Annotated in this window: 56 protein-coding genes (1 of these 56 cut by a window edge); 27 read left to right on the top strand and 29 right to left on the bottom strand. The window is 75.0% G+C overall.

Annotated features, from left to right (window positions below; genetic code table 11):
* The 4 genes from HA073_RS27385 to HA073_RS27400 form a co-directional block, all read right to left on the bottom strand.
* Positions 1-408, bottom strand: a 408-nt coding sequence (locus HA073_RS27385) for an ATP-binding cassette domain-containing protein (protein WP_166457613.1), incomplete at its 3' end; no start/stop codon positions are given.
* Positions 409-424: 16 nt separating this feature from the next.
* Entirely contained in the window at positions 425-1,414 is a 990-nt protein-coding gene (locus HA073_RS27390) for an ABC transporter permease (RefSeq protein WP_043330115.1), read from the bottom strand.
* A 64-nt stretch (positions 1,415-1,478) separates the two neighbouring features.
* Entirely contained in the window at positions 1,479-3,224 is a 1,746-nt protein-coding gene (locus HA073_RS27395) for an ABC transporter substrate-binding protein (RefSeq protein WP_166457614.1), read from the bottom strand.
* Positions 3,225-3,283: 59 nt separating this feature from the next.
* The gene (locus HA073_RS27400; RefSeq protein ID WP_166457615.1) at positions 3,284-4,315 is read right to left on the bottom strand and encodes an ABC transporter permease; all 1,032 of its coding nucleotides are present in this window, start codon (positions 4,313-4,315) and stop codon (positions 3,284-3,286) included.
* A gap of 411 nt (positions 4,316-4,726) precedes the next feature.
* Between HA073_RS27400 and HA073_RS27405 the strand changes: the two genes are divergently transcribed.
* The 4 genes from HA073_RS27405 to HA073_RS27420 all read left to right on the top strand — a co-directional run bounded on the left by HA073_RS27405 (position 4,727) and on the right by HA073_RS27420 (position 6,919).
* Positions 4,727-5,128, top strand: coding sequence for an SSI family serine proteinase inhibitor (locus tag HA073_RS27405; RefSeq protein WP_166457616.1), 402 nt, complete (start codon positions 4,727-4,729; stop codon positions 5,126-5,128).
* A gap of 124 nt (positions 5,129-5,252) precedes the next feature.
* Positions 5,253-6,140: a pentapeptide repeat-containing protein gene (locus HA073_RS27410; protein WP_166457649.1), complete on the top strand. Its 888-nt coding sequence runs from the start codon at positions 5,253-5,255 to the stop codon at positions 6,138-6,140.
* A 190-nt stretch (positions 6,141-6,330) separates the two neighbouring features.
* Entirely contained in the window at positions 6,331-6,585 is a 255-nt protein-coding gene (locus HA073_RS27415) for a preprotein translocase YidC (RefSeq protein ID WP_104115932.1), read from the top strand.
* Between the two features lie 73 nt (positions 6,586-6,658).
* Positions 6,659-6,919 carry a hypothetical protein gene (locus HA073_RS27420; protein WP_043323893.1) on the top strand — a complete coding sequence of 87 codons (261 nt, stop codon included), beginning with the start codon at positions 6,659-6,661 and terminating at the stop codon, positions 6,917-6,919.
* Here HA073_RS27420 and rnhA read toward each other — a convergent pair.
* Positions 6,838-7,401, bottom strand: coding sequence for a ribonuclease HI (gene rnhA / locus HA073_RS27425; RefSeq protein WP_166457617.1), 564 nt, complete (start codon positions 7,399-7,401; stop codon positions 6,838-6,840). The genes HA073_RS27420 and rnhA overlap by 82 nt on opposite strands.
* Before the next feature lie 70 nt (positions 7,402-7,471).
* Between rnhA and HA073_RS27430 the strand changes: the two genes are divergently transcribed.
* Together HA073_RS27430 and HA073_RS27435 are read left to right on the top strand one after the other, a co-directional pair.
* Positions 7,472-8,260 (top strand): tyrosine-protein phosphatase, encoded by a 789-nt coding sequence (locus HA073_RS27430; RefSeq protein ID WP_166457618.1) that lies wholly within the window; start codon positions 7,472-7,474, stop codon positions 8,258-8,260.
* A 91-nt stretch (positions 8,261-8,351) separates the two neighbouring features.
* Complete coding sequence (locus tag HA073_RS27435) at positions 8,352-9,458, top strand: serine hydrolase (RefSeq protein ID WP_281606071.1); 1,107 nt, start codon at positions 8,352-8,354, stop codon at positions 9,456-9,458.
* Here the strand turns inward: HA073_RS27435 and HA073_RS27440 are convergent.
* The 5 genes from HA073_RS27440 to HA073_RS27460 all read right to left on the bottom strand — a co-directional run bounded on the left by HA073_RS27440 (position 9,455) and on the right by HA073_RS27460 (position 14,134).
* Positions 9,455-10,639: a lycopene cyclase family protein gene (locus HA073_RS27440; protein WP_166457619.1), complete on the bottom strand. Its 1,185-nt coding sequence runs from the start codon at positions 10,637-10,639 to the stop codon at positions 9,455-9,457. The two genes, HA073_RS27435 and HA073_RS27440, sit on opposite strands and share 4 nt — an antisense overlap.
* Positions 10,640-10,687: 48 nt before the next feature.
* On the bottom strand, positions 10,688-11,935 hold the full coding sequence (locus tag HA073_RS27445; protein WP_043323888.1) for an MFS transporter: 1,248 nt from the start codon (positions 11,933-11,935) through the stop codon (positions 10,688-10,690).
* Positions 11,936-11,977: 42 nt separating this feature from the next.
* Positions 11,978-13,123 (bottom strand): RNA polymerase sigma factor, encoded by a 1,146-nt coding sequence (locus tag HA073_RS27450; RefSeq protein ID WP_166457651.1) that lies wholly within the window; start codon positions 13,121-13,123, stop codon positions 11,978-11,980.
* A gap of 8 nt (positions 13,124-13,131) precedes the next feature.
* Positions 13,132-13,539, bottom strand: coding sequence for a YciI family protein (locus HA073_RS27455; RefSeq protein WP_043323886.1), 408 nt, complete (start codon positions 13,537-13,539; stop codon positions 13,132-13,134).
* Between the two features lie 178 nt (positions 13,540-13,717).
* On the bottom strand, positions 13,718-14,134 hold the full coding sequence (locus HA073_RS27460) for a DUF6069 family protein (RefSeq protein WP_166457620.1): 417 nt from the start codon (positions 14,132-14,134) through the stop codon (positions 13,718-13,720).
* A gap of 169 nt (positions 14,135-14,303) precedes the next feature.
* Here HA073_RS27460 and HA073_RS27465 point away from each other — a divergent pair, with 169 nt between their 5' ends.
* From HA073_RS27465 to HA073_RS27480, 4 genes are all read left to right on the top strand, one after another.
* Complete coding sequence (locus tag HA073_RS27465) at positions 14,304-15,407, top strand: sensor histidine kinase (RefSeq protein ID WP_166457621.1); 1,104 nt, start codon at positions 14,304-14,306, stop codon at positions 15,405-15,407.
* Positions 15,404-16,072 carry a response regulator transcription factor gene (locus HA073_RS27470; protein ID WP_069088645.1) on the top strand — a complete coding sequence of 223 codons (669 nt, stop codon included), beginning with the start codon at positions 15,404-15,406 and terminating at the stop codon, positions 16,070-16,072. The genes HA073_RS27465 and HA073_RS27470 overlap by 4 nt, the downstream gene beginning before the upstream one ends.
* Positions 16,073-16,313: 241 nt before the next feature.
* Complete coding sequence (locus HA073_RS27475) at positions 16,314-16,796, top strand: hypothetical protein (protein WP_043323881.1); 483 nt, start codon at positions 16,314-16,316, stop codon at positions 16,794-16,796.
* Positions 16,797-16,869: 73 nt separating this feature from the next.
* Positions 16,870-17,511, top strand: coding sequence for a class F sortase (locus HA073_RS27480; RefSeq protein WP_043330111.1), 642 nt, complete (start codon positions 16,870-16,872; stop codon positions 17,509-17,511).
* 3 nt (positions 17,512-17,514) lie between these two features.
* Here HA073_RS27480 and HA073_RS27485 read toward each other — a convergent pair whose 3' ends face one another.
* Positions 17,515-18,516 (bottom strand): phosphotransferase family protein, encoded by a 1,002-nt coding sequence (locus HA073_RS27485; RefSeq protein WP_166457622.1) that lies wholly within the window; start codon positions 18,514-18,516, stop codon positions 17,515-17,517.
* A 110-nt stretch (positions 18,517-18,626) separates the two neighbouring features.
* Here HA073_RS27485 and HA073_RS27490 point away from each other — a divergent pair, with 110 nt between their 5' ends.
* The gene (locus HA073_RS27490; RefSeq protein WP_043323878.1) at positions 18,627-19,025 is read left to right on the top strand and encodes a YchJ family protein; all 399 of its coding nucleotides are present in this window, start codon (positions 18,627-18,629) and stop codon (positions 19,023-19,025) included.
* Positions 19,026-19,122: 97 nt separating this feature from the next.
* Here the strand turns inward: HA073_RS27490 and HA073_RS27495 are convergent, their stop codons facing one another.
* The 9 genes from HA073_RS27495 to HA073_RS27535 form a co-directional block, all read right to left on the bottom strand.
* Positions 19,123-19,512, bottom strand: coding sequence for a DUF2267 domain-containing protein (locus HA073_RS27495; RefSeq protein WP_043323876.1), 390 nt, complete (start codon positions 19,510-19,512; stop codon positions 19,123-19,125).
* Between the two features lie 89 nt (positions 19,513-19,601).
* Positions 19,602-21,464 (bottom strand): transketolase, encoded by a 1,863-nt coding sequence (locus HA073_RS27500; protein ID WP_064445888.1) that lies wholly within the window; start codon positions 21,462-21,464, stop codon positions 19,602-19,604.
* Between the two features lie 81 nt (positions 21,465-21,545).
* On the bottom strand, positions 21,546-22,775 hold the full coding sequence (locus tag HA073_RS27505) for an MFS transporter (protein ID WP_166457623.1): 1,230 nt from the start codon (positions 22,773-22,775) through the stop codon (positions 21,546-21,548).
* A 203-nt stretch (positions 22,776-22,978) separates the two neighbouring features.
* Complete coding sequence (locus HA073_RS27510; protein ID WP_043323872.1) at positions 22,979-23,983, bottom strand: hypothetical protein; 1,005 nt, start codon at positions 23,981-23,983, stop codon at positions 22,979-22,981.
* A gap of 73 nt (positions 23,984-24,056) precedes the next feature.
* Positions 24,057-25,064 (bottom strand): hypothetical protein, encoded by a 1,008-nt coding sequence (locus tag HA073_RS27515; RefSeq protein WP_166457624.1) that lies wholly within the window; start codon positions 25,062-25,064, stop codon positions 24,057-24,059.
* Between the two features lie 54 nt (positions 25,065-25,118).
* Positions 25,119-26,756, bottom strand: a complete 1,638-nt coding sequence (locus tag HA073_RS27520) for a serine/threonine-protein kinase (protein WP_166457625.1) — start codon at positions 26,754-26,756, stop codon at positions 25,119-25,121.
* A 292-nt stretch (positions 26,757-27,048) separates the two neighbouring features.
* Positions 27,049-28,839 (bottom strand): hypothetical protein, encoded by a 1,791-nt coding sequence (locus HA073_RS27525; RefSeq protein ID WP_166457626.1) that lies wholly within the window; start codon positions 28,837-28,839, stop codon positions 27,049-27,051.
* A 41-nt stretch (positions 28,840-28,880) separates the two neighbouring features.
* Positions 28,881-29,321 carry a DUF4395 domain-containing protein gene (locus HA073_RS27530; protein ID WP_166457627.1) on the bottom strand — a complete coding sequence of 147 codons (441 nt, stop codon included), beginning with the start codon at positions 29,319-29,321 and terminating at the stop codon, positions 28,881-28,883.
* Positions 29,322-29,435: 114 nt separating this feature from the next.
* Positions 29,436-29,882, bottom strand: coding sequence for a thioredoxin family protein (locus HA073_RS27535; RefSeq protein ID WP_231915435.1), 447 nt, complete (start codon positions 29,880-29,882; stop codon positions 29,436-29,438).
* Positions 29,883-30,094: 212 nt separating this feature from the next.
* On the opposite strand from HA073_RS27535, the gene HA073_RS27540 reads away from it, so the two are divergent.
* The 7 genes from HA073_RS27540 to HA073_RS27570 all read left to right on the top strand — a co-directional run bounded on the left by HA073_RS27540 (position 30,095) and on the right by HA073_RS27570 (position 39,297).
* A complete protein-coding gene (locus HA073_RS27540) occupies positions 30,095-31,228 on the top strand; it encodes an N-acetylmuramoyl-L-alanine amidase (RefSeq protein WP_140946560.1) in 1,134 nt (377 codons plus the stop codon).
* Positions 31,229-31,487: 259 nt separating this feature from the next.
* Positions 31,488-34,673 (top strand): penicillin acylase family protein, encoded by a 3,186-nt coding sequence (locus HA073_RS27545; protein ID WP_104114170.1) that lies wholly within the window; start codon positions 31,488-31,490, stop codon positions 34,671-34,673.
* Between the two features lie 99 nt (positions 34,674-34,772).
* Positions 34,773-35,960 carry a DNA polymerase IV gene (gene dinB, locus HA073_RS27550; RefSeq protein WP_166457628.1) on the top strand — a complete coding sequence of 396 codons (1,188 nt, stop codon included), beginning with the start codon at positions 34,773-34,775 and terminating at the stop codon, positions 35,958-35,960.
* 105 nt (positions 35,961-36,065) lie between these two features.
* Positions 36,066-36,998 (top strand): hypothetical protein, encoded by a 933-nt coding sequence (locus tag HA073_RS27555; protein ID WP_064445878.1) that lies wholly within the window; start codon positions 36,066-36,068, stop codon positions 36,996-36,998.
* Positions 36,995-37,447: an ABA4-like family protein gene (locus HA073_RS27560; protein ID WP_064445877.1), complete on the top strand. Its 453-nt coding sequence runs from the start codon at positions 36,995-36,997 to the stop codon at positions 37,445-37,447. The genes HA073_RS27555 and HA073_RS27560 overlap by 4 nt, the downstream gene beginning before the upstream one ends.
* A 9-nt stretch (positions 37,448-37,456) precedes the next feature.
* Entirely contained in the window at positions 37,457-38,674 is a 1,218-nt protein-coding gene (locus tag HA073_RS27565) for a sensor histidine kinase (RefSeq protein WP_064445876.1), read from the top strand.
* Entirely contained in the window at positions 38,671-39,297 is a 627-nt protein-coding gene (locus HA073_RS27570) for a response regulator transcription factor (protein WP_043323860.1), read from the top strand. The genes HA073_RS27565 and HA073_RS27570 overlap by 4 nt, the downstream gene beginning before the upstream one ends.
* A 5-nt stretch (positions 39,298-39,302) precedes the next feature.
* On the opposite strand, the gene HA073_RS27575 is transcribed toward HA073_RS27570, so the two are convergent.
* The 3 genes from HA073_RS27575 to HA073_RS27585 all read right to left on the bottom strand — a co-directional run bounded on the left by HA073_RS27575 (position 39,303) and on the right by HA073_RS27585 (position 42,197).
* Positions 39,303-40,016 (bottom strand): RraA family protein, encoded by a 714-nt coding sequence (locus tag HA073_RS27575; protein WP_069088635.1) that lies wholly within the window; start codon positions 40,014-40,016, stop codon positions 39,303-39,305.
* A gap of 69 nt (positions 40,017-40,085) precedes the next feature.
* Positions 40,086-41,384 carry an aromatic acid exporter family protein gene (locus HA073_RS27580; protein ID WP_166457629.1) on the bottom strand — a complete coding sequence of 433 codons (1,299 nt, stop codon included), beginning with the start codon at positions 41,382-41,384 and terminating at the stop codon, positions 40,086-40,088.
* Positions 41,385-41,444: 60 nt separating this feature from the next.
* The gene (locus HA073_RS27585) at positions 41,445-42,197 is read right to left on the bottom strand and encodes a dienelactone hydrolase family protein (RefSeq protein WP_166457630.1); all 753 of its coding nucleotides are present in this window, start codon (positions 42,195-42,197) and stop codon (positions 41,445-41,447) included.
* A gap of 135 nt (positions 42,198-42,332) precedes the next feature.
* On the opposite strand from HA073_RS27585, the gene HA073_RS27590 reads away from it, so the two are divergent.
* Both HA073_RS27590 and HA073_RS27595 read left to right on the top strand, forming a co-directional pair.
* On the top strand, positions 42,333-42,731 hold the full coding sequence (locus tag HA073_RS27590; RefSeq protein ID WP_104114165.1) for a DUF2267 domain-containing protein: 399 nt from the start codon (positions 42,333-42,335) through the stop codon (positions 42,729-42,731).
* Entirely contained in the window at positions 42,728-42,988 is a 261-nt protein-coding gene (locus HA073_RS27595) for a hypothetical protein (RefSeq protein WP_064445871.1), read from the top strand. The genes HA073_RS27590 and HA073_RS27595 overlap by 4 nt, the downstream gene beginning before the upstream one ends.
* Before the next feature lie 5 nt (positions 42,989-42,993).
* Here the strand turns inward: HA073_RS27595 and HA073_RS27600 are convergent, their stop codons facing one another.
* The gene (locus tag HA073_RS27600) at positions 42,994-43,923 is read right to left on the bottom strand and encodes a diacylglycerol kinase family protein (protein WP_166457631.1); all 930 of its coding nucleotides are present in this window, start codon (positions 43,921-43,923) and stop codon (positions 42,994-42,996) included.
* A gap of 114 nt (positions 43,924-44,037) precedes the next feature.
* Here HA073_RS27600 and HA073_RS27605 point away from each other — a divergent pair, with 114 nt between their 5' ends.
* The 5 genes from HA073_RS27605 to HA073_RS27625 are packed head-to-tail and all read left to right on the top strand — an operon-like array spanning position 44,038 to position 51,109.
* Entirely contained in the window at positions 44,038-45,738 is a 1,701-nt protein-coding gene (locus HA073_RS27605; RefSeq protein WP_240925992.1) for a sugar ABC transporter permease, read from the top strand.
* Between the two features lie 47 nt (positions 45,739-45,785).
* Positions 45,786-46,337 carry a hypothetical protein gene (locus HA073_RS27610; protein ID WP_104114162.1) on the top strand — a complete coding sequence of 184 codons (552 nt, stop codon included), beginning with the start codon at positions 45,786-45,788 and terminating at the stop codon, positions 46,335-46,337.
* Between the two features lie 12 nt (positions 46,338-46,349).
* Positions 46,350-46,895 carry a hypothetical protein gene (locus HA073_RS27615; RefSeq protein ID WP_166457632.1) on the top strand — a complete coding sequence of 182 codons (546 nt, stop codon included), beginning with the start codon at positions 46,350-46,352 and terminating at the stop codon, positions 46,893-46,895.
* 8 nt (positions 46,896-46,903) lie between these two features.
* Complete coding sequence (locus tag HA073_RS27620; protein ID WP_166457633.1) at positions 46,904-48,316, top strand: hypothetical protein; 1,413 nt, start codon at positions 46,904-46,906, stop codon at positions 48,314-48,316.
* Positions 48,317-48,364: 48 nt separating this feature from the next.
* Complete coding sequence (locus tag HA073_RS27625) at positions 48,365-51,109, top strand: AAA family ATPase (RefSeq protein ID WP_166457634.1); 2,745 nt, start codon at positions 48,365-48,367, stop codon at positions 51,107-51,109.
* A 25-nt stretch (positions 51,110-51,134) separates the two neighbouring features.
* Here HA073_RS27625 and HA073_RS27630 read toward each other — a convergent pair whose 3' ends face one another.
* Positions 51,135-51,713, bottom strand: a complete 579-nt coding sequence (locus HA073_RS27630; protein WP_064445865.1) for a TetR/AcrR family transcriptional regulator — start codon at positions 51,711-51,713, stop codon at positions 51,135-51,137.
* Positions 51,714-51,782: 69 nt separating this feature from the next.
* On the opposite strand from HA073_RS27630, the gene HA073_RS27635 reads away from it, so the two are divergent.
* Positions 51,783-52,328: a hypothetical protein gene (locus HA073_RS27635; RefSeq protein ID WP_064445864.1), complete on the top strand. Its 546-nt coding sequence runs from the start codon at positions 51,783-51,785 to the stop codon at positions 52,326-52,328.
* Between the two features lie 3 nt (positions 52,329-52,331).
* Here the strand turns inward: HA073_RS27635 and HA073_RS27640 are convergent, their stop codons facing one another.
* The 4 genes from HA073_RS27640 to HA073_RS27655 form a co-directional block, all read right to left on the bottom strand.
* Positions 52,332-53,570, bottom strand: coding sequence for a low temperature requirement protein A (locus tag HA073_RS27640; RefSeq protein WP_166457635.1), 1,239 nt, complete (start codon positions 53,568-53,570; stop codon positions 52,332-52,334).
* A 104-nt stretch (positions 53,571-53,674) separates the two neighbouring features.
* Positions 53,675-54,535, bottom strand: a complete 861-nt coding sequence (locus HA073_RS27645; protein WP_166457636.1) for a Sir2 family NAD-dependent protein deacetylase — start codon at positions 54,533-54,535, stop codon at positions 53,675-53,677.
* The gene (locus HA073_RS27650) at positions 54,532-54,819 is read right to left on the bottom strand and encodes a DUF1905 domain-containing protein (protein WP_069088624.1); all 288 of its coding nucleotides are present in this window, start codon (positions 54,817-54,819) and stop codon (positions 54,532-54,534) included. The genes HA073_RS27645 and HA073_RS27650 overlap by 4 nt, the downstream gene beginning before the upstream one ends.
* A gap of 4 nt (positions 54,820-54,823) precedes the next feature.
* Complete coding sequence (locus HA073_RS27655) at positions 54,824-55,465, bottom strand: DUF998 domain-containing protein (RefSeq protein WP_166457637.1); 642 nt, start codon at positions 55,463-55,465, stop codon at positions 54,824-54,826.
* A gap of 132 nt (positions 55,466-55,597) precedes the next feature.
* Between HA073_RS27655 and HA073_RS27660 the strand changes: the two genes are divergently transcribed.
* On the top strand, positions 55,598-56,017 hold the start of the coding sequence (locus HA073_RS27660) for a histidine kinase (protein WP_166457638.1). It continues 864 nt past the right edge of the window; the window shows 420 of its 1,284 coding nt (coding positions 1-420); its start codon is at positions 55,598-55,600; the stop codon falls past the right edge of the window.

Genomic DNA, 56,017 nt, shown 5'->3' on the forward strand with positions numbered 1-56,017 from the left:
CCGCCCGGCCCTCGGATGATGCACCCGGTACGCCTCCGCGATCTGCCGCCCCACCGAGTAGTACGGATGCAACGCCGACAACGGATCCTGAAAGATCATCGCCATGTCCCGGCCCCGCAACCGACGAATCTCCTCCTCACGCAGCCCGACCAACTGACGCCCACCGACGGAGATCTCCCCGGAAATGGTCGTCCGCTTCGCGTTGTGCAGACCCAGGATCGCCAGCGACGTCACGCTCTTACCGGAACCGGACTCCCCCACGATCCCCAGCGTGCGGCCCCGCTCGACGGCGAACGACACCCCGTCCACGGCCTTGACGACACCGTCCTCGGTGTCGAACCGCACCCGCAGATCCGTGACCCGCAGGTACGGGTCCTCGCCGCTTCGCGGCGTCGGAAGCTCCACCATGTCCGTCTCCTCCTCCTCAGCCCAGCCGGACCCGTGGGTCGATCACCGCGTACAGCACGTCGACGACGATGTTGGCGACCACGATGAACACGGCCGCCAGCAGCACCGTCGCCATCACCACCGGCAGGTTGAGGAACTGCACCGCCTCCACTGTCGCCTTGCCGAGGCCCTGGAGGCCGAAGATGGTCTCGGTGATGAACGTGCCGCCGAGGCTGGTGCCGATGTCCAGCCCGGCGATAGTGACGATCGGCGTGATCGCCGCGCGCAGCGCGTGCCGGGTGTGCACCTGCCGCGCGGGCAGCCCTTTCGCCCGGGCGGTACGGATGAAGTCCTCCGACAGGGTCTCCAGCATCTGCGCCCGGGACAGCCGGGCGTACAGCGCCGAGTTGAGGAAACCCAGCGTCATCCAGGGCAGCAGCAGCCCGGCCGCCCACCGGGCCGGGCTCTCGGTCAGCGGCGTGTAGCTGGGGAACGGCAGCAGCCCGGTGGAGTAGACCAGCAGGTAGAGCAGGATCAGACCGAAGAAGTAGACCTGCATGGACGCGCCGGCCAGGGTGACGCCGATGGCGGCGCGGTCGAACGCCGTACCCCGGCGCAGCGCCGACACCATGCCCAGCGAGATGCCGAGGCCGAGCCAGAGCACGGCGCCGCCGAGGACGATGCTGAACGTCACCGGGGCGCGCTGCGCGACGATCTCGGTGACCGGCTGGTTGTTGCGGAACGAGTAACCCAGGCAGGGCGCCGGGCAATCCTGCCGGAAGTCCCCCTCGCCGTAGGTACGGCCGGCGAAGACGCCGCCGACGAAGTCCGCGTACTGCCGGGGCAGCGGCTGGTCGATGCCGAGGCGGCGCTCGACCTGGGCGATGTCCTCGGCCGTGCAGTTCTTGCCGCACATCACCTTCGCCGGGCTGCTCGGCACCGCGAAGAAGAGACCGAATGTGACGAGGCTGATGACGACCAGGGTCAGGGCGGCGACGAGCAACCGCCGGACGACGAAACGGAGCAACGGGAGCACCTCCCCCGGGGTGGGCGCGGGGACGGCCGCCGTGGCAGCCGTCCCCGCGCGGCTGTCACTTCTTCACGTAGATGCCGTTGAGCGAGATGATCCCGAACGCGTCGCTGAGGAAGGCGTTGCCGACCTTCGAGCCGTGCAGCTCGTAGGTGGCGTCGTAGTAGCAGGGCACCACCGGCGCGTACTTCTCCATGATCATGCGGTCGAGCGCCATCCAGCCGGCGTCCTGCTCCGCGGCGGGCAGGGCGCGGACCCGGTCGATCTCCGCGCCGACCGACGCCTCGTCGAGGTACGACAGGTTCTGGTTGCCCTCGGCCACGATCTCCCGTCCGTCGTAGACCGGCGGGATGACTGTGGAGCCGGTGGGCCAGTCCGAGCCCCAGCCGGTGAGGTAGAGGTCGTAGGGGTTGTCCTTGCGGCCGACCTCGTCGTAGTAGCTGCTGTTGTCGATCGGCTTCATCACGATGTCGAAGCCCATGTCGGTGAGGTTCTTGCGCAGCGCCTCGGCCTGCTGGGTACGCAGTTCCAGGCTGGAGTGGGCGAGCACCAGCTTCGGCCGCTTTCCGGCGAGCAGCTCGGCGGTCTTCGCCTTGTCGCCGGTGACCGGGGCGTTGAACACGTCGTACGGCACGAACCCGGCGGTGGTGGGTGACATCAGCGTGGTCGCGGGTGTCCCGGCGGCCTGGCCGCCGAGCACCTTGAGCAGGGCGTCCTTGTCGACCGCGTAGTTCAGCGCGCGCCGTACGCTCAGGTCGGTGACCCGCTGGGTGTTGATGCTCAGCACCCAGTTGTACTGCGTCGGGCCGCGGACGACCCGGTCGGCGACGCCGGCGCCGGTGGTGCGGGGCAGCACCGACGGCGGCACGTCCGACCAGCTCAGCGCCGCCTGGTCGGCCGGTCCGTCGGCGACCAGCCGCTCGGCGATCTGGGCCTGCTCCAGGCCGAACGTCATCCGGACCGTGTCCGGGTACGCGTTGCGGATCGGGTCGGTCGCCGGATCCCAGTTCGGGTTGCGTTCCAGCTCCAGCGACACGTCGCGCTGGTAGGACTTCACCCGGTACGGGCCGGACGAGAACGGCCGCAGATCGTAGTTGGCGCGGGTGTCCTTGGCGGCGGGCACCGGCGCGCTGGTGGGCAGCGCCGCCGCGTACGGCATGTCGCAGTGCGGCTGCGGGAACGTGAACCGGATGGTCCGGTCGTCGGGGGTGGTGACGCCGTCGGGCACCGGCTTGCCGCCGTCGTACGGTCCCTTGTAGGTGGCGTTGTACGCCCCGCCCGGGTAGAGCCACTGCTGGATGTAGTGCGGGCCCTCGTTGAGGTTCGCCGCGAACGAGCGGGCGATGCCGTGGGCGACGTCCTTGCTGCTCACCGGCGTGCCGTCCTCGTAGCGCACGCCGTCGCGCAGCGTGAACTCCCAGACCTTGCAGTCGCCGTCGACGTCCTTGCCGGGGTTGGTGGCCAGGTCGCCGACGAGCAGCAGCTTGCCGGTGCCGTCCTCCTTGTAGCCGTTGAGCGGGCGGTAGAGCATCCCGCCGGCGACCTGCTGCACGTTGACGTAGTTGCGGGCCGGGTCGAGGTGTTCGAAGTCGGCCGGCTGCATGACGGTGAGGGTGCCGCCCCGGGACGCGCCGTCGACGGGCTTCGCCGGGCCCTGGTTGTCGGCGGCCTCGTACGAGATCGAGCCGCTCTGGGTCTTGGTCTTCTGGTCGTCGCCGCCGCTGTCGTCGGGCGTGGGGTTGCAGCCGGCGGCGGCCAGCGCCGCCGCGGCGAGGACACCTGTCAGTGTCCGGGTTCGTGCGCGCACGGTGTGCTCCCTTCGTGCCCGGCGGCCCCCGCCGGCCGGGCGTGTGATGGCCGTGGGGACTACCGGGTGGAGCGGGGATCCAGCGAGTCGCGCAGCGCGTCGCCGAGCAGGTTGAACGCCAGGACCAGCAGGAAGATCGTCAACCCGGGGAACAGGGTGTACCAGGGGTCGCTCGCGACGTAGCCGATGCTGTTGAAGATCATGCGGCCCAGGTCGGGCGTGGGTTCGGTGACGCCGATGTTGACGAACGCCAGCGCCGCCTCGATGGCGATGAACTGGGGCACCATCAGCGAGACGGTGACCAGGATCGGCGCCCAGATGTTCGGCAGCAGCTGCCGCAGCAGGATGTGCGCGGTGCCGGCACCGGCGGCCCGGGCCGCGTCGACGAACTCCCGCTCCCGCAGCGAGATCACCTGCCCGCGGACCAGCCGCGCGGTGTACGTCCAGCTGAACAGGCCGAAGGTGGCGACGATCAGCGCCACCCGGAAGGCCGGCGACGGCGCCTCCCGGTCGGAGTAGAAGCGGTCCTGCAGGATCGGGATGACCGCGAGGGCGAAGATGAGGAACGGGAACGCCAGCGTGAGGTCGATCAGCCAGTTGACGAGACTGTCCAGCCAGCCTCTGGCCCATCCGGCCAGCACACCGACCGCGACGCCGATGCACGAGGCCAGCAGCGCCGAGGTGAACGCGATGAACAGCGACGTTCGAAGACCGTAGACCAGTTGCATCAGGATGTCCCGGCCGCTGCCCGGCTCAAGGCCCAGCCAATGATCTGAACTGATCCCGCCGGCATACCCGATCGGCATTCCGAAATCGTTCAACCGGTCGACGAACTTGTCGGTCGGGTCGATTCCGGTGAGCCGCCCCAGCAGCGGCGCGCCGAGCGCCGCCACCGCGGCCACGAGGAGCGTCAGGGCGCTGACCCGGGCCGTACGGTCCCGCTTGAGCCGCAGCCAGGCGAGCTGGTTCGGTGACCGGCCGACGAACTCGGCGGTCCGGCCGGCGGGCTCCGGGCCGGCCTGGATCTCCGGGACGGAAATGGTCGCGTCGGCGGCCGTGGTCCGGGGCGGCGGGTGTGAGAGATCGCTCATGAACAGTCCCTCCGACGGGGGCGAAAACGCCCTGCCACCCGACGGTAAAGGGATACGGAGCACCGGAAAGAATCGTTACGGTAACGGCCGTTCCGGTTGTCATCCATTGACAACGATCCGGCGTACGGAATGCATCAGCGCAATAACGGGCCGATTTGGTTGTCAGCCTTTCAGGCAGGCGTCACGCTTATTCGGAATGCGTTTACGCGAGGCGCGGAAGCGGTTGTCAGCCGTTCGGGCATTCCCGTACGCCGATGTCACACCGAACGTGCGACGCGGTCGGCTGGTGTAACACTTCGTGACTCTTCGCGTTCACACCGTCCACCTAGGGTTCTCGGCGGCCCGGTTACGCACGACGGACCGGGCCACCCATCGGCCCCGCACCCCGGGGCCCCGACGGAAGGACCACCCATGCCCTTCGCCCGACGTACCGCCGCACTGGCCCTGGTCGCCGCGCTCGGCGCCCTCGCCGCGCCGGCCTCCCCCGCGCAGGCCGCGCCGCGCCCCGGCCCGCAGACCCCCTCGGTGCTGCTGCTCACCGTCGACGACGGCGCCGGCGTACGCGCCACGGTGCTGACCTGCGGGCCGACCGGCGGTCTGCACCCCGACCCGATCACCGCCTGCCGGCTCGTCGCCCGCGTCGACGGCGACCTGGACGCGCTCGACGTGGACGGCACGCCGTGCACCTCCCAGTACGCCCCGGTCGTCGCCCGCGCCGCAGGCTTCTGGCAGAACCGCCCGGTCTCCTACACGCGCACGTTCGCCAACCCCTGCCTGATGCAGCGCACCACCGCCTCCCTCTTCACCTTCTGACCCTCCCCTCTCGTTCTGGTTGATCATGAGGTTGGCGGCGGTTGCCGTCCGTTTTGTCGCCGTCAACCTCATGATCGACGGGGTGGGTGGGGTGGGTGGGGTGGGGGTGGGGTGGGTGCGGAGAATGGTGCGGGTGGACGGGGGTGCTGTGGAGGCGCGCACGGTCGGTGGCGGGCGGGAGCTGCGGGCGGACTGTTCGCGCTGCGCCGGGGTCTGCTGCGTCGCGCCGGCGTTCACCGCGTCCGCCGACTTCGCCATCGACAAGCCCGCCGGACGGCCCTGCCCGAACCTGGGCGCCGACTTCCGCTGCGGCATCCACACCGAGCTGCGGCAACGCGGCTTCCCCGGATGCACCGTGTTCGACTGCTTCGGCGCCGGCCAGCACCTCACCCGGCACACGTTCGCCGGCCGCGACTGGCGCGCCGACCCGGCCACCGCAGCGCGGATGTTCGACACCTTCGCGGTGTTGCGGCCCCTGCACGAGTTGCTCTGGTATCTGACCGAGGCGGTACGCCTGACCCCGCCCGGCCCGCTGCGCGACGAGCTGACCGCAGTGCTGGACGAGACCGGCCGGCTCGCCGACGGCACCCCTGACGAGCTGCTCGCGCTCGACGTCGACGCGCACCGGGACCGGGCCAACCGGCTCCTGTCCCGCGCCGCCGAACAGGCCCGCGCCGGGAAGGCCGGCCCGGACCGCCGGGGCGCGACGCTGATCGCTGTGGACCTGCGCCGTACGCCGCTGGCCGGGGCGAACCTACGCGGCGCCTGCCTGATCGGCGCGGACCTGCGGGGCGTACGGCTCGGCGCGGCCGACCTGACCGGCGCGGACCTGCGCGGGGCCGACCTGCGCGGCGCCGACCTGAGCGAGTGCCTGTTCACGCACCAGTCGCAGCTCGACGCCGCGCGCGGCGACCACCGCACGGTCCTGCCGCCGGGGCTGCGCCGCCCGGCCCACTGGTCCCTGACGCTGACCCCGGCCCGCCCCCGGCCACGCCCCAGCCGCCGCCGCTGACCCGCCCGGCCCACCGGTCCGGACACTGGGCGACGATCAAGGAGTTTGTGGCTGGTTCGGGGCCGGATCGGGACACAAACTCCTTGATCAACGGGGAGAAGGGGGGCCGGAGGGCGGAGGGGGCGGGGTTTGGTGGGGATGGGGTGGGGTAGGCGGCGCGGACGACTGTTGGTCGACGGGAGGGGCACCGGTGGGATATCGGGCACGCGACGGTGAGGAGCCGGTCGATCCGGCGCACGCCGAGGACGAGGCCGGGCAGGTTCCGCTGGTGCAGACGGCCGCGGACACCGACGTGCCGGCGCCCGCACCCGGCGCGCCGAAACCGGACGAGGTGACCGAGGACGACGGCTCCGGCATGGCGGGCGGCGCCTCCGGCAGCAGCTCGGGCGGCTCCTCGATGCCGACCCACCCGGACGCGGCCCGCGGACGGGACGCCGCCGGCTGAGCAGGCGCGAGCACCGGCCGGACACCAGGCCACCCGAACGTTTGCCGTCACCCGCTGCGGGCAGGAGTGCGACATGACCAGTGAAGAGTCCTTCGGCCGCGCGGCCGGCGACGAACCCGACGGCGTGACCGCGTACGAGGCGTCCCTGCGCCCGCCGGGCGAGTCCCTGCACACCACCGACGACACCGGTGACGACTTCGCCGACCTGCCCGCCGAGGACCGCCGGTCCGCGCGGGAGGTCAGCCGCGCCGGCTACGACGTCGACGCGGTCTCCGGGACCGGCGACCCGTCCGAGGAGCCGGAGGAGATCGAGGAGGGCCGGCCGCTGCGCTGACGCGTGCGCGGGGCGGCGGCCGTGCCGCTCCGCGCCTCGGTCATGCCCCGGTTCGCCAGCGCGTCGGCGCGTTCGTTCTCCGGGTGCCCGTTGTGGCCCTTCACCCACAGCCACGTCACGTCGTGCCGGGCACAGGCCGCCTCCAGCGCCTGCCACAGGTCGGCGTTCTTCACCGGCTGCTTCGCGGCAGTCAGCCAGCCGTTGCGCTTCCACGAGTTCAGCCAGCCGGTGATGCCGTTGCGCACATAGGTGCTGTCGGTGTGCAGCCGTACCGTGACCGGGCGGGTCAGGCTCTCCAGCGCCCGGATCGCGGCGGTCAGCTCCATCCGGTTGTTGGTGGTCGGGGTGGCCTCGCCGCCGCACAGCTCCCGCTCGTGCCCGCCCCAGCGCAGCACCGCGCCCCACCCGCCGGGCCCGGGATTGCCGCTGCACGCGCCGTCGGTCCAGATCTCCACGACCCGGCCGGTCTCCGCCTCCGCCATGCCCGGCAACCTACCGGGTACGCGAGCACGCGGGACCACCCGACCCGCCGCGCGCGGCTACCGTGCCGGCATGACCACTCCCCCGGACTTCGCCACCCTCTGCAACTTCCGTGACCTCGGCGGCTGGCGGACCGGCGACGGCCGCACCGTCGCCCGGGGCCGCCTCTACCGCTCCGACTCGCTGGCCAAGCTCGCCGGTGACGACCTGCAGCAGTTCGCCGCGCTCGGCGTCCGCACCGTGATCGACCTGCGCTACCCGTGGGAGATCGCCGACCGCGGCCGGGCCCCGGAGAGCCTCGGCGTCACCTGGCACAACCTGAGCATCGAGCACCGGCCGTACGTGCAGGCCGACATCGATCCCGACGTGGACCCGTGGCGCTACCTGGCCGACCGGTACGCCGAGGTGGCCGAGGACGGCGTGGCCGAGCTGCGCCGGGCGATCGAGGTGATCGCGGACGGCGAGCATCCGCTGGTGTTCCACTGCGCGTCCGGCAAGGACCGTACCGGCCTGCTCGCCGCACTGGTGCTGTCCCTGCTGGGGGTGGACGACGACCAGATCGCCGCGGACTTCGCGCTCACCGAGCACGCCACCGACCGGCTGGTCGCCGAGTGGCGGGACCGCAACGGCGGCGCGACGCCGGGCTGGCCCGCGTACGGGCGGGCGCCGGCCGAGGTCATCCGGCTGGTGCTGGCCGACCTGAGGGCCGCACACGGTTCCGTGCACGGGTACGTGACCGGCCGGCTCGGTGTCGACGCGCAGACGATCGACGCGCTGCGCGCCCGGCTGCTCACCGGCGACACGGACCCGCTGCCGACCCAGGGCACCACCGGCGCCACGCCGACGACACTCGCCCGCTGAGCGCCGCCGCCCGGCCGAGCACGCAGCGACGGAGAACCGGCGGCCGAAAAGCGAGCGACGGCGGCGCGGCGGTCTGGCACGCTGCGAAATCGTGGACACGCGGTGGGACGGCCTGCGGGCCGAGGTACGGGACACGATCGACGAGCTGGTCTCCTCCGGCCGGGAGGCCGGTGTGCAGGTCGCCGCGTACCTGGACGGGGTCGCGATCGTCTCCGAACACGCGGGGCTCGCCGACACCACCACCGGACGGCCGATGACCGCCGACACGCCCGTGCACGCGGTCTCCACCGGCAAGGGACTCACCGCCACCGTCGTGCACGTGCTCGCCGAGCGGGGACGGCTCGACTACGACCTGCCGCTCGCCGCGGTGTGGCCGGAGTTCGCCCGGCACGGCAAGGACGCCATCACGCTGCGGCACGTGCTCACCCACACCGCCGGCCTGCCCGCGCTGCCCGCCGACGTCACGCCGGAGGACTTCACCGACTGGACGCGCATGTGCGAGCTGCTGGCAGACGCGCGGCCGCTGTGGGCGCCCGGCGAGCGGCTGGCGTACCACGCCTGGACGTGGGGGTGGCTGCTCGGCGAAGTGGTCCGGCGGGTCGCCGGCGCGCCGGTGTCGCGGGTGCTCGCCGACGAGGTGGCCGGGCCGCTCGGCGTGGACCGGGAACTGTTCCTCGCCGTACCGGAGGCGGACCTGGCCCGGCTGGCCCGGCTGGAGGACGCCGGCCTGTCCGCGCTGATGACCTGGGCCGGGGCGAACCTGCCGCACTTCGACGCGGTCGCCCCGCCAGCGGTACGCCCCGACACCGTCATCGGTTCCCGCCCCGACGTGCTGCGCGCCGACGTGCCGTCGGTCGGCACGATGAGCGCCCGCGCGGTGGCCCGGATGTACGCGGCGCTGCTCGGCCCGGTCGACGGGGTACGGCTGATCTCCGCCGCGCGGATGCGGGAGGTGTCCGCCCCTGCGGTACGCGCCCAGGAGTGGGTGTTCGGCCAGGAGAGCACGTTCGGGCTCGGGTACGCGGTCGAGGACGACGGATCGTTCGGCACCGCCGGTAGCGGTGGCAGCCTCGCGTTCGCGTACCCGGATCTGGGGTTGACGGTGGCGGCGGTGCGCAACCGGCTCGGCGCGGGCGACGGCGACCCGATGGAGCAGCTGCGGGTGCTGGTGCGCGACCGCGTCACCGAACGACGCTAGCGGCGCAGGCGGGCCCGCAGCCGGCCGGCCGCGTCGCCGAGCACCGCGCCGGTCATCGGCAGCAGCGGGCTGGACCGCATCACCGCCAGGTCCTCGGCCGGGCTGGTCACGCCGTCGAGGAACCGCAGCACCCGCTCCGCCGGGTTGCGGTCGAACAGCCGCTCGAAGAACTCCACCCCGCCGACGTGCCCCCGGTCCAGCGCGCGCAGCGCCACCGCGTCCATCCACAGGTGCCGCCCCGGGTACGCGGGCGCGGGCACCGGCGGGCGGCCGGCGGCGAGCGCCCGGGCCACCTGGTCGGCCTGGCGCAGCATCGCGGAGAACGTGAACCCGGTGGACGGGCGGGTCGCCCCACCGGCGGTGCCCAGCCGCACCACCCGCGGGCTGGGACGGGGTTCGAACGGGCCGTCGGTCATCGGGATCACGCCGTCCTCGACCTCCCGCACCCGCAGCGCGGTCAGGTCCAGCCCGAGCAGGTCGGCGTAGCCGCGCAGCGCCGTGTCGTAGCCCGCGTCGTCGAGCAGGGCCGGGCCGAACTCGGTGTACTCGACCAGCGCGAACCGGTCGTCGACAGGCAGCACGTACCCGAAGGAGACGCCGCGCTGCGGCTGTGGGGTGCGGAAGTCCATCAGAACGGCCCGCTGCGGATCGAACGTCGGCCGGTCGGCGGCCAGCCACCAGCCCCGGAAGTGCTGCAACCAACTGGTCCGCCCCGGTCGTTTCGGCCGCCGGGGCCGCGAGTCGAGCACCCACCCGGCGCGCACCAGCTCACGCCCCTCGGGGTCGCAGACAGTGACCCGCTCGCCGTCGTCGTGCAGCTCCCCCGCCGGAGCGCTGATCCGGACCGCGTCCAGCCGCCGCTCGGCCGCGGCAGCCCGGTCGTAGACCGGGGCGGAGCGCAGCATGGCGTACCGCAGCGGGTCGAGCGTGAGGACGCGGCGGCCGGCGCGCGTGACCACGTCGACCTGCGACCAGCTCGCGCTCAGCAGCGGATCGAGGTCGTCACCGGGCAGGCCCCAGAACGCCCACGTGCGGTCCTGGCCGCGTTTGTGCACCGGGTCGACCACCGCGACCCGCAGCCCGGTCACGTCGTAGCGGTCCAGCGCGGCCAGGACCAGGGACGCGGCGCCGCCGCCGCCGACCAGCGCGAGGTCGACGTCGACCGCTGAGGATGCCTGCACCCGACCACGCTGTCACATCGGCGGGCGCGGCCCTCGGCCGACCCGCGCTCAGGCCACCGGGGCGGGCTCCTGCGGGGCCGGCTGGGCGTAGGCGGCGGCCACCGTCGCCCGGTCGAAGACCCGCCACGTCGCGGCGATCACCGCGACCGCCACCACGAAACCCACCCAGTACGGCGCGGTGATGCCGAACCGGGCCGCCACCACACCGCCCAGCAGCGCGCCGACGCAGTTTCCGCCCGCCGCGACGAACAACGTGGTGCTGCCGACCCGGCCCATCAACGCGGGCGGGGTGAGCCGCTGCCGCAGCGAGTTCGCCACGATGTTCCACAGCGCGCTGTGCGCCCCGAACGCGAACAGCGCGAACCCGACCACGGCGGCGCTGCGGGACGCGGCCAGCGCCAGGTGCAGTCCCGCCTCGACCAGCAGCCCGGTCCGCACCGTCCAGGTGGGCGTGATCGCGGCGATCAGCCGGTCCCCCACCACCGAGCCGAGCACGCCGCCCACTGCCATGCAGGTGAACAACGCGCCGTAGCCGACCGAGCCGAGACCCAGCCGTTCGGTGGCGAGCAGCACCAGCACCGCCACGGCGGCGGTGAGCGTGACGTTGAGCAGGCCGATCAGCACGGTCATGGTGCGCAGCAGCCGCTGCCCCCACAGCCAGCGGAACCCCTCCGCGACCTCCGCCCGCGCCGAACGCCGCCCGTCCGGCGCCGGCCCGGCACGGTACGTCCCGGCGAGCAGCCCGACCAGCACGGCGCTGAGCGCGTACGTGCCGGCGTTCAGGGCGAACGGCAGCGACGCCGCCAGCACGAACAGGAACCCGCCGAGCGGGCCGGCGATCATGTTCTGCATCACCTGGGTGCCGCCGCCCAGCCACCCGTTGGCGCGTTCCAGCAGCGAGCGCGGCACCACCGCCGGCAGCACCGCCTGCGCGGCGGTCCGGAACACCACCTCGCCGGTGTTCACCACGAACAGCACCGCGTACAGCAGCGCGATCCCGGCCCGGTCGGCCAGCATCGCCGCCGCGAGCACGGCGAGCGCGCCGACGCGTACCCAGTCGATGAGCACCATCAGCCGCCGCCGGTCCACCCGGTCGGCCAGCACGCCGCCGGGCAGCGCGAACAGCAGCCACGGCAGCCACGACACCGCCGCCCCGGCCGACACCACCAGCGGATCGTCGGTGAGCGACGCCACGTACAGCGGCGCGGCCACAGTCGCCGTCCCGCTGCCCAGCGCGGACAGCGTGCTCGCCGTCCACAGTCGGGCGAAGCGCCCGCCGAGCCGTTCCCCCGTCACGGCGAGGCAACCTACCAGCGGCGACGAACCCTGCCGACCGGTTTATCCGGGGCGGTGGGAGTTGAGGCGGGCCGCCTGCCGGTTGAGGTGGTCGCGTTCGGCCAGGCTGGTCGCGCGACGGGCCGCGTCGGCGTACAGGCCGGCTGCCCGCTCCGGGTCGCCGTCGCGTTCGTGCAGGTACGCGGCCACCGCCGTGTACCGGGGCAGCGTTTCGTCAAGCGCCGCGAGCGCCGCCAGCCCGGCGCGCGGGCCGTCCGCCTCGCCGACCGCGACCGCCCGGTTGAGCCGGGCGATCGGGTTGCCGGTCAGGCGCACCAGCTCGTCGTACCACTCGACGATCTGCACCCAGTCGGTCTCCGCGGCGGTGGGCGCGTCCGCGTGCAGTGCCGCGATCGCGGCCTGGGCCTGGAACTCGCCGAGCCGGTCGCGGGACAGCGCGGTCTGCAGGATGCCCACGCCCTCGGCGATCAGCGCGGTGTCCCACCGGCTGCGGTCCTGCTCGGCCAGCGGCACCAGGCTGCCGTCGGGCGCGGTCCGGCCGGCCCGGCGGGCGTGGTGCAGCAGCATGAGCGCGAGCAGCCCGGCCACCTCGGGATGGTCGATCGCGGCGGCGAGCTGTCGGGTGAGCCGGATCGCCTCGGCGGCCAGGTCCACGTCGCCGGAGTAGCCCTCGTTGAACACCAGGTACAGCACGCGCAGCACGGTGGCGACGTCACCGGGCTGGTCGAGGCGAACCCCGGAGACGGTGCGCTTGGCCCGGCTGATCCGCTGCGCCATGGTGGCCTCCGGCACCAGGTACGCCTGCGCGATCTGCCGGGTGGTGAGCCCGCCGACGGCGCGCAGCGTCAACGCGACGGCCGACGACGGGCTCAGCGACGGATGCGCGCAGAGGAAGTAGAGCCGCAGCGTGTCGTCCACGGCGGGCACCGGGCCGGGCGGCGGCTCCTCGTCGATCAGGTCCTCCCGTCGGCGCCGGGCGGCGTCGGCGCGGACCGCGTCCAGGAACCGCCGCCACGCCACTGTGACCAGCCAGCCCAAGGGGTCGCGGGGCGGGTCGGCCGGCCAGACACGCAGCGCCTCGATCAGCGCGTCCTGCACGGCGTCCTCGGCCGCCGCGAAGTCTGCTCCGCGGCGGACGAGGACACCGAGTACGCCCGGGATGAGGCTGCGGAGCGCGACCTCGTCCATCGGACGGGTCACTCGGTGATGGTCGGCGGCGCGGTCAGGAACGGGCGCAGCTCCAGCCACTCGTGGATCGGCTTGCCGCCCTGCCCGGGCGCGGCCGACAGCTCGGCGGCGAGTTCGAGGGCACGCTCGTAGCTGTCCACGTCGATCACCATCCAGCCGGCGATCAGGTCCTTCGTCTCGGCGAACGGGCCGTCGGTGACCGGCGGTCGGCCCTCGCCGTCGTAGCGGACGAACGTGCCCTCCGGGGCGAGCGCCTGGCCGTCGACGTACTCGCCGCTCTCCTGCAGCCGGGCGGCGAACTCCTGCATGTAGTTCACGTGCGCGGAGATCTCCTCCGGCGTCCACTTGTCGATCATCGGCATGTCGGTGACCGGGGTCGGGCCGCCGCGGTAGTGCTTCAGGAGCAGGTACTTCATCTGTGTCTCCTCGTGGAGGGTGCGACCCATTCTGGCCGCGTTCACTCCGGGGACGAAGCCGCCTGCCCGTTCTCGACATCGGTGGCGGAGGAATTTCGAGCGTCACATCGCGTAAGGCATCCTAGGAGGCTAGTTCTGGAGGCCGGGCCGCCTGCCCCCGTCGCGGCGGCCCGGCCCGTCAGGCGGCGGCGCCGCGGCGCAGGCCGGTGATCAGCACCGTGCCCGCGACCAGGTGAAACGCCACCAGCGTCAGCGTCGCCGCTCGGCCGACTCCCCCGCCCAGCGGCCCGAGCAGCGACACCAGCAGCACCAGGCCCGCGACCACCGTCCAGACGGTCCGGGCGCGGGCGGTGAGCCGCTCCAGCAGGGCCAGCAGCGCCCAGCCGGACAGCCCGGCGAGCAGCGTGCTCACCGCCACCGCCACCGGCGTCACCCGCTGCACGTCCGAACCGGTGCGCGCGGTCAGATCCACCCCGGCCAGCGGCACCGCGACCACCCAGCCCAGCAGCGTGGCCACGGTGGCGGCGAGCACCGTCAGCAGCCGCACCCGGCGGCGGGTCGGGCGGGTGGCGGCGGTCGGAATCGTGGTTTCCATCGGTAGCTCCTCGGTATCCGGACGACTGCCGCCGACGCTAGGTCCGGCGGGCCGCCGCGCGGATCGGGCCACGGAGCGGTTCCCGGCTCCGTCGCCGGACCGATCACCGGCCCGGATCTCGGTCTGGCGACCGATGAGAAGCGGTGCGCCCGCGGCCTAGCATCCGGACATGAGGTGCGCGTCCCGGTCCCGGCTCCTGCTGCTGCTCGACGGCGGCATCGCCACCGTGAGCCTCGCCGTGTGCCTGCTCGCGCTGCTGGCCTCCGACGCCGGCCCGGACACGACCGGCGCGACCGCCGTCGCGGTCGGCCTCGCCGTCGCGCAGGCCGGCTGTCTGCTGTGGATCCGGCGCCACCCGGGGTACGCCCTCGGCGTCGCCGCGCTCGCCGGCGTCGGCCTCGAGGCGCTCTGCCCGCAGCTCGGCTGGCTCGGCCTGGTCGCGGTGCCGATGGCGTACGTGGCCCGGCTGCGCCCGCCCCGGTACTCGCTCGTCGCGCTCGGGCTGCTGCTCGCGCCCACGCCGTGGAAGCTGGTCACCGGCGGCTGGCGGGACCTGCTGCTGGCGGTGACCGCGCTGGGCCTGAGCTGGACGCTCGGCGAACTGCAACGGGGCCAGGCGCAACGGCGCGGCGAGCGCGAACGGCAGGTACGCGCCGCCGAACGGGAGCGGATCTCCCGGGAGCTGCACGACGTGGTGGCGCACCACGTCGCGGTCATCGCGGTGCAGGCCGCCGCCGCCGAGGACGTGTTCGACGAGCAGCCGGAGCAGGCCCGCGCCGCGCTCGCCGCGATCGACACGGCGGCCCGGTCGGCGCTGACCGAACTGCGGGCCATGCTGCACGCGCTCGCCCTCGACGACGGGTCCGAACCGGACGGACCGCAGCCGGGACTGGCTCAACTCGACGCGCTCGCCGACGCGGTACGGGCGGTGGGCCTGCGGGTGACGCTGCGGCGCGACGACGACGGCGAGGCGCTGCCCGGCGGGGTGCAGCTGTCGGCGTACCGGATCGTGCAGGAGTCGCTGACGAACGCGCTGCGCCACGGGCATGCCACCCGCGCCGACGTGGACGTCGATTACCGCGACGGCGTACTGCGGCTGGAGGTCGTCAACGACGGCCCGGCGCCCGCCCGCCGCCCCGGCACGACCACCGGGCGCGGCATCGTCGGCATGCGGGAACGGGCCCGGCTGCTCGGCGGCACACTCGACGCCGGCCCGCTGCCGGCCGGCGGATTCCGGGTCCACGCCCGGCTGCCGGTGGAGGCGGCCCGATGACGGTACGGGTGGTCATCGCCGACGACCAGGAGCTGATCCGCGCCGGGCTGCGCACAGTCCTCGACGCGCGGCCCGACCTGAGCGTGGTCGGCGAGGCCGCCGACGGGGTCGAGGCGGTCGCGGTGGCGACGCGTACGCGGCCGGACGTGGTGCTGATGGACGTGCGGATGCCCCGCCGCGACGGCATCGCCGCCACCCGCGACCTGGTGGCCGCCGGCAACCCGGCCAAGGTGGTCATGCTGACCACGTTCGACCTGGACGAACACGTCTACGCCGCGCTGCGCGCCGGGGCCAGCGCGTTCCTGCTCAAGGACACCCGCCCGGCCGACCTCGCCGAGGCGGTACGCGTGGTGGCCCGGGGCGAGGCGCTGCTCGCGCCGACTGTGACCCGGCGGCTGCTGGACCGGTACGCCGACCGGCTTCCCGCGCCCACGCCCACCGGTGACGCCCTCGCCGTGCTGACCGCCCGCGAACGGGAGGTGCTGACGCTCACCGCGCGGGCACTGTCCAATGCGGAGATCGCCGCCCGGCTGCACCTGAGCACCGCCACCGTGAAGACACACGTCTCGGCGATCCTCACCAAGCTGGGCCTGCGCGACCGGATCCAGGCGGTGGTGCTCGCGTACGACACCGGGCTGGTCCGGCCGGAACCGCCCGTCCGGTAGGCGCGAAACGGACAGCGGACCCAGACACGGCGAAGCGGGACGGCTCGCCGTCCGGCCTGGCCCGGCATTTCCACCCTCCGACGGCGGCAGGGAGCACACCGGACGGCAACGAAGATTTCTCAATTACCCCCAGTGACCGCCGCAACCCTCCTAGTGTTGGCCACACCGGTGCTCGTCACGGAGTTGGCCACCCGAACGACGTCCCACGCCTACAGCGGACGAAAAGTGAGGGAAGACGCGGATGAAGGCACAGTCATTTCTCGGATCGGCGGCGTTCGGCGTGGGCCTCGGCGCACTGCTGCTCCCGGCCGCCGCGCTGGCGGACACCAGAGTCTCACCCGCCGCCACCCCGGTCGGCGGCACCGTCGTGCTGACCACCACGTGCAACCCGAACGCCGGTGACGCGATCTTCCGGGTCACCGGCCCGGACCGGGACCAGAACGTCCGGTCCACCACTGCGGCCGCGGGCGGTGGCCTGAGCGCCGAGCTGTTCACCGCCGGGTTCACGCTCGGCACGTACACCGTCGCCACCACGTGCGGCGACGGCAGCGACGGCGGCAGCGCCACGTTCACCGTCACCCCGATCGGCGGCGCGCAGGCCGGTGGCGGCGGGCGCGACGGCGACACCGGGGTGCTGGTCGCCGGGGGCGTGCTGGCCGCCGGGGCGCTCGCCGGTGGCGCATACGCGGTCATCCGCCGACGCCGCGCGGGCGCCGTCGCCTGACCGGATCGTCGAGCGGTCCGCCCGCGCCGGAGCACCCGGCGCGGGCGGCACGTCCCTGTCGGACGGAGGTGGGATGCTGTCGGAGTCGCAGCGCCGGTCGCGGCTGCGCACCGCCGTCGTGGTCACCGCCGTCACCGTCGCCGCCGCCACCGGCACCGGACTGGTCTCGGCCGGGCTCGGCACCACGTCGACGCCACCGCCACAGCCCGGCGTCTCCGCCGCGCCCGCCACCGAACGACCGGGTACGGCAGGTCCGGCGCTCCCCCGCGCCACACCGGTGCGGGTGACCATCCCGCGCATCGGCGTGGACGCCGAGATCGTGCCGGTGGCCACCGACGCCGACGGCGCGCTGGAAGTGCCGCCGCTGGAACGCCCCGAGGTCACCGGCTGGTACCACCCCGGTCCCGCCCCCGGCCAGGCCGGCAACGCGGTGCTGGTCGGGCACGTCGACTCGCAGCACGGCCCGGCGGTCTTCTTCGACCTCGGCCGGCTGCGCCCCGGCGACACGATCCGGGTGCTGCGCGCCGACGGCCGGACGGCGGCGTTCACCGTGGACGGCGTCGGGGCGTACCCGAAGGAACGCTTCCCCACCACGCGGGTCTACGGCGGCGACGCTGCTGCGCGGCTGCGTTTGATCACGTGCGGCGGGCGGTTCGACCCGCGGACCGGCAGCTACCCGGACAACATCGTGGTCTTCGCCACCGCTACCCGCTGACGCTCAGCCTTCCAGGTCGGCCAGTTCCGCGTCGAGCAGCTTCGCCAGCAGCGCCACCCGGCCCGGGTCGTTGTCGGCGGTGATGTTCCGGCTGGGCATCTCGACGGTCATCAGCAGGTAGAGGTACAGCCGGTACAACCCGAGCCGCCGCCGCGCCCCGGCGTCGAGCGGGAACGGCGCCGCCGCCCGGTAGGCGCGCACCAGCGGGTCGTCCGGCTCGTCCTCGGCGCGGCGGAACAGCAGCGGCGACACCAGGTCCATCAGCGGATCGCCCCACAGGTAGCGTTCGCCGTCGACCAGGCCGGTGAGCCGGGGCGTGCCGTCCGGCCCGTCCACGGCGAGCACGTTGCCGGCCCAGCCGTCGAAGTGCAGCAGCGCCGGACGGCGTACCGCGTCGAGCACCGCCGCGTGCCGCGCCACCAGCTCCCGGATCCGGGACGCCGGCACCGGCAGCGGCACCGCCCAGTCGGCGGCGTCGGCGAGCATGTCGTCCACCATCGCCGTGTACGCGTCCCGCCAGGTAGCCCCGTGCGCCCGGTCGCCGTCGTAGCCGTACCGCTCGCCGGTGACGGCGTGCAGCGCGGCGAGCGCGCGGCCGAACTCCTCGCGCAGCGGCCCGACGTCCGCGCCGGCCTGGCTCAGGTCCCAGAGGGTACGACCTGGTAGCCGCGCCATGAGCAGCCAGTCGCCCAGCTCGGGGTCGGTTCCGTGGTGCAGCAGCACCGGCGTCGGCACCCCCGGTGCGCGGTCGGCCACCAGGCGCAGGTAGTGCGCCTCCGCGCCGACCATGTCCCGCTCGTAGCGCAGCAGCGGCACGTGCGGCGGCGGACCGACCTTGAGCACCACGTCCCGGCCGTCGGTGAGGCGTACCTGCCAGACGGCGGCGAAGCCGCCACCGGTCAGCGGGCCGCAGTCGGCCACCTCGACGCCGGGCCCGAGCGAGGCGGTGAGGTATCGGCGGACCTGATCGGGGTCGAGGACACGCTGAGTCGGACTCACGCTCATGGTCCGGGAAGCCTACTGGGTTGAGGTGTAAGGAGGGGCCCCCTGTTAACGCCTCCGGTAGAGGAAGGGCCCCTTGTTAACACCTCCCCGAGGCTTGGGAGAATCGCGGCATGGCGAGACGGGGTGAACGGACGGCGGCATGCCCGTGCGGCACCGGCCGGCCGTACGCGGACTGCTGCGCCCCGGTCCACCGGGGCGAGGCGACGGCGGCGACCGCGGAGGCGCTGATGCGGTCCCGGTTCAGCGCGTTCGCGCTCGGCGACGCCGCCTACCTGCGGCACAGCTGGCACCCCAGCACCCGGCCCGACCGGCTGGAGCTGGACCCGGGCACGCGCTGGACCCGGCTGGAGATCGTGGAGACCGGTCAGGGCGGCCTGTTCGACAGCGCCGGCACGGTCCGGTTCCGGGCGCACTACCGCGAGGGTGGCCGGGCGGGCGTGCTGGCCGAGCACAGCCGCTTCGCCCGCGAGGACGGCCGCTGGGTCTACCTGGACGCGCTGCCCGAGTGACGCCTCCCCGGCACCGACGCGCGCAGCCTGCGGCGGCGGGTGTTAACAAGGGGCCCTTCCTCTACCGGAGGCGTTAACAAGGGGCCCTTCCTTTCGCCTAGGCCGGGCGCGGGGCGGGCTGGGCCAGCTCGGCGATCTCGCGCGGCAGCTGGGACAGCGCCCGGTTGAACTGGGCGGGCCCGACCACCCGGTGCAGCGCCTGCAGCACCGCCCGCGCGCCGCGCTCGGCGTCGGACGGGGTCGCGCCGGAGCGCTCGGCGACCCGGCGCAGGAACTCGTCATACCCGAAGACCTCCGGGTCCTCGACCCGGGCGCGCGCCAGCAACGGACGCAGCTCGTGCGCGACGTGCGCGGACAGGTCGTCGGCCTCGCCGCCGCTGATCCGTTCGGCGAGCGTGCGCAGCGTCGCCTCGGTCAGCGCGCGGGCCGTCTCGACCGGTACGCCGGCGCGGGCGGACACCCGCGCGTAGAACTCCGGTTCGGCCATCGTCTGTCCTCCCGTCGCAACGGCAGCGTGGCTACCCGCCGCCGGCCTCGGCAAACACCGCCGCTGACCTGGCCCCGGCGACCAGGCGTTCAGGCCAGGGCCCGCGCCGCCGAGACGATCGCGCCGACGCCGATGCCGGCCCGGTCGAACTGCTGGGCGGGGGTGCCGGAGCCGGGCAGCCCGCGTACCGCCAGGTGGTTGACCCGGGACGGTTCGCCCAGGTCGGCGAGCGCCTCCAGCACCGCTGAGCCCAGCCCGCCCTCCGGGTAGTGGTCCTCGACCACCACCAGCCGCCCGCCGGTCTCCACCACGGTCTCGGCGAGGCGCTGCCGGTCCACCGGCTTGATCGAGTACATGTCGATCACGCGCGCGTCGATGCCCTCGCGGGTCAGTTCGTCGGCGGCGGTGAGGCAGAGGTGCACCGTCACGCCGGTGCCGAGCAGCGCCACGTCGCCGCCGTCGCGCACCATTCGGCTGCCGCCGATCGGGAACGGCTCGCCGTCGTCGTAGAGCACCGGGTACTTGCCGCGCGTGGTGCGCAGGTAGGTGATGCCCGGGTGGTCGGCCATCTGGGCGACCAGCGCCGCGCAGGAGACCGCGTCGGCCGGGCTGAGCACCGTGGAGCCGGGCACTGCGCGAAGCGCCGCGATGTCCTCCAGCCCCATCTGGGACGGGCCGTCCGGGCCGATCTCGACCCCGGCGTGCGAGCCGACCAGCGCGATGTCGGCCCGGGACACCCCGGCCATCCGGATGAAGTCGTACGCCCGGGACCAGAACGCGGCGAACGTCGCCGCGAATGGCCGGTAGCCGCGTACCGCCAGGCCCACCGCCGCGGCGGCGAGCTGCTGCTCGGCGATGAACATCTGGAAGAACCGATCGGGGTACGCGGCGGCGAAGCTCTCCGCCCGGGTGGAGTCGCTGACCTCTCCGTCGAGCGCGACCACGTCGGGCCGGGCGGCGCCGAGGGCGCGCAGCGCGTCGCCGTACGCGTTCCGGGTGGCCACCTTCGTCCCGCGCTCGTACCGGGGCAGCTCCGGCTGCCGGTGCTCGGCGGCGGCGGTGCGCGGCGCGGCGGGGGGTTTCGGTCCGGCGACCCGGATCCGGCGGGGGCCGCCGAGCGCCCGTACGGCCCGGTCGGCCAGTTCCGGGTCGAAGGCCTTGCCGTGCCAGGCCGGGTCGTTCTCCACCTCCGGCACGCCCTTGCCCTTGACCGTGCGGGCCAGCACCACCGTCGGCCCGGTGGCCTCGCGTGCCTGCCCGTACGCCTCGTCGATCGCGCCCAGGTCGTGGCCGTCGACGACGATCGCCCGGCAGCCGAACGCCTCGACACGACGCCGGTAGGTGTCCAGGTCCCACTCCAGCTCGGTGGGGCCGCGCTGGCCGAACCGGTTGACGTCCACGATCGTGGTGAGGTTGCGCAGCCCGTAGTGCCCGGCCTTGTCCAGCGCCTCCCACACCGATCCCTCGGCGGTCTCGCTGTCGCCGCAGAGCACCCAGACGTGCGCGGGTGACCGGTCGAGGTACTGGGCGGCGAGCGCCACCCCGACGCCGACCGGCAGCCCCTGCCCGAGTGAGCCGGTGGCGACGTCGACCCAGGGCAGCACCGGCGTGGGGTGGCCCTGCAGGCGCGACCCGGCCTGCCGGTACGTCTCCAGCAGCTCCTGCTCGCTGATCGCGCCGGTGGCCCGGAACACCGCGTACAGCAGCGGCGAGGCGTGCCCCTTGGAGAGGATCAGGTGGTCGTTGCCGGGGTTGCCCGGGTAGGACCAGTCGTAGCGCAGGTGCCGGGCGACCAGCACGGCGAGCAGGTCGGCGGCGGAGAGACTCGATGTCGGGTGCCCGGAGCCGGCCATCGTGCTGCACCGGATGGCGTCCACCCGGAGTTGGGCGGCCAGCTCCGCCAGCCCGGTCAGGTCCTCGTCGCGCAGTGTGCGCTCTGCTTCCAACGTCACCGCGATCGTCTCCCCGGGGTCGCCGATTTTCCGGACCCACGCTAGGCCGCGAACGCGACCATTGGTCCCTTTTCTGGCGATTCATGCTCGACCGGTGAACAGCCACAGCGCCACCAGCAGGTACGGCAGCACCGCGACCGCGAAGGCAGCCGGGTTGCCGACCGCGCCGGCGAGCAGCCCGTACCCGGCGTAGAAGGCGACGATGGTCAGGTCGGTGGCCATCCCGGCCAGCGACGTGACGGTGGCCCGCGCCGACCCGGCGATCCGGGCCTGCAGCCGCACGTCGGCGAGCACCGTGGCGAGCTGGAACGCGGCGAACGCGGCGGCCAGCAGCACGAACCCCGCCGGGTGCCGCAGCAGCGCCCCGGCCGCCGTCGCGCCCGCCGCGAACACCAGCAGGCCCGCGTACCCCCGGTGGGACAGCCGCTCGCCCAGCGGCGCGAGCAGCCCACCCACAGTCATCCCGGCCCAGACCAGCAGGAGCAGCAGCGGTACGCCCACCTCGGCCATGCCGGTGTCGGCGGCCAGCAGCCCTGTGTACTCGTCCAGCCCACCCCAGATCGCTGTCACCGCCGCGACCAGCAGCACGGCGGCCCGGACGCGGCGGTCGGCGCGCACCTCGCGCAGGCCCAGGCACAGGCTGTTAAGCCAGCCGGGCTCGTCGTCACCCGGCGCGGCACTCGCGCGCGGCCCGTCCGGCTCGCCACCTGGAACCGGCGCGGACGATCGTGGGCGGTGTTCCGGGAAGCGGGCCGCGACGGCTGCCGCCAGCAGGCAGGTCGCCACGCTGGCCGCGCCGACCGCGAGGTAGCCGCCGAGCGCGTACGCCGGCCCGGCGAGCACCCCGGACCCGACGGCGCCGAGCACCTCGGCGGTGCGGGCCCGGCCGATCAGCCGGGCGTACCTGTCGGCCGCACCGAGACGTTCCAGCTCGGTGAAGACCAGTGCCTCCAGCGCGCCCGAGCGCAGCGCACCACCGGCGCCCCACAGCAGGAAACCCACGGCGAACGCCGGGTAGGACGGCAGCAGCACCCAGAGCGCGAAACCGGCGGCGGCGAGCAGCGGCGCCAGGCACAGCAGCAGCCGGCGCGACACCGTGTCGGCCCACACCCCGGAGGGCACCTCCAGCACGATGCCGGCGGCCGCCCAGAGCACGAACAGCGAGGAGATCTGCCCGACCGACAACCCGGTGTCGGCGAACAGCAGCACGTAGAGCGGGTAGAGCAGGACGAGGTCGGTGAGGAACGCGTACCCGTAGAGCGTCGCCGCCAGGCGGCGGGTCGCGGATACGCGGGCAGGAGCGACGAGCATGGGACCTTCCCACGGGACGTGACGGACACCGGCCGGAATGCACGGCGTCCGCGGCGGCCCGCGGCCTCGTCGCTCAGTAGGGCATCAACATCGCCAGGTCATGCCGGGATCCTATCCGCCGCGAGGCGCCCCGGTGGTCCCCCGGCGGGCACGAGATCGGGGCGGGACCGTGCGGTCCCGCCCCGAGTGTCACTGCCGCCAGGTCAGCGGCGGAACTTCTCCACGTCGGCCTGCGGGATGACCATGGTGGCCTCGCTGTCCGCGGCCTGCTCGGCGGTCGGCTGACGCGGCGTGGCCGGCTGGGTGCGGTCGGAGTCCGCGTACGCCGGAATGTGCTGCGTGGCCTCCGCCGGCACCGGCTCGGTGGCGTCCGCACCGGCGGCGGCCGGGGTGGCCGGGTACGCGGGGACGGGCTGCGTACGGTCCGCCTCGGCGTCCCGGCTCACCGGCTGGGTCAGCTCGGAGTCCGCGTACGGGCCGGTGGCGGCCAGACGGGCCTCGACGTCGCGGCGCCCGGCCTGGTACGCGCGGGCGTGCGTGGCGATGGTGCGCGACTCCTCCTCGGCCCGGGTCAGCCAGTTCTCCCAGCGGCTCTGCATCGGCCGGACCAGGCCGCCGCCGACGCCGACGACCAGGATGCCGCCCACGGTGGCGAGCACCGCGATCAGCACCGGAGTGGTGACAGTGGTGGCGACGCCGATCTGGTTGAGCGCGGCGATGACGCCGAGGCCCAGGATGAACACCGAGGCGAGGTTCGCCAGCACCCGGCCGTAGGAGAGGCCGCCGAGCGCGCTGGAGATGATGTCCTTCACCGCACGGGCGATGGCTGCGGCGACCACCACGATGACGATGGCGACGAACGCCCGGGGCAGCCAGGCGATCACACCGGCGATCAGGTCGGAGATCGGGTTGGGGCCCCAGATGCCGAACGCGAGCTGGAGCGTGACCAGCAGCACGCCGTAGTAGGCGAGCTTGGCGACGATGTCGCTGGCGTCGTACTTGGAGCGGGCCAGCGCGGTCTTGATGCCGCCGCGCTCGACGGCCCGGTCGAAGTGGACCCGCTCCAGCACCTTGTCCACGAGCTTCAGCACGGCCTTGGCGATCAGCCAGCCGGCGATCAGGATCGCGACGAACGCGACCGCCTTGGGCAGGAACAGCATCACCGAACGGAACGCGTCGCCCACCGCGTCCCCGAAGTTGTCTCTCATCGAAGGGCCTCCACGTACGTGGTCCAGGTTTGTTCGGGTGGGGCTACCCGGACCCGCGCGCGGGGAAACGCGGTCAGCCGCCGGGACAGCGGTATCTGACGCGGGTGCCGGCCTGCATCGGCGCCGGTTCGATGATGTTGACGGTGGCCGTGCCGACTGTCGTGCCCACTCCGGAGAACGTCCACTCCAGGGTGAGGGTCGCGGTGTGCTGCCCGCTGCCGACCCGCTCGGTGAGCACCGCGCCGGGCGGGCCGTCCGAGCGGAACCACTGGTAGCGGATCGTTCCGGCGCGCCCGTTGGTCCGTACCGTGGCCACCACGTCCACCGTCACGTCGCACGCGACACCGGCCGGCCGGTTCGCCGCCACCGACACCTGCTCGACCTCCATCGGGCGCAGCCGCTGCCACAGGTACAGGCCGACAGTGAGCAGCAGCGCGGCGGTGAGCAGCGTGGACAGCACCGAGACGACACGCCGCCAGACCGGTCGCGGCCGGATCGGGGGCGCGGTCGGCCAGGGCGGCGCGGGCGGCGGCGTCACCGGTACGCCCGGCCCGAAGCGCAACTCGCCGCCGGGCGCGGGCGCCGGGACGCCGCTGGGCGCCCGCGCGCCCACGGTCCGATCCGGGTACGCCCCGGCGCCCGTTGCCGCCGGCGGCCCGCCGGCCTGGTGCCCATGCGGTACGCCGGTGGGCTGCCACGAGACGGTCGGCTCCACGCCCGGGCCCCTGGCCGGCGGCGCCGGCCGCGGACGCACTGTCGCCTGCCCGGTCACGGTGCCCGGGGCCGGAATCGGAGCCGTTGCCGGAGCCGGAGCCGGACTCAGGTGGACGGTCGGCTCGGCATCTGGCGAGCGGTCCACCTCCGGCCGGGCGAGTGGCACAGTGGGTTCCGCGCCGTCCACGGCCAGCGGCACCGTCGGCTCGCCGTTCACCGCAGACAGAGAAACGGTCGGCTCCGCCTCGGCGGCGGCGCGGGGCGCGACGAGGTGGACTGTCGGCTCGGCGGCATCGGCGTCCCCGGGCGGGGTCACCGGCAGGGCGCGGGTCGGCAGCGCCTCGGTGGGCTCGTCGGGCCGGGTCACGCCGGACGTCCCCGGAACGGGATGCGGTGCTGGGCAGCGGGCACTGTCGTACTCCTAGCCGGGGGTGCAGTCGTGGTAGAGCGTCACGTACACCGGTGACGCCGAGGTGGTCGTGTTGCCGGCGGCGTCGGCGGCGGTGACCCGGATCGGGATGCGGGCGCTGCGCTTGGGCGTGGACAGCGGGCCGAGCGTGCCGGTGAACACGCCGCGGCCGGCGGTGGCCATCCGGACCGTTCCGGTGGCGCCGTCGAGGGTGTAGCCGAAGGTGACGGTCAGCGCGGCCGGGGAGCTGCGGTCGTCGGTGACGGTGGCGGTGACGGTGCTGCTCTTCGCGCCGTAGGGGCAGCCCTTCGGGTCCAGCTCGCCGGGGTCGGCGCTTACCCCGTCCACGACCGGCGCGGTCACGTCCGGCGGTGGCGGGGTGGTGCTGCGCGACGCGCTGGGGGTGGGCGTGCCGGCGCGGGTCGGCGACCCGGTCCGGTCCGGGGTGGCGGACGGCGCGGGCGGTGGTGACGCGGTGGGCGGGGTGGGTGTCGGCGACGGGCTCGGCGTCCCGGCGGCGGTCGGGTCCGGTGTGGGCGCGGTCGTGGTGGCCGGGGCGGCGCTCGCCGGGCCGGTGGGGGCGGCGGCGTCGGTGCCGTCGTTGGCGGCGTAGCTGTAGCCGGCGCCGCCGGCCACGACGGCGGCGGCCAGGGCTCCGGCGGTGAGTGCGGTACGGGTGCGGCCCTTGCGGAACAGTCCGCGCCGGCCGGAGCGCGCGCCGAGCGCCGTGTCCGCCACCTCGGTGTGGGCGACGGCGGTGGCCCCCTCGGCCCGCTCGGGGAACGGCCACAGCGCGGCCAGCAGCGCGGCCCGGCGGCCCAGCTCGCGCAGCCCGCGTTCCTCCCACTGCGGGCCGTAGCCGGCGCCGGCCACCTGTTCCAGCAGGCCGAGGAACGCCTCGGCGGACTCGGGCCGCTCGTCGGGGCGCTTGGCCATGCCGTGGCGCAGCAGCTCGTGCACCGGCGGGGGCGCCGCCTCGGCGGGGATCGGCGCCAAGGCGTGCTGGTCGCGCAGCGAGAGCAGGTCCGGTCCCTGGTACGGGGGCCGGCCGGTGAGGCATTCGAAGAACGTGGCGGTGGCGGCGTAGACGTCGCACGTCGGGGCGGCGGGGGCGCCGGTCCACTGCTCGGGGGCCATGTAGCGGGGCGTGCCGGAGACAGTCGTGTCGGAGCCCTGGCCGACCGGCATGGCGATGCCGAAGTCGGCGAGTTTGCTCAGCCCGGCGCCGGTGACGAGCACGTTCTCCGGTTTGTAGTCGCGGTGCACGACACCGCGGGCGTGGGTGGCGGCCAGGCCGGCGAGTGAGCCCTTGAGGACGCAGAGCGCGGCCTCGGGCGTGGTCGGGCCGTGCGCGCGCAGCATCTGGCGCAGCGACACGCCGTCGACCAGTTCCATCACGATGGCCGCGCCGTGCGGGCTCTCCACGTACTCGTAGAGGCGGCTGACGTGCGGGTCGTCGATCTCGCCGAGCAGCCGGGCCTCGGCGCGGAATGCGGTCCGGAACGACGAGTCCTCGCCCAGGTCGCGGACCAGGTACTTGATGGCGACCGGGGTGCCGGTCCGGTCGTGGGTGGCGAGCACGACGCTGCCGGACGCGCCGGCGCCGAGCCGGCGGACCGGCGTGTAGCCGGACAGTTCCCAGCCGCTCATGCGACAGACTCCACCGCGTCCCACGGGCGGGTGTCGGATGCCGCCTCGCTGGTCATTCTCACCGGGCCGGGGCGGCCGGCCATCGGCGCAACGGCTGCTTCCGGCCGCCGGTCGGCGGCCGGGCGCCCGCGCGGCACGGCGCGGCGCGGTAGGTGGTCGGTTTCGGACACACCGCCACGAGTACCAGATCCCGGCAACCACCCTCACCTCGTTGATCATGAGGTTGGCGTGGACAAAAGGGACCGACATCGCCGTCAACTTCATGATCGACGGAACAGGCGGAGGGTGGCGGTCAGAAGCGGCGGGGTGGGGGGATGCCTGCGGGCGGAGGGGTGCGGAGCAGCCAGATCGGGTTGCTGGCGCCCACGATCTCGCCCTCGCGGTCGCGTACCTGGGTGCGCACGTACGTGCCGGCGCCGACGCGCACCGGCTGGTCGTGCCAGCCCGCCCGCAACTGCCGCCACGGAACCCGCCCGACCCGGACCGCCGGAGTCGGGTCCGCGACACCGGCCCGGTCGACGTCGCCGGTGACCACCTCCAGCGTGGCCCCGGCGGGCAGGTCGGTGGCGCGCAGCCGCACCGTGACGGGGTCCTCGGCGAGCACGGCGAGCGCGCCCATGCCGCTGCGGCCACCGAGTTCCAGGTCCAGCGCGCCCCGGTAACCGGCCAGGTCGGCGAACCACGCCTGCCCGGCGCGCAGCGCCGCTACCAGGTCGTCACGGCCGGTCGAGGCCGCCCAGACGGAGGTGACGTTCCGGTCCCGGCCGGCCCGCCAGTCGGTGCCGTCGTGGTCGTCGGTGACCCCCACGGCGGTCAGCGGGATCGCGTTGCGGGCCGCCACGTCGTACGCCCAGAGGTAGTCCTCGACCGGCCGGCGCCCGATCTCGATCAGGTCGACGCCGAGCGCGTTGCGGCTGACCAGCAGCCGGGCCAGTGACTCGCGGCGTTCGGTGTCCAGCGGATGGTTCCAGCACACCACCCCGCCGTGCGAGTGCAGGAACCGCACCATCTTCTCGGTGGCCTCGACATCGTTGTCCCGGTACGGCGGGGACGGGAAGCTCGGCAGCGTGCCGTCGCCTCCGAACCAGTTGAGGTGCCGCACCATCGACACCTCGTACGCGCGGTGGTGGGTCACGCCCGGGTACGCCCCGTCGTAGCCGCGCAGCACCTCGGCGCGCATCTCCTCACCGGCCTGCCCGGCCCGGCGGGCGCGGTCGAAGACGAGCCGGTCCACCAGGTACGCGCCGCGCGCGCCTTCTGCCACCGTGACGCCGAGGCGCAGCCCGCGCAGCGAGTTGTCGCCCGCCACCAGGTCGGGCCAGAGCCGCCGCACGTCGGCGAGCAGCTCGAACGTGTGCCGCTGCCAGGCGCCGGCCGGGGCGGGCCGCTCCACGGTGCCGAAACGGCCGTCGACGGAGTGCCGGACCGTGTCGACGCCGCCGAGGCGGTAGCGCAGCACGAGCTGCCCGGCGGGGCGGCCGGTTCCGGCGGGGTGGTGCGACAGCGCGATCTCCACGGTGAGCGTGGCGTCCCGGCCGGCGGCTTCGGGGCGTACGTCGAGGTGCAGCGTGGTGTCGGAGATGTTGGAGGTGTGCGTCCAGTTCCACGCCTTGCCCGCGTACCAGTGGGCGCCGGTCCCGGCGGCGACCAGGCGCAGCGCGCGGCCGGGACCGTCAGGGGCGTCGGGGACGTCCACGAAGTCGGCGGCCGACGCGGTGAGCCGCCCCTCGGTGGCCGGCTGCCACGTCCAGGCCAGCCCGCCCTCGCGTTCCTCCGGGCCGTCGAAGTGGACGACCCGGCGGTGGTCGTGGGCGGCGACCCGGAAGTCGTGGTCGGTCCACCAGAGCACGTCGACGGCATTGCGGCGGGCCTGGTCGAGGTGGGCGGCGTAGCTGGCCACGCCCTCGCTGAACGAGGCGTGCAGGTGCATCGCCATGCTGATCGGCCGCCGTCCGCGCGGCGCGGGCGGCGGTGGCCGCTCGTTCGTGGCGGCCAGGCCGACCGGCACGCCGATCCCGGCCACCGCGAGTCCGCCCGCCGCGACGAGCACGCTGCGCCGGTCCAGCCGTGCGCGACCTGCCATGCCCCTCCCCCATCCGCCGGGGCCAGCGTACGGGCGGGCGGTCAGCGCGGGGGCGCCGCCACCCGGCCGGCCAGCGGCCGCCCGGTCAGACGGCGGAGCGTCAGGTACGCCTCGCAGCCGAGGCAGAGCCCGAACGCGGCGTTGAGGAACGCCGCGGCGAGCGCCGCGCCGGTGGCGGCCAGGCCGAGGGCGGGCATCCCGGCGAGCCAGCCGGCCGCGCCGACGACGCTGAAGACCAGGCCGACGAGCTGGGCGAAGCGCACCGGGGCGACCGGCTCCAGCTCCGCCGGCGGGTCCAGCCGGGGCGCCACCAGGGCGCGGAACAGCAGGCCGTACGGGCCGAGGCGCGGGTTGAGGGCGGTGAGCGCGAACACGACGGCCTGGGCGAGCAGGAGCAGCCCGGAGCCGGTGACGAGGACGACGGCGAGGACGACTGTGGTGAGGACGGCGGCGAAGCGCGGTCCCCGGGGGTCGAGCAGCATGGGGTGGGTCCGTTCGTGCGGGGGCGGTCGGTCAGGCGGGACGGACCGGCGCACAGAGGCTCGCGGCGAGCCGCCCGTGGTCCACCACCCGGCGGCGGGTCAGCCGTACGCCGGTCATCGGGCCGCCCCGGCGGTGAGCGCGGCGATCAGCTCGTCGCGGTCGGGCACGCCCGCGGCCCGGCGCACGACGCGGCCGGCGCCGTCCACCACCAGCACGGTCGGGGTACGCCACACGTCCAGTTCCCGGGCCGCGTCGAGGTGCTCGTCCACGCCGACCTCCAACACCGTGACCCCGTCGAGGCGGGCGGCGACGTCGGCGAGGACCCGGCGGGCGGCCCGGCAGGGCGCGCAGACCGGGGCGGAGAACTGCACCAGCGTGCGCTCGCCGGGGCGTACCCCGAGGGCAGTGAGGGTGGCCCGGTGCGGCGCGGCGGCGTCCGATGGGCACTTCCGGACGGCGCGCAGCCGCCCGTCATGGCGGCGGCGCCACCAGCCGAACGCGGTGGCGGCCGCGAGCACCGCGACGAGCACGAGAATCCCGGCCGGGCTGGGCGACTGCACGGGTCCAGGCTGCCACGGCCGATCACGACGCGACATGGTCCGTCCCGGTCAGCGGACGTGAGATCGCCTACTCCGGCGGTAGGAGCGGCCCGGCGAACGTCGCTTTTGTCCTCTGGCGCGCCGCGCCGCCTTGGCAATATTCTCCACCTCGCGCGCAGCCGTTGGAGTTCCTTTACATCACCCGGCCCCGGCCGGGCCATCGAGGAGGCGGAATGCACTTCGACCACCCCGAGCTGGACCGCCGTACGCTGCTGCGGGCCGGTCTCGGCGCCGCCGCGGTCGCGGTCGTCGGGAGCGAGCTCGTCCGGCCGGCCGCCGCGCACGCCGCGCCGGGCGCGGACCTCGACTGGATCATCAGTTGCGACGAGTGGGCCGCCCGCCCGCCGGCCGATCCGCTGTCGGTGAGCGCGACCCCCACCAACAAGATCATCGTGCACCACATGGCGTTCCCGAACGTCACGGACTACTCCGAGGAGCACGCCAAGCAGCTCGCCCGCGACTGCCAGGACCTGCACATGGACGGCAACGGCTGGTCCGACACCGGGCAGCACTTCACCGTCAGCCGCGGCGGCCACGTCCTGGAGGGACGGCACGGCAGCCTGGACCGGCTGCGCGCCGGCGACCGGCAGATGATCGCCGCGCACTGCCCGGGCGAGAACGGGCGGGCCATCGGCATCGAGAACGAGGGCACGTACGTCACCGAGACGCCGCCGGAGGAACTGCTCGACTCCCTCGCCCGGCTGTGCGCCGCGATCTGCCGGCAGTACGGGCTGCACGCCCACGACATCTTCGGCCACTGGGACTTCCGGGCCACGCTCTGCCCGGGCGCGATGTTCTACCGGGAGTTCCCGGCGCTGCGCCGCGCGGTGTTCAAGCAGCTCGGCACCAGGCTCGGCGACGTGCCGGCCCGCCGCTGGCCGGACATCTGGCGCTTCGTCGGCGGCCCGGTGGTCCAGGTCGCCCAGCGCCTGCTGACGTTCCGCGGCTACACCGTGCCGGTCACCGGGGTGTTCGACGCGGCCACCGTCGCCGCCGTGCAGGACTGGCAGGCGCGCAACGGCATCCCGGTCGACGTCGACGCCACGCTGACCGCGCCGACCTGGGAGACCCTCGCCCCGGAGCTGGACCAGAAGTCCACCGGCGTCCCGGTGGCCGCGGCGCAGTTCATGCTCGCCGCCAAGGGCTACGCCGAGGTGATCGAGACCGGCGAGTACGACCACGCCACCCGCACGGCGGTGAAGGACCTCCAGCGCCTGCACGGACTACCGCCCAACGGCAAGATCAGCACCACCACCTGGTGCGCGCTGGTGGGGGGTGTGGTGCGCCAGTCGTTCCACAAGCACTGACGGCGCACCGGCGGGGAGAGCGGTGGGGGTGGCAACGGCGCCACCCCCACCGCGTCGTTACGGCCGGGATCACGGCGAAACGTCGGCATTGACGACTGGTGAACGACGGCTATCCCGGACGGCGGTGGTGCCCCGATCATTGCCCGCAGATAGATATGAGTCATTCTCACCTCCGGGCAGGACGCCCGGGCGCGGAGGCCGAGACGCCGTCAGCCGGGCGTACCGAACGGCCCTACTCCGCGTCCCCCGGAGGATCGCCATGCCATTACCCGCCATCCGTGCCCGCCTCGCGGCGCTCACCACCGCCGCCCTCACCGCGAGCGTCCTGACGGTCATCGCGCCGTCACCGGCGCTCGCCGCCACCACGTTCACCCCCGACGACTACTGCCTCGGCCAGTGCGCCGACATCCTGCCGCCCGGGCAGAACGGCAACGCCACGCTCGTGGCGATCCTCGCCCACCAGACGCTCGGCACCCGGCCCGCGCACTCCAGCGACCAGCTCGACGAGTACGCCAACCTGGTCTACAACTACGCCGGGCTGACCGACGAGCAGATCGCCCACTTCTACAACGACGCCTCGTTCGGCGTCCCCGACGCGCAGGTCGAGAGCAGGATCTCGCCACGCTCGGACGTCACCATCGTGCGGGACAAGGCCACCGGCGTCCCGCACGTCACCGGCACCACCCGCGGCGGCACCATGTTCGGCGCCGGGTACGCCGGGGCCCAGGACCGGCTCTGGGTGATGGACCTGCTGCGGCACGTCGGCCGCGGCAACGTCAGCTCGTTCGCCGGTGGCGCCCCCGGCAACCGCGAGCTGGAGCAGAGCGTCTGGGCCAACTCGCCCTACACCGAGGCGGACCTCCAGGCCCAGGTGGACGCGCTGCGCCTCAAGGGCACCCGGGGCCAGCAGCTCTACACCGACGTGGCCGACTACATCGCCGGCATCAACGCCTACATCGACAAGTCGATCGCCGACGACAACTACCCCGGCGAGTACGTGCTCACCGGTGCCGGGAAGCCCAAGCACTTCACCATGACCGACCTGATCGCCACCGCCGGCGTCATCGGCGGGCTGTTCGGCGGAGGCGGCGGCAGCGAGGTCCGGTCCGCGCTGGTCCGGGTGGCCGCCCGCGCCAAGTACGGCCCGACCGAGGGCGACCGGGTCTGGGCGGCGTTCCGCTCGCAGAACGACCCGGAGACCGTGCTGACGCTGCACGACGGGCAGAGCTTCCCGTACGGCGCGACACCGCCCGGCGCCACCAGCGCGGTGCTGCCGGACGCGGGCACCGTGGTCGCCGAGCCGCTCGCGTACGACGCCACCGGCGGGGCCGCCGCCCGCACCGGCAGCAGCGCCGCCACCAAGGACCTGCTCGGCGGCCTGTCCACCCTGCGCACGCACGGCATGTCCAACGCGGTGGTGGTCTCCGGCCGGCACACCACCACCGGCAACCCGGTGGCCGTGTTCGGCCCGCAGACCGGCTACTTCGCCCCGCAGCTGCTCATGCTCCAGGAACTGCAGGGGCCGGGGATCAGCGCGCGCGGCGCGGCGTTCGCCGGGCTGAACCTCTACGTGCTGCTCGGCCGCGGCCAGGACTACGCGTGGAGCGCCACCTCCGCCTCCCAGGACCTGACCGACACGTACGCGGTGCCGCTGTGCACCACCGACGGCACCGCGCCGACGCTGCGTTCCAACCGCTACCTCTACCGCGGGCAGTGCGTGGCCATGGAGGTGCTGGAGAAGCGCAACTCGTGGTCGCCGACGCTCGCCGACTCCACCCCGGCCGGCGCGTACACGCTGCGCGCGCTGCGCACCAAGTACGGGCTGGTCGCCTACCGGGGCATGGTGAACGGGCAGCCGACCGCGTTCACGAAGCTGCGCTCCACCTACCGGCACGAGGCCGACTCGGCGATCGGCTTCCAGGCGTTCAACGACCCGGCGGCGATGGGCAGCGCGGCGGCGTTCCAGGCGTCCGCCGCGAACGTCGGGTACGCGTTCAACTGGTTCTACGTCAACTCGACCGAGGCGGCGTACTACAACTCCGGCGCGAACCCGGTCCGCCCGGCCACGCTCGACCCGAACCTGCCGGCCAAGGCCGAGCCGGCGTACGAGTGGGTCGGCTGGAACCCGGACACCAACGACGCCACCTACGCACCGGCGTCGGCCCACCCGCAGTCGGTCAACCAGGACTACTACGTCAGCTGGAACAACAAGCAGGCGCGGGACTTCGGCGCGGCCGACGGCAACTTCAGCTACGGCGCGGTGCACCGCGGTCAACTGCTCGACGGCCCGGTGAAGGCCGCCATCGCCCAGCGCAAGCTCAGCCGCGCCGACGTCGTCCGGATCACCGCCGAGGCGGGAGTCACCGACCTGCGTGGCCAGCAGGTCCTCGGCGAACTGCTGCGGGTGCTGGACAGCACGCCGGTCACCGACCCGGCGCTCGCCGCCGCGGTGACCAAGCTGCGGGCCTGGCAGCAGGCCGGGTCCCGCCGGGTGGAGACGTCACCGGGCTCGAAGGTCTACCAGCACGCCGACGCCATCCGGATCTTCGACGCCTGGTGGCCGCTGCTGGCGGCGGCGCAGTTCCGGCCCGGCCTCGGCCCCGACCTGTACGGCGCGCTGGTCGACGCGCTGCAGGTCAACGAGTCGCCCTCGGGCGGGCAGAACGCGGCGCGCGACGGCAGCGTGAGCTGGGCGTCGCAGGGCCAGGCGCACAAGGGCTCGGCGTTCCAGTACGGCTGGTGGGGCTACGTCGACAAGGACCTGCGCGCGGTGCTCGGCGACCCGGTGGCCGGCGGGCTCGGGCGCACGTACTGCGGCAACGGCAACCTGGGCGCGTGCCGGCAGGCGCTGCTGGACACGCTCGGCCAGGCCACCGCCGCCCCGGCGGCCACCGTCTACCCGGGTGACTCGTCCTGCGGTGCCGGGGACCAGTGGTGCGCCGACGCGATCGCCCAGTCCGGGCTCGGCGGCATCACCCACCCGTTGATCGGCTGGCAGAACCGGCCCACGTACCAGCAGGTCGTGTCGTTCCCGGCGCGCCGGGGCGACACGGTGACCAACCTGGCGCAGGGCCGTACCGCCACCGCGTCCAGCACGCAGTTCCTGACCAGCAACACCCCGGCCAAGGCGGTCGACGGCAGCCTCGGCACCCGCTGGGCCAGCAGCTACAACGACAACCAGTGGCTGCGGGTCGACCTCGGCTCGGCCCGGACGATCAGCCGGGCGGTGCTGCGGTGGGAGGCCGCGTACGCCACCGGCTACCGGATCGAGGTCTCCGCTGACGGCAACTCCTGGCAGCCGGTGTTCAGCACCACCACCGGCAACGGCGGCGTCGACAACGTGACGTTCGCCCCGGTCAGCGCCCGTTACGTGCGGATGTACGGCGTGACGCGGGCGACCTCGTACGGCTTCTCGCTCTACGAGTTCGAGGTCTACGGACGGTGAGGCGCACGCGGCCGGTCGGCGGGAGCCATCCGCCGGCCGGTCGCGTGCGTCCGGGCAGGTCAGCCGCGCCTGTTCGAACATGTGTGCGAGGATGGCGGGGTGTCGAGCGAGGCCACCATCCTGCACGCCGACCTGGACGCGTTCTACGCCTCGGTCGAGCAGCGCGACGACCCCCGGCTGCGCGGCCGGCCGGTGATCGTCGGCGGCGGCGTGGTGCTCGCGTGCAGCTACGAGGCCAAGGCCCGGGGCGTGCGCAGCGCCATGGGCGGCCGGCAGGCGCGGCGGCTCTGCCCGGACGCGATCGTGGTGCCGCCCCGGATGGCCGCGTACACGGCCGCCAGCCGGGCGGTGTTCGAGATCTTCCGGGACACCACCCCGCTGGTCGAAGGGCTCAGCATCGACGAGGCGTTCCTCGACGTGGGCGGGCTGCGGCGGCTCGCCGGAACGCCGGCCGCCGTCGCGGCCACGCTGCGGGAGCGGGTACGCCGCGAGGTCGGCCTGCCGATCACCGTCGGCGTGGCCCGGACGAAGTTCCTGGCGAAGGTCGCCAGCGGCGTGGCCAAGCCGGACGGGCTGCTGGTGGTCGAGCCGGAGCGGGAACTGGCGTTCCTGCACCCGCTGCCGGTGGAGCGGCTGTGGGGCGTCGGCCCGGTCACCGCCGCCCGGCTGCGCGAACGCGGCATCTGTACCGTCGGGCAGGTGGCACGGCTGGACGAGCCGGCGCTGGTGTCGCTGCTCGGCGCGGGCGCCGGCCGGCACCTGCACGCCCTGGCGCACAACCGCGACCCCCGGGCGGTGCAGGTGGGCCGCCGCCGCTCCTCGATGGGCGCGCAGCACGCGCTGGGGCGCGGCCCGCACTCCCCCGCCGAGCTGGACGCGGTGCTGGCCGGTCTGGTCGACCGGGTGGCCGGGCGGATGCGCGCGGCCCGGCGCACCGGCCGCACGGTGACGCTGCGGCTGCGTTTCGCCGACTACACGCGGGTCACCCGGTCGCACACGCTCGACGAGCCGACCGCGCAGACCGCGCCGCTGCGCGACGCCGCCCGTGACCTGCTGGGCGCCGCGCTGCCGCAGATCGCGCTGCGCGGCGTCACGCTGCTCGGCGTCTCGGTGGCAAACCTCGGCGGCGGGCACACCCAGCTGGCCCTGCCGTTCACCGCCGACCCGGGTCCGGCGCTGGACGCCGCCGTCGACGCGGTACGCGACCGCTTCGGATCACGGGCGCTGACCCGTGGGGTGCTGCTCGGCCGCGATCCGGGCGTCGAGATGCCCCGGCTGCCGGACTGACCGCTCCGCCTCCTCCCCCGGTAGGAGGCGCGCTCCGACCCGGGGTCACGGACGCGGCCTGCGGACGGGCGCGCGGGTCCCGGTCCGCCACCAGCATCTACAGGCATGACTACCGTGCGGAACCGGGCGGCCGGATGGCACCGCCCCCTGATGCTCCTCGTGTCCGCGATGGCGGTGCTCACCGTCGTCGCCGCGGTCGGCGTCGTCGCCGACCCGCGCGTGCTGACCGGCGCGCCCATCTGGGCCAAGCCGCTGAAGTTCGCGATCTCGTTCGTGCTCTACGGCGTCACGCTGGCCTGGATGCTGTCCCTGCTGCCGCGCCGCAGCCGGGCCGCCGAGCGGGCGGCCACACTCATCGTGGCCATGGCGGTGCTGGAGATGACGATCATCGTGGGCCAGGTGCTGCGCGGCACCGCGAGCCACTTCAACGGCGCCACGACACTGGACGCGATGCTGTACAGCGTCATGGGCGCGGCGATCACCGTGCTGTTCGCCGCCCAGCTCGTGCTGGCGGTCGTGCTGTCCCGCCGGTCGCTCGCGGACCGCGCCGGCGGATACGCGGTACGGCTCGGCCTCGCCGTGTCCCTGCTCGGCATGGTCGTCGCGTTCCCGATGGTCATGCGGCAGCCCGCCGGAGCGCCGGCCGGGATCAGCGGCGCGCACAGCGTCGGGGTGCCCGACGGCGGTCCCGGGCTGCCGCTGCTCGGCTGGAGCACCACCGGCGGCGACCTGCGCGTCGGGCACTTCGTCGGGATGCACGCGCTGCAGGCGCTGCCGCTGCTGGCGATCCTGCTCGACCGGTTCCTCGGCCGGCGGCTGGACGGGCTGACCCGGGCCCGGCTGGTGCTCGTCGGCGGGGCCGCGTACGCGGGACTCACGCTGCTGGTGACCGCCCAGGCCCTGCGCGGGCAGCCGCTGCTCGCCCCGGACGCGCTCACGCTCGCCGCGGCGGGAGTGCTGGTGGCGGCCACGGCAACCGCCTCCGCGCTGGTGCTGGCGCGCCGGGCCCGCCGCGCCGGGGTGGTGCTCGTCGGATGACCGGGATCCTGTTCGACCTGACGTTCCTGCTCGCCGCCCCGTTCTGGGCGCTGATGATCCTCGCGCCGCGCTGGTCCTGGACCGCCCGGATCGTCGGCTCACCGCTGATCGTCGCGCCGGTGCTGCTGGTCTACGCCGTCCTCGTGCTCCCGTCGCTCGGAACGGTGCTGCCGGTGGTGACAGCGCCCACCCTCGACGGGCTGCGGGACCTGCTCGGCACCGCAGACGGCGCGGCGGCGGCCTGGGCCCACATGATCGCCTTCGACCTGTTCGTCGGCCGGTGGATCTGGCAGGACGCGCGGGAGCGCGGGCTGCCGGCCCTGCTCACCGCTCCGGTGCTGCTGCTCACCGTCCTGCTCGGCCCGCTCGGGCTGGCCGTCCATCTCGGACTGCGCGCCGTCCGGCGGCGGCGAGCCAACGCGGTGGCCCCGGCCGCCCCGGTTGCCTAGGCTGACGCGGTGGGCTGGGTCGGTCGGCTGTTCGACGCACGCGACACGCTCGCGCGGATCCTGCTGCTGGATCTCAGCGGCATCGGCTACCTGGTCGTCGGCGTGCACGGCCGCCCCGGGCCCACCGGAACGCAGTGGGCGCTGGCGGTCCCGGCGTTTCTCCTGGCGCTGTTGTGCCACCGCCGGCCGCTGCTGAACCTGCTCCTCCAGTCGGCGCTGCTCGCGGCGGCGTTCCCGCTGGTCGACGACGTGATGATCAACCAGGTCGGCGCGAGCTGGGCGCTGCTGGAGCTGACCATGCGGGCCACCCGGCCGCGCACGATCTGGCTCGGCGCCGGGCTGCTCGCCGCCGTCGACCTGACCAATTTGATCGGCGAACCGGTCCGCACAGCGCTGACCGGGCTGTTCGGGCTCGCCGTCACCGTCTGCCTGCCCCTGCTGCTCGGGCTGGTCGTGCGGACCACGAGGGAGCTGAGCCGGCAGGCCGAGGAGCGGGCCGAGGCGGACCGGCGCCGGCGCGAGTCGGAGAGCCGGGCGGCCCGCGCCGACGAGCGCGGCGCCATCGCCCGGGAACTGCACGACGTGCTCGCGCACCACGTCGCGTCGATGGTGCTGCGGGTCGGGGTGGCCCGGCACGTGCTGCCCGACCTGGACCCCCGGGTCGGCGCTGTGTTCGACGACGTGCACGCCACCGGCACGGCGGCGCTGACCGACCTGCGGCGGCTGGTGGCGGTGCTGCGTGACCCGGACGGCGTACGCGGCGACGCCGCCCTGACCGCGATCGAGCCGTCGGCGCTTCCGGCGGCGCTCGGCGCGGCGGTGGACCGGGCCCGGCAGGCGGGCGTGGTGGTGGAGGCCGACGTCGACCCGGCTGTCGGCGCGCTCGACGCGGTACGCGGCCAGGCGGTGCTGCGACTGACCCAGGAGGCGTTGACGAACGTGGCGAAACACGCGGGCGCGGCGGCGCGGGCGCAGCTGACCGTGTCGGTCGAGGACGGCGCGGTGCACTGGGCGGTGTCCGACGACGGGCGGGGCGCGGCGCCGGCCGGGGTGCCCTCCGGCGGCGGCCACGGCATCGTCGGCATGCGGGAACGGGTGGAGGTGCTCGGCGGTCGGCTGGAGGCCGGGCCCACCGGGTCCGGCTGGCGGGTACGGACCGTGCTGCCGGCGGCCGGGCCCGCCCCCGACACGCCCCGCCCCCGCGCGGGCGCGCCGGAGCCGGCGTGATCCGGGTGCTGCTGGTCGACGACCAGCACCTCATCCGGGCCGGTCTGCGGATGCTCTGCGACGCCCAGCCCGACCTCGACGTGGTCGGCGAGGCCGACAACGGCCGGGACGCGATCGCCCTCGCCGCCCGGCTGCGGCCGGACGTAGTGGTGATGGACCTGCGGATGCCCGGCGTCGACGGCATCACCGCGACCAGCCGGATCCTCGCCGACCGGCCCGCCACCCGGATCATGGTGCTCACCACGTTCGGCGACGACGACCACCTCTACCCGGCGCTGACCGCCGGCGCCTGCGGCTTCCTGCTCAAGGACGCGCCCCCGGCCGACCTGCTGGACGGCATCCGCCGCGCCGCCGCCGGGGACAGCCCGTTCAGCCCGGAGATCCTGCGCCGGCTGGTCGAACGCGCGGTGCACGCCCGCGCCGGCGCGCCCCGGCGCGCGGCCGAGCTGACCGCCCGCGAGCGGGACGTGCTGGACCTGGTGGCCGATGGACTGTCGAACACCGAGATCGCCGACCGGCTGCACATCGGCGTGACCACGGTGAAGACGCACATCACCAGCCTGATGACGAAGACCGGCAGCCCCAACCGGGTACGCCTGGCGCTGTGGGCGCGCGGCGGCTGAGCGGCTCACTCCTCGATCGCGCCGCCCACGGCGCGCAGGTGCGCCCGGAACGTCAGCGCCGGGTCGGCCGCGCGGGCCGTCAGGTAGGCGGCGAAGCCGACCTGCGACCGCAGCGACTCGCCGGCCCGGATCCGGTCGGCCTGCCGCCGCTCGGTGTCCCGGATGGACTCGGCCAGGCCGAACAGGTCCCCGGCCCGGTCGGCGGGCACGAACAGCACGCCGTCGTCGTCGGCCAGGGCCAGGTCCCGCGGGCCGACGGTGAACGACCCGACCCGGGCGTGCTCCAGTGCCCCGTCCGGGCGCGGGTCCAGCTCCAGCGGCCCGCTCGGGGTGGCGCCGCGGCTGAACACCGGCAGCCCGACCGCCACCAGGTCGACGGTGTCGCGGTGCGCGCCCCACACCACCAGGCCGGCCAGCCCGGCGGCCCGCGCCTCCAGCACCACCAGGTCGCCGACGCAGGCCCGGTCGGTGCGCCCGCCGTCGTCGACGACGAGCACGTCCCCCTCGGCGGCCCGCTCGATCGCCTCGAGGAAGACGTCCACGCTGCCGACGTGCCGGGCCGGGCGGACCGGCCCGGCAAGCCGCCGCCCGGGCAGCACCGGGCGTACGGCGGCCGGAGCGCACCGGACCTCGACGCCGGCGCGCAGGCAGGCGTCGGCGACGTGAGCGGTGGTCAGCGCGGCGAACCGCGCGACCAGCGCGGCGTGACGGGTGTCCATGGGCCGACGCTAACGAGCCGGACCGGCCGGGGCAGGTGCCAGTTGCCGCCCGGTGGCCTTCGACAGCCCTCAGCCGACGCGGGTCGGCGGGCGGAACATGTCCGGGCGCCGACCGGGCACGCCCCGCCCGGCCACCCGGCGCCGGACCGGCCGGCTCATCCGGGCCCGGATCGGCGGGCGCGCTTCGGCCTCGCCCGCGCCGGCGGCCCGGCGCACGCTGCCGTTGGCGTCCTCGGCCCGGCAGCCGGTGGCCCGCAGCAGCTCGCTCTGCGCGGTCCGCAGGTCGCTGATCATCGCTTCGCCGTAGGTGCGCACCCCCTGCGACCACGCGCGTCCGGCCAGCTCCGCGCCCTCCCGCACCAACTCCCGGGTGCGTTCCAGGTCCTCGTCGTCGCCGCCGCGGCAGGCCCGGTTCAGCTCCCGCGTGGCCGCGCCGAGGCGGACCACCGCGTCCGGCAGCGCGGGCGGGATCGGCTCGTCGTACTGCAACGCGGTGGCGGAGCGCCGGGCGATCGACCGGGCGTAGAGCACCAGCCGTTCCAGGTGCTGCGTCGCCTCGGCGTACCTGTGGAACTGGGCCCGGCGGCGCCAGCGGGCGGGCGCGATGGTCACCACCTCCTCGGCCCCGCTGAGCGCGTCGTTGAGCCGCCCGATGTCCGGCTCGAGTCCGCGCAGGTCCTCCAACGCGCGCTGAGCCTCGTCGGCGTCGCGCCGGGTCAGCGCGTGCGCGACGGCGTCGAGTTGCGCGGTGAGCCCGGCGGTCACCGGCTCCACCGCCTTGCCCAGCACCCGGATCGGGTTGACCGGCAGCAGCAGCGCCACCACGAACAGGCCGACCAGCCCGCCCACCAGCGCGTCGAAGAGCCGGGGCAGTTCCAGGCCGGGCTGCACCGGCGCGAGCGTGGCGATCAGCACCGCCGTACCGCCCGCCTGGCCGACCAGCGCGCCGCCGCGCCCGGCCACCAGCAGCGCGGTGGCGATGGCGAGCGTGACCACCAGGCCGGTCTGCCAGGAGCCGCTGCCGAGCAGGGCGCGCAGCAGGTCACCGACCACGATGCCGAGGCCCACGCCGATGAGCAGTTCGAACGTGCGCCGGGCCCGCTGGCCGATCGCGGTGGCGATGGTGCCGACCGCGGCGGCCGGGGCGAAGACGTGCCCGCCGGAGCCGAGCAGCCACTGGGCGAGCAGCGCGGCGAGCGCCGCGGCCAGCCCGGCCTGCGCGGAGATCACCACGGTGATCTCCAGTTGGCGCATCCGGTTCCGGCTGGCCATGCCGCCCTCGGCACGGGCCCGGGCGAGGGCGCTGCCGCCCCGCTCGACCACCCGGTCCAGGGGCGAGCGGACGGTGTCGCGAGGGCGGTCGGCCATGTCGCCGGTTACCCGCCCCCGTGCCGGTGAATCGTCCGCCCGGCCCGGCCGGCGCCCGGATCAGCGCCCGAAGGTGCGGTCGAGCAGGTCGAACAACGCGGCCCAGTGCCGCTTCGTGGCCTGCTCGTCGTACATCGGCGTGTCCGACTGGGTATAGCCGTGGCGGGCGCCGGGATAGACCTCGGAGCGGTAGGTGACACCGGCCGCGTCCAGCGCCTTCTCCAGCACGGCGATCTGCTCGGCGGTCATCGACGGGTCGGCGTCGGCGTGCCCGAAGTAGAGCTCGCCGCTCACCGCGCCGAGGCCCAGGTGCGGGCTGTCCGGCGCGTCAGTGACGACCCGCCCGGCGTGGAACGCGGCCGCCGCGGCGATCCGGTCCGGCAGCGCCTCGATCGCGCGCAGCGCGTTCATGCCGCCCATGCAGTACCCGGTGATCGCCGCCGGACCCGGCGCGACGTCCGGCTGGGCGGCGAGGAAGTCCAGGTAGGCGGCGGTGTCCCGGGCCACCGTCTCCGGCGTCAGCGCGGCCATCATCGGCCCGATGCTCTCGAACAGGGCGCCGCGGCGGCTGTCGTCGGCGAGCGCGCCGAGGTCGATCAGCGGGGCGCGTCCGGCGCGGTAAAACAGGTTGGGCGCCAGCACGACGTATCCGCGCTCGGCGATCGTCGCGGCCATCTCCGCCACCCGGGGCCGCAGCCCGAAGGCGTCCATGAACAGCAGGACGGGCGGGAAGGGGCCACCGGAGTCCGGCCGCGCCAGGTAGGCGTCCGCCGTTCCGTCGGGGGTGGGCACGTCCACGGTCGTCGGCTGCACTGTCGGGGCCTCCTTGCTGCGGGTTCCGGGCTGCACGCTACCCCCGGCCCGGCGGCGCCGGCGCCTCGGGCTCGCGACCCGTTTGCCGACGTCCAGCGTGGGAATCCGGCAATCCCAGCGGAGGAAGGCGGCGAGATGGACCAGGATCAGTTCATCGGCGCGGTGGCCCGGCGGTGCGGCGCGTCCGCGGAGCAGGCCACGGCGATCACCCGGGCGACGTTGACGACGCTGGCCGAGCGGATCGACGGCGGGGAGGCCCGCGACCTTGCCGACCAGCTGCCCGAGGCGCTGCGGGCCTACGCGTTCGGCCCGGCCGAGGCGGCCGAGCCGTTCGGGCTCGACGTGTTCGTGGAGCGGGTCAGCGGACGCGCCGACGTGGACGTGGACGCCGCCCGCGACGGCATCACGGCGGTGTTCGACGTGCTGCGCGACGCCGTCGACCCGGCCGCGTACACCCAGGTCGTCACGCAGCTTCCCGCCGAGTACGGCGACGTGGCCGACCGGAGCGCCCCGTACGTGCGGCGCACCGCGTGAGCGAGGACGCGCTGCGCCGCCCGCCCGAGGCCGACGCGCAGGAACAGCGGCAGGACGAGACGCTCGTCGGGCCACCCGACACGGTCGACAGGGCGGTGCCCGAGGCGAGCGAGGCGGACCTGGCCGAGCAGGGCGTGCTGCGCCCGCCGAGCGACCGGGCGGGCCTGGGCGAGTCGGTACGCGACGATCTGACCGCCGCCGACGCGGTGGAGCAGAACACGGAGATCCCGCTGCCCGACGAGGAGCACTGGGCCTGACCGGCTCAGTGGTCCGGGCTGTCCGCCCGGGCCATCAGCCGCAGCGCGTTCGGGTCCAGACCGATGCGGACCGGGGTCTGCCCGTACGGCTCGCCGTCGACCTCGATGCGGGCCGGCCGGTCGGTGTCCAGCCACAGCTGGCGTACCGCCAGGAACGGCTCGTCGCCGAGCGTGCGGCGGTGGCCGGCCGCCGCGTTGCGCGCCGTCTCGCGCAGCAGCCCGCGCCGGGTCGGCCCACCCACCGGGTACGCGACCAGCAGCCGGTCGTCGGCGGTGGCGTCGGCGGTGATCGGGCGGCCGGCGTGGAAACCGCCGTTTGCCACGTACACCTGATGGGTGGTGAACGTGCGCTCGCGTCCCTCGGCGCGGACCGTCACGCGCAGCGGCCGGTGCCGGGCCAGCAGACCCAGCCCGGTCATCGGGTACGCGAGCCGCCCGGCGGCCCGCTTCAGCCCCGGCGGCGCGGCCTGCATGATGTCGGCGGACAGCCCGATCCCGACGTGGTTGGTGAACCGGGTGTCGCCGATCAGGCCCAGGTCGACGTCGATCACCTTGCCGTCGGTGAGCACCGCGATCGCGGCGTCCAGGTCGAGCGGCACGCCGACGGTGCGGGCGAAGTTGTTGGTGGTGCCCAGCGGCAGCAGACCCAGCGCGACGTCCCGGTGGGCGAGCAGCCGGGCGGCCGCGCCGACGGTGCCGTCGCCGCCGCCGGTGACCAGCAGGTCCGGCCCGAGGTCGGCGGCCTCGGCGAGCACCCGGTCCAGTTCGCCGGGCCGGTCCACCGGGTACGCGCCGAGCAGCGTGAACCCGGCCGCGCGCAGGCGTGCGTGGACGGTGTCGTAGAGCCGCCGGCCACGGCGGGAGTGGGCGTTGACCACCAGCGCCGCCCGCCGTCGTCCCCGGATCGCCGTGGTCAGCTCCTGCTTGCTCCGCACGGTTGCGACAGTAGCCGCCCCGCCCGGCAGCGGTCCGGTCGCGCTGCCGACGTGGACGGCATCGGTTACCGTCGCGACGGCCGTGATCGTCGATCTTCGAGGGTGGATGTCCCGATGAATCAGCCGGCAACACCGCAGGCGCCAGCGCCCCAGCACACCCAGCCGAACCGCCCGGCGCGGACCCTGATCGGGCTGGCGCTGATCGTCCCGGCCGTGATCGCCTGGGTCTGGTCGTACGTCCTGCCCACCCTGTCCACAGTGGCCCGCAGCTTCCAGGGTGACGGGCCGCGCGGCTCGGGCGAGTCGGCCGGTACGGCGAACTACGAGGCCGCCCTCACCTCCGGCTTCGCCGGGCAGGTCGGGTTCGCGGTGCTGCTCGCCCTGATCCCGCTGGCGGTGGCGCTGCTCGCCGCGCCGCTGCTCGCCGTCCTCGCCGACCGGGCCGGCCGGGTCGCCCGCCTGGTCACCCGGGGCGTGCTGGCGCTGCCGCTCGCCGCGTACGCGCCGGTCGCGGTGTACCTCGGCCGGCGCGCCGAGGGCATCGAGGACGGCACCCTGACCCAGGATCTGCAGTCCCCCCGGACGTTCCTCGTCTCGGCGCTGGCACAGGTGACGTTCGGGCTGGTCGTCGCGGTGGCCGCGACGCTGTACCTGAGCGCCCTGCGCCGGCGGGACCCCGACCAGCGGCCCGCGCCCGCCATGCTGACCGTCGGCGGGCTGCTCGGCCTGGGCGTCCTCGCCGCCGCCCTGCAGACCTACACCGCTCCGGTGATCCTGACCGGCGGCGGGCCGCGCGGCGAATCCACTGCGACGCCGGTGTTCACCGCCGTGCAGACCACCTTCCGGACGATGCGCTTCGGTGTCGGGTCCGCCACGTCGACGCTGCTGCTGGTGCTGCTCGGGCTGCTCGGGATGGCCGCGGTGGCGCTCATCCTGGCCACCCGGCTGCGCATCGAGTTCGACGGCTGGCGGGACGGCCCGTCCGTCCGGGAGGCGGAGTCCTTCACCGGCCGCCGGCCGCTGCTCGTCGGGCTGACCGCTGTCGCGCTCGTCGTCGTCCTCGGCGTGACCGTCTGGGCGTCGCTGCCGTGGCTGCGGAACTTCTCCGCCGACACCGGGCCCCTGCCCAAGGGGGTCGAGACGGCGAACCTGTTCGCCAACACCTGGGTGCCGCCGCTGCTGTCCACACTCGTCGCGGTGACGGTCGCGGCGCTGGCCGGGTTCGGGATCGGCGCGCTGCGCCCGCTGGGGCGCTGGAGCGAGCTGCTGCTGGTGCCGTTCGCGCCGTGGTTGTTCGTCGGCGCCGGCCCGCTGGCCATCGCCAATTTCGAACGCACGACGGAGCGCGAACAGCTGGGCCTGTTCCTCGGCCTGGTGCCGCCGACCTGGCTGTCGGTGCCCGCGCTGTTCGCGTTCACGCTGCTGTTCCGGGGCCAGCACGAGCGGTGGCGTTCCGGCGGCGGCGCCGGCCGTACGCTGCTGCTGCCGGCGCTGCCGATGCTGGCCGTGACCGCGTTGCCGACCTGGCTGGCACACGCCCAGTCGCCGTTGTGGTCGATGCTCGTAGGCCGGGGCCCGGACAGCCTCACCGCTCCCGCGCTGGTGCAGATGATCGCCGGCCGCGCCTTCGGCGCCGGGGGCGAGCTTCCGCTGGGCCTGGTCCTGCCGCTGCCCATGCTGATCCTGTTCGTGGTGTTGTTCGTCGCGCTCATGGTCGGCTACCTGGATCGGCTCGCCGTCCGGGTGGGGCGGCGCGGCGGCCCGGACGCGCCGCCTACCGGGGCGCGCGAGCCTGCCGCCAAGGTCACCGCATAGGGAAACCCCCGATTACCGGCGGTGACGTCGCGCCTAGCGTCGCAGGCATGGCAACTGACGCGCTCACACCGGCCCGGACCGCCCGTCTCCACCGCGCCCGCCTGGCGCTGCCCCTGGTGCTGCTCGCCCTGCTCGCGCCGGCCGGGTGCGACTCCGGCGGCGACGTGCTCGACGGAGGCGCGGCCGACACCGTGGCGGGCGAGGACGGCGGCGACACCGACGCGGGCGCGGTGGACGACGTGCGGCCGCCGTGCCCGTTCACCGCCGCCCAGGTCTCCGAACTGGTCGACCGGAAGCTGCGCGACGAGGGCAACTGCTCGTTCGGCGACGGCATCGCCCAGCTGGCGGTCACCACGGCCTCGGCCACCGCCGGCAAGGCCACCTACGACTACCAGCACGAGCAGGCCGGCCAGCAGTACGAGAAGGTCGTCGACCTGGACCGGGGCGAGCGGGGTTACCTCGCGGTCAAGGACGTGCGCGGCGAGGCGGTGCTGATCGACGGCAAGGGCACGTACACGGTGACGATCAGCAGCTTCGGCGGCGGCACCGCCGGCAACGAGCAGATCCTGCGCCGCACGCTCGACGCGATCCCGGCCTGAGCGGGGGCCGGCATGCGAACCCGTCGACTGATCGCGCTCGCGTTGACCGCGATCCTGCTCACCGCGTCCGCCGGTTGCGGCGGCGACGAACCGCCGGCCGCCGGTGCCGCCGCGCCCGGCGCGGGCTCGCCGGTCGCGGACCCGGCCGGGGAGGCGCCGGCCGAGCCGAGCGCCGAACCGGTGGACGACGCCGCCGGGCCGGACGCCTGCGCGCTGGTGTCCAAGGCCGACGCCGAACGTCTCGCCGGCACGCCCCTCGACGAGCCGGTCGCCGCCGGGCAGTCGTGCACCTACACGGGGCCGACGAGCGGGCCGACCGCCCAGGTCGAGGTGTTCGTCGGCGACGGCGCCAAGAAGTACCTCGACATCGAGCGGCAACTCGAGCACGAGATCCGTGAGCTGGCCGGCACCGCCGACGAGGCCCTGCTCACCGCGGAGGCGTTCTTCCTGCGCAAGGGCGACCTGTGGGTCGCGGTGCGGCTGGTGCGGCTCAACGACCCGCAGGAGAACCGGGCGCCGCTGGAACGGCTCGCCCGTACCGTCGCCGGTCGGATGTGAGGCGGCCGGTGCGCGGCCGTCGGCTGCTCGCGGCCGGCGTGGCGGCGCTGCTGGCGGTGACCGGCTGCGGCGGCCCCACGCCCGGCCCGGCCGACGACGGGCAGCCCCGATACGGGCAGGCGCCGGCGCCCGGGAAGGACGTCACGCTGCAACCGGACGTGGTGCTGGTCGGCGGCGGCAGCCGCACCGTGCGGTCGGTGAGCCCGGACGGGCTGACCTGGCGGCTCGACCCCGGCGCGCGCGACGCCGACCGGCTCGCGCCCGGCCGGGTCATGTTCCTCACCGGACGCGGCGTGGGCCGGGTGCTCGACCTGGCCGAGGAAGGCGACGACCTGGTCGTCACGATCGGCCCGGTCACACTCACCGAGGTGATCCGCGACGGCACGTTCGGCGGGGACGACGTCACCCTCGACCAGCCGACCGTCTACGTAGCAGGTGAGCCGTCGTGGACCCGGGACGCCGCGGCGGCCGGCGGCACGCTCGGCCGATCCCGGCCGCTCGCCGTCGCGCCCGCGCAGCCGCCGCCCGCGCCGGGCGGGCAGGCCGCCGCGAGCGCCCACGGCTACCGGGTACGGACGTTCTGCTGCGCCGGTGGCGTCGGCACGCACTTCACGTACGACGACGGCGGCGTCCGGCTCGCCGGCACCGTCACGCTCACAGTCGGCCGCCCGGCCGCGTCGTTCCACCTGGCCATCGGCGCGGGCAAGGTGACCCGGGCCGAGCTGGAGATCGGCGGCGGCTTCGGCATCAAGGTGGACTTCACCGCCGGCGTCGACGGCGGGCAGAACCACCGCAGGACGTTCCCGGTCCCGGTCGACATCGCGTTCCCGATCGGGCTGGTCGCCGGCCTGCCGCTGTCGTTCACGGTGAGCCAGACGCTGGAGGTGGCCACCGCGTTCGGCGCGAAACTGGGCACGTTCCGCGGCTCCGGCGAGTACGCCCTCGCCGGCAAGCTCGGGTTCGGCTACGCGAACGGCCAGGTGGGGTCGCGCGTGACGGAGGGCTTCGCGCGCCGGGTGAGCCTGCTCGACTCGCTCACCGGCGTGCCGGTCGGCGTGATGGGGCTGGTCGTGCGGCACGGCGTGCGGTTCACCATGGGGATCAGCGCGTTCCTGTTCACCGCCGGCATCTGGTTCGAGCTGGTCACCTCGTACGGGGCCACGATCGGGTCCGCGCTCGGCGCCCCGTACGCGGTGTGCCGGGGCGTCGGCCTCGGCGTACGGGCGAGGTTCGGCATCGGCTACCGCATCCTGGAACCCGTCGTCCAAGTGATCAACAAGTTCCTCAGCCTGCTCAGCCCGTCCCGGGCGCCCCGGATCCCGCCGATCGCGGCGACCAGCGGGCCGAGTTGGAGCGCCGACGTCTACCGCAACCAGGAGGTGATCCCGCCCGTCTCGATATGCGGACAGGTTCCGGGCTAGGCCGCGCCGACGCTGGGTTCGGGGGCGCGGCTGTGCCACCATCCCGCCATGGACGCCGCACTGGTCGGCCGCGACGCGGTCGTCGAGCGGGTGTGGCGCGCCCTGGCGGCGGGCACTCCGGTGCTCCTCGACGGTCCCAGCGGCATCGGCAAGACGACGCTGTGGCGAGCAGTGCTCGGCCACGCCCGGCGCACCGGCTGGCGGGTGCTGTCCGCCGCGCCCACCGAGGCCGAGAGCGCGTTGCCGTACGCGGCGCTGGCGGACGTGCTGCGCCCGCTGGCCGACGCGCTACCGGGGCTGCCGGCGCCGCAACGCGCGGCGGCCGACATGGTGCTCCTGACCGGCGAGCACGACGGCGCGGCGGTCGACGAACGGGCCGTGGGCGCCGCCACCCGCACCCTGCTCGACGCGGCGGTCACGGACGCGCCCCGGCTCCTGCTCGCCGTCGACGACCCGCAGTGGCTGGACCTGCCGAGCGCCCGGGCGCTGCGGTTCGCGCTGCGCCGGCTGTCCCGGTGGCCCGCCGTCCTGGCCACCCACCGCACCGGCGAGACCCCGGCGACGCCGGTGCCGCTCGGGCTGGACGACGACCCGACCGGCCGGCACCCGCTGCTGCGCGCCGACGTACCGCCGCTGCCCGCGCCCGACCTGCACCGCATCCTTCAGGCCCGCCTCGGCGGCACGCTCAGCCGCCCGCTGGTCGAGCGGCTGGCACGCGACGCCGACGGCAACCCGCTGCTCGCCGTCGAACTGGCCCGGGCGGTGCTGCGGCTGCCCCGCCCACCCGCGCACGACGAGGACCTGCCCGTACCGTCGTCGCTGCGCCGGCTGCTCGCCGAGACGCTGCGGGCGCTGCCCGGCCCGAGCCGGGAGGCGGTCCGGCTGGCCGCGCTGCTGACCGTGCCGGACATGCGGGACCTGACGGCGGCGGGCATGCCGCCCGGCGCGCTGGACGCGGCGGAGGACGCCGGGCTGGTCGTGGTCACGCCGAGCCGGATCAGCTTCGCCCACCCCCGGTACGCTGCGGCGGTCCGGGAGAGCATCCCGCCGGGAGCCCGGCGGCGCCTGCACGCGGTGCTCGCCCGCGCGGTCGCCGACCCCGACGAGCGGGCCCGGCAACTGGCCCGGTGCGCTGTCGCGCCGGACGCGGACGTCGCCGCCGACCTGGCCGCCGCGGCGGCCCGGCAGCGCATACGCGGCGCGCCCGCGCTCGCCGCCGACTGGTACGCCCGGGCGGCCGAGCTGACCCCGCAGGCCGCCACCGCCGACCGCAACCGGCGTCGCCTCGACGCGGTGCAGTGCCGCATCGACAGCGGGGACTACGCGGCGGCCGGCCGGGCCGCCGAGGCCGCGGCCGAGGAGCTGACCGGCGCCGAGCGGGGTGAGGCGCTGCTGTTGCGCGCCCTCGTCGCCTGGTGCGCCGACGACCTGGTCACCGCCGTGCGCGTGGCCGAGCAGGCGCTCGCCGCGGCCGGGCCGGACGGGGACCTGGCCGGGCGGATCCACACGCACCTGACGATGTTCCACGACCAGCCGGAGGCCGCGCGGGCGCACGCGCGGGCGGCGATCGCCCGGCTCTCCGACCGCGACGACCACCGCCCGCTGTTCACCGCCGCGCTGCTGCTGTTCTTCTTCCACGAGGTACGCGCCGGTGGCGAGGCGCCGACCGGCCTGCTCGACCGGGCGCTGGCGCTGGAGGCCGGCGAACCGTCCTACCTGGCCGGCTCGGTGCCGGCGATCTGGTGGAAGGCCGTCGACGACCACGACCGGGCCCGGGCCCGGCTGCACCTGATGCTGGACCGGGCGGTGGCGCGCGGGGACGACCCGCTGCGGCACGAGGCGCTCACCCACCTCGGCGAGACGGAACTGCTCGCCGGGCGGTTCGCCGAGGCCGGTACGCACATCGCCGACGCCCGTGACCTGGGTGAGCAGCTCGGCACCGGCCTGGTGGGCGAGAGCTGGCTGGCCGGCATGCTCGACGCGCACCGGGGCCGGCTGGCGCGGGCGGGTGCCACCGCCGCCGGGCTACGTCGCGACGACGACCTCGGCGACGCGTGGAGCCGCCGGCTGCACCACCAGCTCACCGGGCTGGTGGCGCTCGCCTCGGGCGAGTGGGTCACGGCCGCGGCGGCGTACGGCTCGCTCGCGGCCGACCTGGACGGTTCGGGCATCGTCGAGCCGCTGGGGCAGCGGTTCGAGCCGGACTGGATCGAGGCGTGCGTGGGCGCCGGTGACCTGGACACCGCGCACGCGGCGCTGGACCGGCTGGCCCGGCGGCACGCGCGGCTGCCGCGGCCGTGGACGACGCTCGGGCTGGCCCGCAGCCGGGTGCTGCTGGCCGGCGCGACGGGCGCGGACCCGGGCGAGGCGCTGGACGCGCTGACGCAGGCCCGGGCCACGGTGCCGGAGGCGGTGCTGCCGTTGGACCGGGCCCGCTGCCTGCTCGCGGCCGGGCGGGCGTACCGGCGGGTGCGGCGGCGGCGGGAGGCGCGGGCGGCGCTCGACGCGGCGGTGGCCGAGTTCGACGCGCTCGGCGCGTCCGCGTTCGCCGACCGGGCACGGGCGGAGCTGGGCCGCATCGGCGCCCGCACCCCGGCCCCGACGGCGCTCACCGCGACGGAGGAGCGGGTGGCCCGGCTCGCCGCCCGGGGGCAGACGAATCGGCTCATCGCCGACGCGCTCTACATCAGCCCGAAGACGGTCGAGGCGAACCTGGCCCGGGTCTACCGCAAGCTGGGCATCGCCAGCCGCGCCGAGCTGGGCGCGGCGATGGGCCGGCGTCCGGGCGACTGAGTCGCTCAGGACGCGGCCGGGGCGGTCAGGGCGCGGCGAGCGTGTCCAGGTGCGCGCCGAGCAGCGCCCGGGCGCGCGCGGGTGGCATCCGCTCGGGGTGCAGCAGCGCGTGCAGCGCGAGCCCGTCGAGCAGGGCGTGCAGCCCGGCGACCGCCTCGGGGTCGGGGGCCGGTTCCCCGGTGAGGAGGCAGACGGCGAACTCGGCGGCGCGGCGGATGCCGTCGTCCGCCTCGGCCATCCGGGATCGCGCGGCCGGGTCGGTCTGGGCGCGCGCGGCGAGCAGCAGCCACACCTCGGCCTCGCGGACGCGCTGCCGGTCCAGCGGCAGCAGGTGTTCCAGCACCCGCTGGGCGACCTCGTGGGGGCTGCCGGTCCGGTCGTCGGCGGCGATCCGCTCGGCCGCCTCGGCCTGTACGTGCTCCATGGCGAACACCAGCAGTTCGGTCTGGGTCGTGAAGTAGTGCCGCAGCGCGCTCGGTGACCAGCCCGCCTCGGCCGCGATGCTGCGCACGGTGGCGGCGCCGACGCCGTCGCGGTAGACGACCCGCCACATCGCCCGCGCCAGCTCGGCACGGCGCGCGTCGTGGTCGACGATCTTGGGCACGGGCCCTCCGGAACCTGGTCGACGAACGCTGCTACGGTTATCGCACAGCGTACTAAAAAAGGAGGCCGCATGCTCGTGGCAGTGATCGTCGGATGCGAGGTGGCGTTCTGGGTGGTGCTGCTCGCCGGGCTGATCGCCCGGTACCCGCTGCGCCGGCCCCGCCTCGGCGCGGCGCTGCTGATCGCCGTGCCCGTGGTCGATCTCGTGCTGCTGGCCGCCACGATGATCGACCTGCGCCGGGGCGCGACAGCCACGTTCGCCCACGGCCTCGCCGCCGCGTACCTCGGGTTCTCGGTGGCGTTCGGACACAGCATGGTGCGCTGGGCCGACGAGCGGTTCGCGCACCGGTTCGCCGGCGGGCCTCCCCCGCGCCGGGCCCCGAAGTACGGGATGGCGCGGGCCCGGCACGAGTGGCGCGAGTGGGGCAAGGGCATGATCGGCTGGGCGGTCGCCTGCGCCGTGCTGCTCGGCGGCATCGCCCTGGTCGGCGACGGCGAGCGCACCGCCGAGCTGTGGGCGTGGGCCGGCCGGCTCACCGTGGTGATGGCGGGCTGGCTGGTGTTCTGGCCGGTCGCGTACACCGTCTTCCCGAAGCGGGCGCCGCGCGACGCGTGAGGCTCACCCTCCGCCCCCGGCGACCCGGCCTACCGGCTGATTCGCCGACCGCCCGGCGGCGGACGGCTCACCGCGCCGATCGACGGCGATCGCGACCAGCAACAGCCCGGCCAGCGCCGCCAGCGCCAGCGGCGGCGGCAGCGCCGTCCCGAGCGCGGCCAGCGGCAACGCCGCACCGGCGACGGCCAGCCGGGCCGCTCCCACCGGCTGACCGGTCAGCCGCCGGAACAGCAGCCGTCCGGCCAGGTAGACGGCCGCGCCACCGAACAGCGCCACCGCGGCCGAGCGGTTCAGCCGGGGCCCGGCCTCCGGGTCGGCGACGTGCTCCAGCACCTGCTCGATGCCGAGCGCCAGGTAGATGACGCCGGCGACGAGCAGCAGATGGGTCTGGCTGTAGGCGTCCGCGGCCATCCGGTCCCGACGCGCCGCCGGTGCGGCGGCGAGCGCCCGGGCCGCCTCCGGGGACGTGCTGCGGAAGTAGAGCCACCAGAGGCAGACGGTCACCACGAAACCGACGAGCGCCACGGCGAGGACCGACGACTCGGTGACCGCCGAGGCCGCGCCCACTCCCGCGGCCACCACCGACTCCCCCAGCGAGATGATCAGCACCAGGCCGTACCGCTCGGCGAAGTGCGTCGGGCTGCGCAGCGGCCAGGCGCCCCGGCGGGCGTACGACAGCCGCTGCCCGGCCACCTCGACGGCGAAGCCCAGCACCCACAGCGCCGCGTGCGCGGCACCGTCCAGCAGCGCGCCGAGCAGCAGCGGCACCCAGCCGACGGCGCTGACGCACGCGAAGAACCGGATCCGGGCGCGCAGTTCCGGGTCACCCGCCGCGGCCCAGTGGAACAGCGTCAGGTGCACCGCGCGCAGCACCACGTAGGCCAGCACGACGATCAACGGACCGTCCAGCCCCGGGCCCGGCGTCCACGCCTGCGGCATGGCGAGCGCGGCCAGGAACAACGCGGCCATCGCGACCAGGAACCCGCCGCGCACCACCCCGACGTCGGCGGGCGTGTGGTTGCCCAACCAGGTGTACGACAACCACGCCACCCAGAGCAGCACGAGCAGGAGCAGGCCCTTGGCCATCCCGGCCGGGGTCGGGTGCGGCTCGATCAGCGCCATGATCCGGGTGAGCGCGAAGACGAAGACCAGGTCGAAGAAGATCTCGAAGGGCGTGACCCGGCGCTCGTCCGGCCCCGGCCGGGGCGCGCGCGGCCGTCGTCGCACCCGTTCGCGTCCCACGCCCGCCGCCCTCCGCCGGTCCACCTCCTGCGCCGACGGTAGGCGGCGCAGGGGTGACGATCGGGCGATTCCCGGGATCACGCCGGGCTCGGCCTGCGGTCAGTTCAGCCGACCGCGTCGTCCGGCCAGGCGGCGCGGACCAGCGCGGGCAGCACCTCGCCGGCCGGGCCACGCAGGTTCACCGCGCAGATCGCGTCCAGCGGCGTCGGTACCGGGTTCACCTGCACCACCGGCGCGCCGAGACGGGCCGCCACGAGCGGGATCTCGGCGGCCGGGTGCACGAGCGCGGAGGTGCCCACCGTCAGCAGCAGGTCGCAGCCGGAGGCCGCCTCGACCGCCGCGTCGAGCGCGGCCGACGGCAGCGCCTCGCCGAACCACACCACCCCGGGCCGCACCGGCGCGCCGCAGTCGGCGCACGCGGGCGGGTCCAGCGGCCCGTCGTGCGCCTCCGGCGCATGCGATTCCGCCCCGCCGTGCGGTTCCGCCCCGTCGTGCGGTTCCGCCCCGTCGTGCGGCTCCGGCGGATCGGCGGACGGCGGCAGGTCCGACGGCAGCGGCGCGGGCCGGGCGCAGGCCGAGCAGCGGGGCGCGAACAGGCTGCCGTGCAGGCGTACCGGGGCGGGCACGCCGCCGCGCTCGTGCAGGTCGTCGACGTTCTGGGTGATCACCACGGTGTCCGGCAGCCGGGCCGCGATCGCCGCCACCGCCCGGTGCCCCGGGTTCGGCTCGGCCCGGCGCACCCCGCGCCGGCGTGCCTCGTACCAGCCCCAGACCAGCGCCGGGTCGGCGCGGAACGCGGCCGGTGTCGCCAGCTCCTGCGGGTCGTAGCGTTGCCACAGCCCGGTCTGGGCGTCCCGGAACGTCGGCACGCCGCTCTCCGCCGACATGCCGGCCCCGGTGAACACCACCGGCCGGCGCGCGGCGGCCAGCAGCCGGCCCGCCTCGGCCAGCTCCGGCCCGGTCACACGTCCACCGTCAGCCGCACGTCGACCCGGTCACCCAGCTCGATGCCCTCGGCCCGGCGCGCCGCGACCCGCAGCGGCACCACGTACCGGCCGTCCTTGGGCCACAGCGATGTCCGCCAGTCGGTGCCGCCGATGCGGACCGTCACCGGGATCATGCCCCAGCCGTAGGTGACCGACGCCGAGGCGGCCTCGATCGCCGCGCTCTGCTCGTCGGGCACCGTGACGAAGTGGTACGGCGCCGGGCCGCGCCAGAACCACACCTCGCCGCTGAACGCCAGCTCCATCCGGTCAGGATAGGGGCCGGGACCGACGGAACCCGAGCAGCCGCAGCCCGGCCGCCGTCACCCAGGCGAACAGCGGGAACACGGCGACACGCTCCATGCCGCCCACGCCGATGCCGGCGTCCACCCGGGCCAGGAACAGCACGGTGCCGGCCAGCCCGAGCAGACCCAGGACCGCGCTGACGGTCCGCAGCTCACGCAGCAGCGGCGACCGGCCGAGCGCGGCGGCCAGCAGCGCCGCGTTGCCGAGCGCGAAGACCAGCAGCGCGCCGAGCACGTGCAGGTTCTCGTCCACGTCGGCCGGGTAGAGACCGGCCAGCACGTACCCGGACCCGGCGGCCACTGCCGACGCCACGGTGACGGTCGCGGCGCGGCCCGGGCGCAGCGCCCGGCGCGCGAGCAACGCGCCGACCGCGAGCAGCAGCCCGGCGCCGACGAACACGGCGTTCATGCCCGCGTGCCACGGTGAGCAGACCGGACGCGGCCGGCTGGTGTCCCACACGCCGCAGGTCACGTTGCCGAGGTCGCTGATATTGTGCTCGGCCCAGCTGAACCGGGGCTGGTCCCAGGCCAGGCCGACGAGGACGTTGGCGGCCGGGAACGACACGGCGGCGAGCAGCCAGCAGGCGCCCGCGAGGCGGTTTCTCACCCGACGAGTGCACCGTCTCGGGGCGCCCCGGCGCACGGGGCGTGGCGGGCCGGTTCGAGGTAGGGCCAGACCTACCCGCGGATGGGGCCTGGATGGCTGGGAAGGGCGGCGGGGTCTGGCTAGCGTCACGGCATGACCGTTGATCACGGGCTGGCGGCAGCGTTGCGCCGCCGCCGCTACCTGCTGTCCGCGTGGCCGTGGCGGGCCCTGGCGTACGCCGTCACGACCCTGCCCCTGGCCGGCGCGGCGGCGCTCGGCGCGGCGGTGGTCGCCGCGCCGCTGCTGCTGGTGGCCGGCGCGCTGCGGCGGGGCCGCCCGGTCGACGCCACGGCGCTGGCGGTGCTGGCCGTGCTGGCGCTGGCGGTGGTGGCGTTCGCGCCGCTGGCCGGCGCGCCGGTGGCGGCCGTCGAGCGGTGGCGTCTCGGCCTGGTCGACGACCGCCCGGTGACCGCGCCGAAATGGCGGGGACTCGTCGCCCGCTTCACCACCGCCGACGGGTGGCGGGAGGGCGCGTACCTGGCGGTGCTGGGTGTGGCGGTGCCGCTGGCGTAC

The organism is Micromonospora sp. CMU55-4, from assembly GCF_011602315.1.
Classification (GTDB): Bacteria; Actinomycetota; Actinomycetes; order Mycobacteriales; family Micromonosporaceae; genus Micromonospora; species Micromonospora chalcea.

Bases quoted from the DNA above. Each gene is read 5' to 3' on its own strand.
- HA073_RS27400 (WP_166457615.1), bottom strand. From the start codon at position 4,315: ATGAGCGATCTCTCACACCCGCCGCCCCGGACCACGGCCGCCGACGCG.
- HA073_RS27405 (WP_166457616.1), top strand. From the start codon at position 4,727: ATGCCCTTCGCCCGACGTACCGCCGCACTGGCCCTGGTCGCCGCGCTC.
- HA073_RS27410 (WP_166457649.1), top strand. From the start codon at position 5,253: ATGGTGCGGGTGGACGGGGGTGCTGTGGAGGCGCGCACGGTCGGTGGC.
- HA073_RS27420 (WP_043323893.1), top strand. From the start codon at position 6,659: ATGACCAGTGAAGAGTCCTTCGGCCGCGCGGCCGGCGACGAACCCGAC.
- rnhA (WP_166457617.1), bottom strand. From the start codon at position 7,401: ATGGCGGAGGCGGAGACCGGCCGGGTCGTGGAGATCTGGACCGACGGC.
- HA073_RS27430 (WP_166457618.1), top strand. From the start codon at position 7,472: ATGACCACTCCCCCGGACTTCGCCACCCTCTGCAACTTCCGTGACCTC.
- HA073_RS27450 (WP_166457651.1), bottom strand. From the start codon at position 13,123: ATGGACGAGGTCGCGCTCCGCAGCCTCATCCCGGGCGTACTCGGTGTC.
- HA073_RS27455 (WP_043323886.1), bottom strand. From the start codon at position 13,539: ATGAAGTACCTGCTCCTGAAGCACTACCGCGGCGGCCCGACCCCGGTC.
- HA073_RS27460 (WP_166457620.1), bottom strand. From the start codon at position 14,134: ATGGAAACCACGATTCCGACCGCCGCCACCCGCCCGACCCGCCGCCGG.
- HA073_RS27465 (WP_166457621.1), top strand. From the start codon at position 14,304: ATGAGGTGCGCGTCCCGGTCCCGGCTCCTGCTGCTGCTCGACGGCGGC.
- HA073_RS27470 (WP_069088645.1), top strand. From the start codon at position 15,404: ATGACGGTACGGGTGGTCATCGCCGACGACCAGGAGCTGATCCGCGCC.
- HA073_RS27475 (WP_043323881.1), top strand. From the start codon at position 16,314: ATGAAGGCACAGTCATTTCTCGGATCGGCGGCGTTCGGCGTGGGCCTC.
- HA073_RS27480 (WP_043330111.1), top strand. From the start codon at position 16,870: ATGCTGTCGGAGTCGCAGCGCCGGTCGCGGCTGCGCACCGCCGTCGTG.
- HA073_RS27485 (WP_166457622.1), bottom strand. From the start codon at position 18,516: ATGAGCGTGAGTCCGACTCAGCGTGTCCTCGACCCCGATCAGGTCCGC.
- HA073_RS27490 (WP_043323878.1), top strand. From the start codon at position 18,627: ATGGCGAGACGGGGTGAACGGACGGCGGCATGCCCGTGCGGCACCGGC.
- HA073_RS27495 (WP_043323876.1), bottom strand. From the start codon at position 19,512: ATGGCCGAACCGGAGTTCTACGCGCGGGTGTCCGCCCGCGCCGGCGTA.
- HA073_RS27505 (WP_166457623.1), bottom strand. From the start codon at position 22,775: ATGCTCGTCGCTCCTGCCCGCGTATCCGCGACCCGCCGCCTGGCGGCG.
- HA073_RS27510 (WP_043323872.1), bottom strand. From the start codon at position 23,983: ATGAGAGACAACTTCGGGGACGCGGTGGGCGACGCGTTCCGTTCGGTG.
- HA073_RS27520 (WP_166457625.1), bottom strand. From the start codon at position 26,756: ATGAGCGGCTGGGAACTGTCCGGCTACACGCCGGTCCGCCGGCTCGGC.
- HA073_RS27525 (WP_166457626.1), bottom strand. From the start codon at position 28,839: ATGGCAGGTCGCGCACGGCTGGACCGGCGCAGCGTGCTCGTCGCGGCG.
- HA073_RS27530 (WP_166457627.1), bottom strand. From the start codon at position 29,321: ATGCTGCTCGACCCCCGGGGACCGCGCTTCGCCGCCGTCCTCACCACA.
- HA073_RS27540 (WP_140946560.1), top strand. From the start codon at position 30,095: ATGCACTTCGACCACCCCGAGCTGGACCGCCGTACGCTGCTGCGGGCC.
- HA073_RS27545 (WP_104114170.1), top strand. From the start codon at position 31,488: ATGCCATTACCCGCCATCCGTGCCCGCCTCGCGGCGCTCACCACCGCC.
- HA073_RS27555 (WP_064445878.1), top strand. From the start codon at position 36,066: ATGACTACCGTGCGGAACCGGGCGGCCGGATGGCACCGCCCCCTGATG.
- HA073_RS27560 (WP_064445877.1), top strand. From the start codon at position 36,995: ATGACCGGGATCCTGTTCGACCTGACGTTCCTGCTCGCCGCCCCGTTC.
- HA073_RS27575 (WP_069088635.1), bottom strand. From the start codon at position 40,016: ATGGACACCCGTCACGCCGCGCTGGTCGCGCGGTTCGCCGCGCTGACC.
- HA073_RS27580 (WP_166457629.1), bottom strand. From the start codon at position 41,384: ATGGCCGACCGCCCTCGCGACACCGTCCGCTCGCCCCTGGACCGGGTG.
- HA073_RS27590 (WP_104114165.1), top strand. From the start codon at position 42,333: ATGGACCAGGATCAGTTCATCGGCGCGGTGGCCCGGCGGTGCGGCGCG.
- HA073_RS27605 (WP_240925992.1), top strand. From the start codon at position 44,038: ATGAATCAGCCGGCAACACCGCAGGCGCCAGCGCCCCAGCACACCCAG.
- HA073_RS27610 (WP_104114162.1), top strand. From the start codon at position 45,786: ATGGCAACTGACGCGCTCACACCGGCCCGGACCGCCCGTCTCCACCGC.
- HA073_RS27615 (WP_166457632.1), top strand. From the start codon at position 46,350: ATGCGAACCCGTCGACTGATCGCGCTCGCGTTGACCGCGATCCTGCTC.
- HA073_RS27625 (WP_166457634.1), top strand. From the start codon at position 48,365: ATGGACGCCGCACTGGTCGGCCGCGACGCGGTCGTCGAGCGGGTGTGG.
- HA073_RS27635 (WP_064445864.1), top strand. From the start codon at position 51,783: ATGCTCGTGGCAGTGATCGTCGGATGCGAGGTGGCGTTCTGGGTGGTG.
- HA073_RS27650 (WP_069088624.1), bottom strand. From the start codon at position 54,819: ATGGAGCTGGCGTTCAGCGGCGAGGTGTGGTTCTGGCGCGGCCCGGCG.